Origin of the sequence: Burkholderia sp. MSMB1826, from assembly GCF_001526325.1 — a bacterium.
Classification (GTDB): domain Bacteria; phylum Pseudomonadota; class Gammaproteobacteria; order Burkholderiales; family Burkholderiaceae; genus Burkholderia.
Window position 1 is genome coordinate 686,889 of the sequence record NZ_LOYN01000010.1, and the last position, 57,671, is coordinate 744,559.

General features: G+C 68.7%; 46 protein-coding genes (1 of these 46 only partly in view). 27 read left to right on the top strand and 19 right to left on the bottom strand.

Translation table 11 applies throughout. The features are described 5' to 3' along the window. The 5 genes from WS95_RS05050 to WS95_RS05070 form a co-directional block, all read left to right on the top strand. On the top strand, positions 1-168 hold the 3' end of the coding sequence (locus tag WS95_RS05050) for an MFS transporter (RefSeq protein ID WP_059783776.1). It extends 1,104 nt beyond the left edge of the window; 168 of the gene's 1,272 nt are visible here — the last part of the coding sequence; the start codon falls outside the window, past its left edge; its stop codon occupies positions 166-168. Positions 169-196: 28 nt separating this feature from the next. Then, positions 197-2,617: a glycoside hydrolase family 31 protein gene (locus WS95_RS05055; protein WP_059822598.1), complete on the top strand. Its 2,421-nt coding sequence runs from the start codon at positions 197-199 to the stop codon at positions 2,615-2,617. A 125-nt stretch (positions 2,618-2,742) separates the two neighbouring features. Further along, on the top strand, positions 2,743-3,930 hold the full coding sequence (locus tag WS95_RS05060) for a porin (RefSeq protein ID WP_059783780.1): 1,188 nt from the start codon (positions 2,743-2,745) through the stop codon (positions 3,928-3,930). 307 nt (positions 3,931-4,237) lie between these two features. Beyond that, positions 4,238-6,259 carry a BCCT family transporter gene (locus tag WS95_RS05065; RefSeq protein WP_059783782.1) on the top strand — a complete coding sequence of 674 codons (2,022 nt, stop codon included), beginning with the start codon at positions 4,238-4,240 and terminating at the stop codon, positions 6,257-6,259. After that, a complete protein-coding gene (locus WS95_RS05070) occupies positions 6,256-6,567 on the top strand; it encodes a hypothetical protein (protein WP_059783784.1) in 312 nt (103 codons plus the stop codon). Before WS95_RS05065 ends, WS95_RS05070 begins: the two co-directional genes overlap by 4 nt. 101 nt (positions 6,568-6,668) lie before the next feature. On the opposite strand, the gene WS95_RS05075 is transcribed toward WS95_RS05070, so the two are convergent. After that, positions 6,669-7,517 (bottom strand): class I SAM-dependent methyltransferase, encoded by an 849-nt coding sequence (locus WS95_RS05075; protein ID WP_059783786.1) that lies wholly within the window; start codon positions 7,515-7,517, stop codon positions 6,669-6,671. Positions 7,518-7,681: 164 nt separating this feature from the next. Here WS95_RS05075 and WS95_RS05080 point away from each other — a divergent pair, with 164 nt between their 5' ends. The 3 genes from WS95_RS05080 to WS95_RS05090 all read left to right on the top strand — a co-directional run bounded on the left by WS95_RS05080 (position 7,682) and on the right by WS95_RS05090 (position 10,902). Beyond that, the gene (locus WS95_RS05080) at positions 7,682-9,145 is read left to right on the top strand and encodes a metallophosphoesterase family protein (RefSeq protein WP_059822600.1); all 1,464 of its coding nucleotides are present in this window, start codon (positions 7,682-7,684) and stop codon (positions 9,143-9,145) included. Between the two features lie 53 nt (positions 9,146-9,198). Continuing rightward, complete coding sequence (locus tag WS95_RS05085) at positions 9,199-10,527, top strand: cytochrome-c peroxidase (protein WP_082746855.1); 1,329 nt, start codon at positions 9,199-9,201, stop codon at positions 10,525-10,527. Between the two features lie 96 nt (positions 10,528-10,623). Further along, positions 10,624-10,902, top strand: a complete 279-nt coding sequence (locus WS95_RS05090) for a hypothetical protein (RefSeq protein WP_059783792.1) — start codon at positions 10,624-10,626, stop codon at positions 10,900-10,902. 70 nt (positions 10,903-10,972) lie between these two features. Here the strand turns inward: WS95_RS05090 and WS95_RS05095 are convergent, their stop codons facing one another. From WS95_RS05095 to WS95_RS05110, 4 genes are all read right to left on the bottom strand, one after another. Next, complete coding sequence (locus WS95_RS05095) at positions 10,973-12,241, bottom strand: NAD(P)/FAD-dependent oxidoreductase (protein WP_059822603.1); 1,269 nt, start codon at positions 12,239-12,241, stop codon at positions 10,973-10,975. Then, positions 12,238-12,471: a 2Fe-2S iron-sulfur cluster-binding protein gene (locus WS95_RS05100; RefSeq protein WP_012338331.1), complete on the bottom strand. Its 234-nt coding sequence runs from the start codon at positions 12,469-12,471 to the stop codon at positions 12,238-12,240. The genes WS95_RS05095 and WS95_RS05100 overlap by 4 nt, the downstream gene beginning before the upstream one ends. A gap of 127 nt (positions 12,472-12,598) precedes the next feature. Beyond that, the gene (locus WS95_RS05105) at positions 12,599-13,726 is read right to left on the bottom strand and encodes an NAD(P)/FAD-dependent oxidoreductase (RefSeq protein WP_059822605.1); all 1,128 of its coding nucleotides are present in this window, start codon (positions 13,724-13,726) and stop codon (positions 12,599-12,601) included. Continuing rightward, the gene (locus WS95_RS05110) at positions 13,723-14,655 is read right to left on the bottom strand and encodes a 4-hydroxyproline epimerase (protein ID WP_059822814.1); all 933 of its coding nucleotides are present in this window, start codon (positions 14,653-14,655) and stop codon (positions 13,723-13,725) included. The genes WS95_RS05105 and WS95_RS05110 overlap by 4 nt, the downstream gene beginning before the upstream one ends. Positions 14,656-14,905: 250 nt before the next feature. Here WS95_RS05110 and WS95_RS05115 point away from each other — a divergent pair, with 250 nt between their 5' ends. The 5 genes from WS95_RS05115 to ilvD all read left to right on the top strand — a co-directional run bounded on the left by WS95_RS05115 (position 14,906) and on the right by ilvD (position 22,623). Beyond that, entirely contained in the window at positions 14,906-15,826 is a 921-nt protein-coding gene (locus WS95_RS05115) for a dihydrodipicolinate synthase family protein (protein ID WP_034205027.1), read from the top strand. Positions 15,827-16,051: 225 nt separating this feature from the next. Next, the gene (locus WS95_RS05120; RefSeq protein WP_059822607.1) at positions 16,052-17,677 is read left to right on the top strand and encodes an APC family permease; all 1,626 of its coding nucleotides are present in this window, start codon (positions 16,052-16,054) and stop codon (positions 17,675-17,677) included. A gap of 72 nt (positions 17,678-17,749) precedes the next feature. Next, a complete protein-coding gene (locus WS95_RS05125; RefSeq protein WP_059822609.1) occupies positions 17,750-19,342 on the top strand; it encodes an aldehyde dehydrogenase (NADP(+)) in 1,593 nt (530 codons plus the stop codon). Then, a complete protein-coding gene (locus WS95_RS05130; RefSeq protein WP_059822612.1) occupies positions 19,335-20,369 on the top strand; it encodes an Ldh family oxidoreductase in 1,035 nt (344 codons plus the stop codon). Before WS95_RS05125 ends, WS95_RS05130 begins: the two co-directional genes overlap by 8 nt. Before the next feature lie 394 nt (positions 20,370-20,763). Further along, positions 20,764-22,623 (top strand): dihydroxy-acid dehydratase, encoded by a 1,860-nt coding sequence (gene ilvD, locus WS95_RS05135; protein ID WP_059822614.1) that lies wholly within the window; start codon positions 20,764-20,766, stop codon positions 22,621-22,623. Between the two features lie 110 nt (positions 22,624-22,733). Here the strand turns inward: ilvD and WS95_RS05140 are convergent, their stop codons facing one another. Both WS95_RS05140 and WS95_RS05145 read right to left on the bottom strand, forming a co-directional pair. Continuing rightward, a complete protein-coding gene (locus WS95_RS05140) occupies positions 22,734-23,603 on the bottom strand; it encodes an SH3 domain-containing protein (protein ID WP_059822616.1) in 870 nt (289 codons plus the stop codon). A 33-nt stretch (positions 23,604-23,636) separates the two neighbouring features. Then, the gene (locus WS95_RS05145) at positions 23,637-24,059 is read right to left on the bottom strand and encodes a hypothetical protein (protein ID WP_034205033.1); all 423 of its coding nucleotides are present in this window, start codon (positions 24,057-24,059) and stop codon (positions 23,637-23,639) included. Between the two features lie 298 nt (positions 24,060-24,357). On the opposite strand from WS95_RS05145, the gene WS95_RS05150 reads away from it, so the two are divergent. Next, on the top strand, positions 24,358-25,893 hold the full coding sequence (locus WS95_RS05150; protein ID WP_059822618.1) for a sigma-70 family RNA polymerase sigma factor: 1,536 nt from the start codon (positions 24,358-24,360) through the stop codon (positions 25,891-25,893). A gap of 181 nt (positions 25,894-26,074) precedes the next feature. Beyond that, positions 26,075-26,956, top strand: coding sequence for a helix-hairpin-helix domain-containing protein (locus WS95_RS05155; protein WP_059783810.1), 882 nt, complete (start codon positions 26,075-26,077; stop codon positions 26,954-26,956). Positions 26,957-27,105: 149 nt separating this feature from the next. Here the strand turns inward: WS95_RS05155 and WS95_RS05160 are convergent, their stop codons facing one another. The 3 genes from WS95_RS05160 to WS95_RS05170 all read right to left on the bottom strand — a co-directional run bounded on the left by WS95_RS05160 (position 27,106) and on the right by WS95_RS05170 (position 29,168). Further along, positions 27,106-27,531 (bottom strand): helix-turn-helix domain-containing protein, encoded by a 426-nt coding sequence (locus WS95_RS05160; protein WP_034205036.1) that lies wholly within the window; start codon positions 27,529-27,531, stop codon positions 27,106-27,108. 68 nt (positions 27,532-27,599) lie between these two features. After that, positions 27,600-28,652 (bottom strand): tetratricopeptide repeat protein, encoded by a 1,053-nt coding sequence (locus WS95_RS35995; RefSeq protein WP_306454086.1) that lies wholly within the window; start codon positions 28,650-28,652, stop codon positions 27,600-27,602. Positions 28,653-28,727: 75 nt separating this feature from the next. After that, the gene (locus WS95_RS05170; protein WP_034205037.1) at positions 28,728-29,168 is read right to left on the bottom strand and encodes a MarR family winged helix-turn-helix transcriptional regulator; all 441 of its coding nucleotides are present in this window, start codon (positions 29,166-29,168) and stop codon (positions 28,728-28,730) included. Positions 29,169-29,351: 183 nt separating this feature from the next. Between WS95_RS05170 and WS95_RS05175 the strand changes: the two genes are divergently transcribed. Beyond that, positions 29,352-30,833: a DHA2 family efflux MFS transporter permease subunit gene (locus tag WS95_RS05175; RefSeq protein WP_373557145.1), complete on the top strand. Its 1,482-nt coding sequence runs from the start codon at positions 29,352-29,354 to the stop codon at positions 30,831-30,833. A 30-nt stretch (positions 30,834-30,863) separates the two neighbouring features. Here the strand turns inward: WS95_RS05175 and WS95_RS05180 are convergent, their stop codons facing one another. After that, complete coding sequence (locus WS95_RS05180; RefSeq protein ID WP_059822621.1) at positions 30,864-32,378, bottom strand: acetyl-CoA hydrolase/transferase family protein; 1,515 nt, start codon at positions 32,376-32,378, stop codon at positions 30,864-30,866. A gap of 654 nt (positions 32,379-33,032) precedes the next feature. Here WS95_RS05180 and WS95_RS05185 point away from each other — a divergent pair. The 9 genes from WS95_RS05185 to WS95_RS05225 all read left to right on the top strand — a co-directional run bounded on the left by WS95_RS05185 (position 33,033) and on the right by WS95_RS05225 (position 41,925). After that, on the top strand, positions 33,033-33,728 hold the full coding sequence (locus WS95_RS05185; protein WP_059822622.1) for a CDP-alcohol phosphatidyltransferase family protein: 696 nt from the start codon (positions 33,033-33,035) through the stop codon (positions 33,726-33,728). Beyond that, entirely contained in the window at positions 33,725-34,534 is an 810-nt protein-coding gene (locus tag WS95_RS05190; protein ID WP_059783819.1) for a HalD/BesD family halogenase, read from the top strand. Before WS95_RS05185 ends, WS95_RS05190 begins: the two co-directional genes overlap by 4 nt. Continuing rightward, positions 34,531-35,532 carry an HpnL family protein gene (locus WS95_RS05195; RefSeq protein WP_034205042.1) on the top strand — a complete coding sequence of 334 codons (1,002 nt, stop codon included), beginning with the start codon at positions 34,531-34,533 and terminating at the stop codon, positions 35,530-35,532. The genes WS95_RS05190 and WS95_RS05195 overlap by 4 nt, the downstream gene beginning before the upstream one ends. 35 nt (positions 35,533-35,567) lie before the next feature. Next, positions 35,568-36,335 carry a phosphocholine cytidylyltransferase family protein gene (locus tag WS95_RS05200; RefSeq protein WP_034205043.1) on the top strand — a complete coding sequence of 256 codons (768 nt, stop codon included), beginning with the start codon at positions 35,568-35,570 and terminating at the stop codon, positions 36,333-36,335. Then, the gene (gene aepX, locus WS95_RS05205; RefSeq protein ID WP_034205044.1) at positions 36,332-38,020 is read left to right on the top strand and encodes a phosphoenolpyruvate mutase; all 1,689 of its coding nucleotides are present in this window, start codon (positions 36,332-36,334) and stop codon (positions 38,018-38,020) included. The genes WS95_RS05200 and aepX overlap by 4 nt, the downstream gene beginning before the upstream one ends. Beyond that, complete coding sequence (aepY, locus tag WS95_RS05210; protein WP_059822624.1) at positions 38,017-39,198, top strand: phosphonopyruvate decarboxylase; 1,182 nt, start codon at positions 38,017-38,019, stop codon at positions 39,196-39,198. Before aepX ends, aepY begins: the two co-directional genes overlap by 4 nt. Continuing rightward, a complete protein-coding gene (locus WS95_RS05215; protein WP_059822625.1) occupies positions 39,198-40,262 on the top strand; it encodes a 2-aminoethylphosphonate aminotransferase in 1,065 nt (354 codons plus the stop codon). The genes aepY and WS95_RS05215 overlap by 1 nt, the downstream gene beginning before the upstream one ends. Before the next feature lie 275 nt (positions 40,263-40,537). Further along, positions 40,538-41,011, top strand: coding sequence for a cupin domain-containing protein (locus tag WS95_RS05220; RefSeq protein ID WP_059822627.1), 474 nt, complete (start codon positions 40,538-40,540; stop codon positions 41,009-41,011). A 95-nt stretch (positions 41,012-41,106) separates the two neighbouring features. Beyond that, positions 41,107-41,925: a hypothetical protein gene (locus WS95_RS05225; protein WP_059822628.1), complete on the top strand. Its 819-nt coding sequence runs from the start codon at positions 41,107-41,109 to the stop codon at positions 41,923-41,925. 29 nt (positions 41,926-41,954) lie between these two features. Here the strand turns inward: WS95_RS05225 and WS95_RS05230 are convergent, their stop codons facing one another. Then, positions 41,955-43,106, bottom strand: a complete 1,152-nt coding sequence (locus WS95_RS05230; RefSeq protein ID WP_059822630.1) for an acyltransferase family protein — start codon at positions 43,104-43,106, stop codon at positions 41,955-41,957. Between the two features lie 320 nt (positions 43,107-43,426). On the opposite strand from WS95_RS05230, the gene pip reads away from it, so the two are divergent. Beyond that, entirely contained in the window at positions 43,427-44,359 is a 933-nt protein-coding gene (gene pip / locus WS95_RS05235; protein ID WP_059822631.1) for a prolyl aminopeptidase, read from the top strand. Between the two features lie 60 nt (positions 44,360-44,419). On the opposite strand, the gene WS95_RS05240 is transcribed toward pip, so the two are convergent. The 7 genes from WS95_RS05240 to WS95_RS05270 form a co-directional block, all read right to left on the bottom strand. Then, positions 44,420-44,692 (bottom strand): hypothetical protein, encoded by a 273-nt coding sequence (locus WS95_RS05240; protein ID WP_034206215.1) that lies wholly within the window; start codon positions 44,690-44,692, stop codon positions 44,420-44,422. Between the two features lie 177 nt (positions 44,693-44,869). Continuing rightward, a complete protein-coding gene (locus WS95_RS05245) occupies positions 44,870-45,928 on the bottom strand; it encodes a transglutaminase family protein (RefSeq protein WP_059822633.1) in 1,059 nt (352 codons plus the stop codon). After that, a complete protein-coding gene (locus WS95_RS05250; protein ID WP_059822635.1) occupies positions 45,922-48,528 on the bottom strand; it encodes a circularly permuted type 2 ATP-grasp protein in 2,607 nt (868 codons plus the stop codon). The genes WS95_RS05245 and WS95_RS05250 overlap by 7 nt, the downstream gene beginning before the upstream one ends. 202 nt (positions 48,529-48,730) lie before the next feature. Further along, entirely contained in the window at positions 48,731-52,159 is a 3,429-nt protein-coding gene (locus tag WS95_RS05255) for a transglutaminase family protein (RefSeq protein ID WP_059822637.1), read from the bottom strand. 93 nt (positions 52,160-52,252) lie between these two features. Beyond that, the gene (locus WS95_RS05260) at positions 52,253-53,236 is read right to left on the bottom strand and encodes a transglutaminase family protein (RefSeq protein WP_059822639.1); all 984 of its coding nucleotides are present in this window, start codon (positions 53,234-53,236) and stop codon (positions 52,253-52,255) included. Positions 53,237-53,244: 8 nt separating this feature from the next. Further along, positions 53,245-54,186 carry an alpha-E domain-containing protein gene (locus WS95_RS05265; protein WP_059822641.1) on the bottom strand — a complete coding sequence of 314 codons (942 nt, stop codon included), beginning with the start codon at positions 54,184-54,186 and terminating at the stop codon, positions 53,245-53,247. A gap of 64 nt (positions 54,187-54,250) precedes the next feature. After that, positions 54,251-55,666 (bottom strand): circularly permuted type 2 ATP-grasp protein, encoded by a 1,416-nt coding sequence (locus WS95_RS05270; protein ID WP_059822643.1) that lies wholly within the window; start codon positions 55,664-55,666, stop codon positions 54,251-54,253. A gap of 582 nt (positions 55,667-56,248) precedes the next feature. Here WS95_RS05270 and WS95_RS05275 point away from each other — a divergent pair. Continuing rightward, positions 56,249-57,244, top strand: a complete 996-nt coding sequence (locus tag WS95_RS05275; protein ID WP_059783839.1) for a LysR substrate-binding domain-containing protein — start codon at positions 56,249-56,251, stop codon at positions 57,242-57,244. The last annotated feature ends 427 nt before the right edge of the window (positions 57,245-57,671 follow it).

Here is a 57,671-nt window from a genome sequence, read left to right on the forward strand (position 1 = left end):
ATCGGCGGCCTCGGCTTCTCGCTGCTGGTCGGCGCGCTCGCGGACAAGATCGGCTATGCGCCGCTGTTCGCGTGCCTCGGCCTGTTCGACATCGTCGGCGTCACGCTGCTCGCGGTGCTGATCCGCGGGCAGTCGAAGCAGGAACGCCTGCTCGCGCAGCACGCGTGACATCCGTTTTCACCAGGAAATCGCATTCATGACTTCGCTTCTTCATCCGCCCGTGTTCCGCGTCGCCAGTCACCACGCGAACCACGTGCTGCTCGCCTCCGATACGGGCGCGACTCTCGAAATCTTCGTGCTCGAGGACGATATCGTGCGCGTGCGCGTGCTCCCCGACGCGACGGCGCGCAACCCGCGCACGTGGACGATCGCGCCCGGTCTCGACGACGTGCCGCTCGACGGGCGCGACCGCCTCGACCTGAGCGGCTTCGCGCTGCCCCACTACGACTTCGTGGAAGACGACGACGGCATGCGCATCGAAACCGCGCAGGTCCGGCTCACGGTGCGCCGGCAAGGCGGCCATTGCACGTGGTCGATGCGCGGCGCGGACGGCGCATGGCGCGTCGCACTCGCCGACCGCCCGACGCAGGCGTACAACTTCGGCTGGTGGGACGAGCGCGCGTATCACTACGTCGCCCGCGCGCGCGGCGACAAGGTATTCGGCCTCGGCGAACGCGCAGGCGAACTCGATCGCACGGGCGCACGCTTCGAGATGCGCAACATCGACGCGATGGGCTACAGCGCGAAGCATACCGACCCGCTGTACAAGCACATCCCGTTCTACATCACGTGGTCGCCCGATGCGTGCCAGGGGTTCGGGCTGTTCTACGACACGCTGTCCGACTGCTCGTTCGACATGGGCCGCGAGCTCGACAACTATCACGGGCCCTATCGCTATTTCGTCGCCGAGCACGGCGATCTCGACTACTACTTCATCGCGTCGCCCGATACGCCGCTCGCGGCCGCGCGGCGCTTCACGTGGCTGACCGGGCGCCCCGCGCGCACGCCGAAATGGGGGCTCGGCTATTCGGGCTCGACGATGAGCTACACCGACGCGCCGGACGCCCAGCAGCAGATGAACCAGTTCGTCGAGCAGTGCGACGCGCACGACATCCTGTGCGATTCGTTCCACCTGTCGTCGGGCTATACGTCGATCGGCGCGAAGCGCTACGTGTTCAACTGGAACCGCGACAAGTTTCCCGACGCGAAGGGTTTCGTGCAGCACTATCGCGACCACGGCATCCGCCTGTGCGCGAACATCAAGCCGTGCCTGCTGCGCGACCATCCCGCCTTCGAAGAAGCCGCGCAGCGCGCTCTGCTGATCCGCTCGGCGTCCGGCGAACCCGCATGGGTGCAGTTCTGGGACGAAGTCGGCGCGTATCTCGACTTCACGCAGCCGGACACCTATCGATGGTGGCAGGAGCAGGTCACGTCGGCGCTGCTGGAATACGGAATCGAGTCGACCTGGAACGACAACAACGAATACGAGATCTGGTCGCCCGACGCGATCGCGCACGGCTTCGGCCAGCCGTTTCCGGCACGCGAAGCCAAGGTGCTCCAGACGATGCTGATGATGCGCGCGTCGCGCGATGCGCAGCGCGCGCATGCGCCGGCGCGCCGGCCGTTCCTCGTGTCGCGCTCCGGCGGCGCCGGCATGCAGCGCTACGTGCAGACGTGGTCCGGCGACAACTTCACGTCCTGGGAAACGCTGCGCTACAACCTGAAGATGGGCCTCGGGCTCGCGCTGTCGGGCGTGTCGAACATCGGCCACGACATCGGCGGCTTCTCCGGCCCCGCGCCGTCGCCCGAGCTGCTGCTGCGCTGGGTGCAGTTCGGCATCTTCATGCCGCGCTTCAGCATTCATTCGTGGAACGACGACGGCACCGTCAACGAACCGTGGATGTACCCGGAGATCACCGCGCAGATCGCGTCGCTGATCAAGCAGCGCTACCGGCTGCTGCCGTACCTCTATCACCTGCTGTGGCTGTCGACCACGCGCTACGAGCCCGTGCTGCGGCCGACCTTCGCCGATTTCCCCGGCGATGCGCGCTGCTACGACGCATGCGACGACATGATGCTCGGCGACTCGCTGCTGGTCGCGCCGGTCGTCGATCCCGGTCTGACCGAGCGCACGGTTTACCTGCCGGCGGGCGCACGCTGGACGTGCTGTGCGAGCGCGCAGTCGTTCGACGGCGGCGCGAGCGTGACGCTGCCCGCGCCGCTCGACACGCCGGTGACGCTGCTGCGCGAAGGCCGCGTGCTGCCGATGAACGTCGCGGAACAGCATTTCGGTGCGCGCGCCGATACGCGCGGCTTCCTCGTCGCACCGCGGATCGAGGACGGCGTCGCGTACGGCGAATGCGTCGAGGACGACGGCGAGACGGAAGCATGGCGAGACGGCGAATACGGCCTGTGGCGCATCGAGACCGGCCGCGAGGCGTCGGGCGTGCTCGGCGTGTCGGTCCGCTGGGACGGCCGCCCGGCGCGCCCGGCCGATCGCGTCGAGATCCTGCTGCCCGCGTCGCTGCAAGGCCCGGTTGCCATGCGCGGTGCGCGGGTCGAGCAGGAGGCGCGGGACGGTGCGTGGCGTCGCCTCGTCGTCGCGTTCGACCACTGAACCACCGAACACGAAAGCCGAAGCAAACCCGATCGGGCGGGCCGTTCGCGCGGCCCGCCCCCTGCCACAGAGGAGGCATTCAACCTCCCGCCCCTTGAAAAGATGAAGAGACCCGGAGATCGACAATGAAAGCATCCGCCAACCGTTATGCAATCCTGATTTTATCGGCCGCGTCGCTCGGCACGACCGCCGCCCACGCGCAGAGCAGCGTCACGCTGTACGGCGTCGTCGACGATTCGCTCGCGTACGTGAACAACCAGCAGGGACACTCGAACGTCTACATGCGCGACGGCAACCTGTATGCGTCGAAGTTCGGGCTGCGCGGCGACGAGGATCTCGGCGGCGGCACGCACGCGATCTTCGACCTGCAGGCCGGCTTCAACCTGAATACGGGCGCGCAGGCCGCCGCCGGCACGCTGTTCAATCGCCAGGCGTTCGTCGGCCTGCGCAACGTTCGCTACGGCACGGTCACGGCCGGCCGCCAGTACACGCCCTACTTTCTGTTCGTCGGCCCGTACGCGTCGAGCAGCTGGCTGACGGGCGCCACCGGCGCGCATCCGGGCGACATCGACGGCCTCGACACGACGATTCGCGTGAACAACTCGGTCACCTATACGTCGCCGACCTTCGCCGGGCTGAGCGCGAGCGCGATGTACGCATTCGGCGGCATTGCCGGCGCGACCGGCAAGGGCAACACGTTCAGCGCCGCGCTGCGCTATGCGAACGGGCCGGTCGGGATCGCGGCCGGTTACCTGCGGATCAACAGCTCGGGCTCGTCGGCGGGCTTCCTGAATCCGGCCACCGCATCGTCGGGCAGCTTCGCGGTATCCGTGCTGAATCAAGGCTACCTCACCGCGAAAGCCGTCGAGCAGGTCGCGGCGGCCGGCAACTACACGCTCGGCGACCTGACGCTGGGGCTCAACTATTCGAACGTGAAGTATCTGCCCGGCAACGGCTCGACCTTCACCGACACGGCCGTGTTCAACACCTACGGCGCGCTTGCCGCGTACCGCTTCACGCCGACGTTCTCGGTGGCCGGCGCATTCGCGTATACGCTCGCGTCGAAGGCGAACGGCGTCGCGAACGCGGCCCGCTATCAGCAGTATTCGCTGAAGGAGTCGTACAGCCTGTCGAAACGCACGACGCTCTACGCGCTGCAGGCGTACACGCATTCGAGCGGGCGGACGCTCGGCGCGCAAGGCGCCGGCCACATCGTCGACGCGGCGCCGATCGTCGGCGATTCGCAGCAGCTCACGCCGTCGACGACGCACGGCCAGTTCGTCGGCATGGCCGGGATCGCCGTCACGTTCTGAGCCCGTCCGGCGGCGCCTTCCGCGCGCCGTCTCCGGCCCGGACGATGCGCTTGCCGCGCGCGCCGTCCGGGCGCCCGATACGCGTTCGTCGCGGCGCGTTCCCCGCCTCGCCGGCCCGCCGCGCGCATCGCGCGGGTTTTCTCGATGGCCGCGATACCTTACAATCCGTCAGGTTCATCCTTCTGCATACCCCTTCTTGCAGTCCTGACACCGCGGTACACTCGACGCACGCCGTATCAGGGTCCGACGCGCGACGTGCGCGCCGGGCGGCGTCGCGCTTCGTTGCGCCCACAACTGGATGCCCGCCATGCCGGATTCCCGTCCCTCGCCCCGCACGACATTCAAGCCGCAGGTCGTCCTGCCCGCGCTCGCCGTCATCGGCGCGCTACTCGTCGTGTGCGCACTGCACCCGAGCGAAGCCGGCGCACTGTTCTCCGCCGGCCAGCAATGGGTCATCGCACGGTTCGACTGGTTCTACGTGCTCGCCGTCACCGGCTTCCTCGTGTTTCTCGTGCTGATCGCCGCCAGCGACTTCGGCAATATCCGGCTCGGCCCCGACGACGCCGAACCCGAATTCAGCTTCGTGTCGTGGACGGCGATGCTGTTCGCGGCCGGCATGGGCATCGGGCTGATGTACTTCGGTGTCGGCGAGCCGATGCAGCATTTCCTGAAGCCGCCGACCGTCGATCCCGGCACGCCTGCCGCCGCGCGCGAAGCGATGCTGATGACGTTCTTCCACTGGGGCTTCCACGCGTGGGCGATCTACGGGCTGATGGGGCTCGTGCTCGCGTACTTCGGCTTCCGCTACAACCTGCCGCTCACGCTGCGCTCGGGGCTGTATCCGGTGCTGCGCGAGCGCATCGACGGCTGGGTCGGTCACACGGTCGACGCGTTCGCGCTCGTCGGCACGGTCGCCGGGATCGCGACAACCCTCGGCTACGGCGTGATGCAACTGAGCGCGGGCCTGCATACGGCCGCCGGGTGGGACACGGGCGGCAACCTGTTCCGCATCGGGCTCGTCGCGGTGGTCGTGATCCTCGCGGGCGTGTCGGCCGCGACCGGCCTCGACAAGGGCGTGCGCCGGCTGTCCGAGCTGAACCTGCTGCTCGCGTTCCTGCTGCTCGCCTTCGTGGTGGTCGCAGGCCCGACCGCATTCCTGCTGCGCGCGCTCGGCGACAACATCGGCCAGTACCTGTCGAGCCTCGTCGACCTGTCGTTCCGTACGTACGCCTACGCGCCGCCGCGGGAGGAAGGCTGGTTCGGCGGCTGGACGATTCTCTACTGGGCGTGGTGGGTGTCGTGGTCGCCGTTCGTCGGCATGTTCATCGCGCGCATCTCGCGCGGCCGTACGATCCGCCAGTTCGTGATCGGCGTGCTGCTCGTGCCGACCGCGTTCAACCTCGTGTGGATGACCGTGTTCGGCAACAGCGCGATCTGGCTCGACACGCACGGCGCGGCCGGCGCGCTCGCGCAGACGGCGACCAACGTCGATGCGCTGCTGTTCCGCTTCTTCGATTTCCTGCCGTTTCCGCAACTGCTGTCGATCGTCGCGATCGTGCTGATCGCGGTGTTCTTCGTCACGTCCGCCGATTCGGGCGCGTTCGTGATCGACCAGATCGCGACGCGCGGCAACGCGCATTCGCCGGTCTGGCAGCGGCTGTTCTGGGCCGCGCTGCTCGGCGTGACGGCCGCGGTGCTGCTCGTCGCGGGCGGGCTCGGCGCGTTGCAGGCGATGACGCTGATCGCGGCGCTGCCGGTCGCCCTCATCATGCTCGCGCTGTGCTACGGGCTGTGGCGCGGGCTCGCGGCCGACCGTGCGCACTATTCGCAGGACATCGCGCCTGCGGCGAGCTTCTGGACCGGCCAGCACTGGCGCCATCGCCTGACGCACATCCTGCGGCAGACGACCGAGGCCGAGGCGCGCCAGTTCGTCGCCGAGACGGTCGAGCCCGCGCTGCGCAAGGTCGCCGACGAGCTGCGCGCAAGCGGCGTCGATGCGCACGTGCAGCGCGACGGCGACGATGCGGTGCGGCTCACCGTGCCGACCGCCGAACACCGCGATTTCGTGTATGGCGTGCGCGTCACCGCGAAATCCGCGGCCGCGTTCCTGATGCGCGAGGCGGCCGAGCCGGAAGCCGCGCGGGCGCACGTGTACGGGATCGTCACGTTCTTCGAGGATGGCCGGCTCGGCTACGACGTCGAATACCTGCGCGGCGACGAAGTGATCGCCGACGTGCTGCGCCAGTACGAACGCTACGTGTCGCTCGCCGCGGACACACGCACGCACCTGCTGAGCCGCGCGCCGGGGCACGCGACGGAGGCCGAGTGAGCGGGTTGCTGCAAAGCCGCGCCGTCGACGTCATCGCACTCGGCACGCTCGCCGTGCTGTACCTCGGCGGCGCCGGCATCGCGCTGTGGCGGATCCGCGCCGCGGCGCCGCTCGGCAAGGTCTACTGGATCGTCTGCGCGGCGCTGCTCGGCGGCGGCGCAGTCGCGATGAGCGGCAACCTGTCGCCGGTACCGAACAGCGGCGAAATGCCGCCCGGTTTCGCGCTCGGCGCCGAGGCCGTCCTGCTCGGACTCGCGTTGGTCGCCGGCGGCTGCGCGTGGCTGATGCTGCGCGCGCGGAAACGCTGACGGCCGCGCGCCGCGCCATCCGCTGCGTCACGCGGGCACGGTCACGCGCGGGGCCAGCGGATGGCCAACCACTCCCTGATCCGCTCCTTTCATGCGACACATCATGCGCTCGGCGCGCGCGCCGTCACGAGCCAGCACGCCGCATCGAAACGCACCTCGGCGCCATGCACGTACGGCTCGAACGCCGCGCGCATCGTGTCGATCACGCACCGCCGCGTCGCTTCGTCCGTCTCCAGCAATGCGAGGCCTACCGGGCCCAGCCGGGCAATGTAGTCGTCCAGCGCAGGCTCCGGCAGCACGCACGCCCGGTCGACCGGCTCGATCGCGACGTCGGCCCAGCCGCTGTCCGACAGCACCGATGCGATCCGCTGCCGGTCGCCGAATGCGAACTGCCCCGGTGCACCGGGCTGCCGCACGGGCAGATTCGGCAGCAGCGGCGCGGCCGCCCGCTCGGCCGTCGTCATGAACGGATTGTCGGCCGCGCCACGCCACGCGACGAACCGCATCTGCGCACCCGGGCGCGCCGCCCGCCGCAGGTTCGCGAACGCCCGCACCGGGTCGTCGAAGAACATCACGCCGAGGCGCGACACGATCAGGTCGACGCTCGCCGGCTCGAACGCATGCGTCTGCCCGTCCGCGCACACGAAGCGGGCGCGCAGGCCGCAGCGTTCGGCGCGCGCCCGGGCGGCGTCGATCATCCGCGCCGAAATATCGATGCCCGTGCACTGCGCGTTCGCGCCGAGCCGCCGCGCGATCGCGAGCGTGACCGCGCCCGTGCCGCAACCGACATCGAGCACGCGACTGGCCGACGACGCTGCCGCGGCATCCGCCAGCAGCGCTTCGAACGGCTCGAACATCCGGTCCAGCGACGCCTGCGCATCGACCCATGCGCGCCCCGACGGACCGTTCCATAGCGCCGATTGCGCTTCGTTGGGCCGGTTGGCTTCCATCGTCGATCCCCTTCCGATTCATTGATGACGAACCGGACTGTGCTACTTCAAGCCGGCTTGAGGTCAAGGCCGGTCCTTGTGCGCCCCGTCACGCCCCGCTTTTCACATTTCTTACATTCGCGCTGCGTATCGTTGACGACTTTCCTACGGCGCCTTCTCCTCCCATGCGACGACTCATCACGCGTGCGCTGCTCGTGCGCTGCGCTCCTCTTGTTGCCCTCGCCGCGTTGTCCGCGTGCTCGAATCACATCGATACGCCGGACGATCCGGCCAGCGCGTCGGTCAACGTCCAGGCCGCATGGGTCGAGATCGGCGATGCGAACCAGGCCATCGCGCGCGTCGTCACGAACTACACGCCCGCGTCGGCCGGCGATTCGCCGTGCCCGCAACTGACCGTCGACGGCAAGCTGTCGCGCATGGCGCTGCGCGCGGGCGCCGCGACCGTCGCCCAGCGGCCGACCGCCAGCGACCCGGCCGATTCGAAACCGTCGAGCTTCCCGGTGTCCGTCTGCGAGGCGACGTTGCCGGCCGGCGCGCAGGCGGCCAGCGTCGCGGGCCGCACGCTGCCGCTGCCGAAAGCGCAGCCGCAGCGCATCGCGATCATCGCCGACACGGGCTGCCGGATGAAGAAGGCCGACAACGCATGGCAAGCGTGCAACGACGCCGCGGTCTGGCCGCTCGACACGATCGCGGCCAGCGTCGCGAAGCTGGCGCCCGATCTCGTGCTGCACGTCGGCGACTACCACTATCGCGAGAACGCGTGCCCGCCGGACATCGCCGGCTGCAAGGACAGCCCGTGGGGCTATGGTTGGGATACGTGGCAAGCCGACCTGTTCCGCCCGGCCGCGCCGTTGCTCGCGAAGGCGCCGTGGGTGGTCGTGCGCGGCAATCACGAGGAATGCGCGCGCGCGGGCCAGGGCTGGTTCCGCTTCCTCGACCCGCGCCCGTATTCGGCCGCACGTTCGTGCGACGATCCGGCCAACGACAACAACGCGAACTATTCGGAACCCTATGCGGTGTCGCTCGGCGGCGGCTCGCAGGTGATCGTGTTCGACACCGCGAAGGTCGGCCGCACCCCGCTGAAGACGACGGACGCGCAGTTCGGCATCTACCAGAAGCAGTTCCAGACGGTCGCCTCGCTCGCGTCGAAGCCCGGCATGACGACGACGATCTTCACGAACCATCATCCGATCCTCGCGTTCGCGCCGATCGCCGGCAGCACGCCGGCGCCGGGCAACCTCGCGCTGCAGTCGGTGATGTCGAGCCTCAACGCGCAGGCGTACTACCCGCCGGGCGTGCACGTCGCGCTGCACGGCCACGTGCACGATTTCCAGGCGATCAACTTCTCGTCCGGGCACCCCGCGACGATCGTCTCCGGCAACGGCGGCGACAACCTCGACGTCGCGCTGCCCGACCCATTCCCGGCCGGCCTGACGCCCGCGCCGGGCGCCGTGATCGAGCGGCTTTCGCACAACAACAGCTTCGGTTTCCTGATCATGGAGCGCAACCCGGCACCGGCAACGGGCTGGGTGTTCCATGCGTATTCGGCGGCCGGCAAGCGGCTCGCGTCGTGCAACCAGTCGGGCACGACGCTCGCCTGCGACAAGACGGGGTTCATCGCGCCGTGACGGAAGCAGTTCGATGCGACGGCCATGGCTGGCGCGGCCGGCAGACGCTGCACATGCTTGCCGCGACCGTGCTCGCCGGCCTGACGCTCGCGGCCCACGCCGCGCCGGCCGAAACGGTCCTGCTTCCTGGCGCGCCGCCTTCGCGCGTCGTCGACACGATCGGCAACGGCACGCCGCAGGTGACGAGCAAGATCGACGCGGCCACCGCCCGCTTCGCGCCCGACCCGACGCTCGTCGCGCTCGGCCGCCGGATCTTCTTCGATCCGCGGCTGTCCGAGCCGCGCGGCATGTCGTGCGCGGGCTGCCACGATCCGGGCCGCGCGTTCGCGCCGACGCTGTCGGCCGCATCGCTCGCGGGGCCCGGCGTGCCGGAAGGCAGCCGGCCCGGGCGCTTCAGCCGGCGCAATGCGCCGTCGCTGCTGTACGTGCGCTACGTGCCGCGCCGCCACTTCTACCAGGACGACGATGCGCCTGCTCCGTCGCCGTTCGGCGGCCTGTTCAGCGACGGTCGCGCGGATACGCTCGCCGAGCAGATCCGCGGGCCGCTGTTCGATCCGAACGAGATGAACAACCGGTCGCCGGCCGCGCTGCTGCGCAAGGTCGATGCAACCGAACTCGCGCCCGATCTCGCCGCGCGCTTCGGCGCGCCGGTACGGCGCGATCCCGAGCAACTGGTGCGCGCGCTGGGCGCAGCCGTCGAAGCCTATCTGCAGAGCGACGAAATGGCGCCGTTCACGTCGCGCTTCGACGCGTTCCTGCGCACGCGCACGCCGCTCGCGCCGGCCGAGATGCGCGGCCTCGCGCTGTTCCGGAATCCGGACAAGGGCAATTGCATGACCTGCCATACGCTGTCGGATACGTCGAGCCGCCCGGAACGCTCGCTCTTCACCGATTTCGGCTACGACGCGATCGCGGTGCCGCGCAACCGCGCGCTGCCGGCGAACCGCGATCCGCGCCATTTCGACAACGGGCTGTGCGACACCGCGCGGCGGCTGCGCTGGCCCGAACCGACGCAATGGTGCGGCTACCTGCGCACGCCCGGGCTGCGCAACGTCGCGGTCAAGCAGACGTTCATGCACAACGGCGTGTTCACGACGCTGCGCGACGCGGTCGCGTTCTACAACACGCGCTCGACCGATCCCGGCTTCTGGTATCACGGCGCCAGGACGTTCGACGACGTGCCGGCCGCCTATCGCGGCAACATCAACGTCAACTCGACGCCGATGAACCGCCGGCCCGGCATGCCGCCCGCGCTGACCGACGCGGAAATCGACGACATCGTCGCGTTCCTCGGCACGCTGACCGACGCGCGCTATACCGGCCGTGCCGCCTCGGCCGCGCCCGACGCGCGGATCGCGCGCACCGCCGCACCGGCGCGCTGACCCTGGCCGAACGGCCAGTCGACGCGCCACCGCTTGCGATTACCGCAACTACTGGTTATATTTACAGTACTGTATTTATGAACAGTGAGGTGCGCGATGGAACATCTGGTCCGTATCGTCAACGACACCGATCGCCAAGTGCTGGCGTGGCTTCGTGCCCAGGTCGGCGATGCCCGCGTCGAGCGCGCGGCGCGTCAGCTCGGGCATACGCGCAAGCCCTTTCCGTCCGCCGTGTGCCGGTATCTGGGCATGAGCGCGCCGGCCACGCTGCGGCCGGCTCCGGCCCGGCCGCGTGCGGCCCGCGATTTCTCGGTCGGCGATCGTTACCTGTCGCTGATCCGCCAGCACCTCGCCACACACGCGGTCGGCCGATGAAATGGCGGCGGCTTGCCGCCTCGGTACCGTGTCCGGCCGGCGCACTCGCGTATTCGCAAGTCCGCGCGCGTCATGCGCCGTCGCAGGACCCCGTGCCGTCGAGCATCAGCGTACCGACCCGCGCGGGCACGAGCGGCGTGCGCGGCGCCGGCGGCGCCCAGCCGAACAGTGCCTGCGCGGCCGCGCCGCACACGCGGCCCTGGCACGCGCCCATCCCGCAACGCGACTGCAGTTTGGCGGCCGTCCAGCCCGGCTCCCGTGCGACCGCGTCGAACCGCACGTCCTCGCAACGACACAGCAGCGTGTCGGGCCGCGCGAGCCGGCGGATCGACTCCCGGATCGCGAAGCGCTCGCGGACGGCATCCGCGAACGCCTGCCAGTGCGCGCGCCGTGCGACAAGCTCGGCCAGTTGTGCGGTCTGCCCGGTCGCCGCGTAGCCCGCGATTTCGCCTTCGACCATTGCCAGTTCGCTGCCGCCGACGCCCGTGCATTCGCCCGCCGCGAAATACCCGTCGCGGCTCGTACGCTGATGCGCGTCGACCGCCACGGCGCCGTTCTCGATCTGGCAGCCGAGATGGCGTGGCAGCACGGTGTTCGGCACGAGGCCGAAGCCGCACGCGAGCCGGTCGCAGTCGACGTCGAATTCGCGATCGCCCTGGCGAATCCGCACGCGTTCGAGCCGCACGTCGCCGAAGGCCTCGACGACGTGCGCAGCGGGCCGATACGCCGACGTGACGAGCTTCGCGGCCTGCGCGAGCTTCGACGGCCAGCGCCACAGCCCCGCGCCGAAGCCGGCCACGTCGCTCCATGCGGCCTGTTCGAGCACGTGCGACACGCGTGCGCCGGCCTGCCGGGCCGTCGCCGCGCTCGCCAGCAGCAGCGGCCCGCTGCCCGCGATCACCGTGCGCTGCCCGCGCACGTCGAGCCCGTACTTGATCAGCGCCTGCAAGCCGCCTGCGCCGGTCACGCCGGGCAGCGTCCAGCCCGGGAACGGCAGCAGCAGCTCGCGGGCGCCGCAGCAGAGAATCAGCGTCCGGAAATCGAGTAGCAGCCCGCGCTCGTCGTCCTCGAGCAGCAGCGTACCCGGCTGCGTTTCGGCGACGATGCGCGTCGCCGCGAGATGCGTGACGTTCGGCTGCCTCAGGATGGCGAGGCGTTCGGCCGCGGCACGCGTCGGTGCGGCCGCGGTCGGCTGCCGCCAGATCTGCCCGCCCGCCCGCGGGTTGTCGTCGACGATCGCGACGGTCGCGCCGCTGCGCGCGGCGGCCCGCGCGGCCGACAGCCCGGCCGGCCCCGCGCCGACGATCGCGACGTCGACGCTCAATCGTTCCTGTTTCATCGCGTGCGCTCCACCTGCATGCCGTCGCGGCACAGCGTCTGGCACGCCAGCCGGCGCCGGCCGTCGATCGTCATCCGGCATTCCTGGCAAATGCCCATCCCGCAAAACGGCGCTCGCGCCGCGCCCGTGCACGACACACGCGTCGTGTCGTCGCCGCTCGCCGCGACGGCGGCCGCGACGGTCGCACCGTCGGCCACCGTCAGCGCGCGGCCGTCCAGATGAATGATCATGTCAGCCTCCGCCGGACCGTTCCAACGAGGCGGACCGCCTCCGTGGGGGGCGCCTTGCATGGGACCGGAGTAAGCGCCGAAGCGCCCACTCCGGCCAACGGCGAACGAAGTGCGCGTGGGGGTCGTTTCATGTCAGCGCTCCGGCTACGGGGGACGCGGTCAGGAAGCGTCCCGGCAAATACGGTTCGATATCGATGGGCGGCCGCTCGCCGGCCATCAGCGCGGCGACGAGCCGCGCACTGCCCGGCGCGGTCGTCACGCCGAGCCCTTCGTGCCCGACCGCGAGCCATACGCCCGGCCGCGCCGGGTGCTCGCCGAGCAGCGGCAGGCCGTCGGGGCTCGCGGAGCGAAAACCCGTCCATGCGCGGATGCCGTTCAGGTCGGCCAGATCCGGCAGGTAGCCGGCCGCGCGGCGCAGCATGCGCGCGAGCACGGGCGGCTCGACCTGCGCATCCTCGGTGTCGAACTGGCGCGACGAGCCGATCAGCAACTGCCCGGTCGGCCGCGGCTGCACGTTGAATGCGACCGACGTGCCGTCGCTCGCATGCGCGCTCGCCGCATAGCCCAGCTCGACGAGTTGGTGCGATACCTTGCCCGGATAGCGGTCGGTAATCAGCAGATGGCCCTTTTTCGGGCGCAGCGGCAATTCGGGCAGCAGCGTGCGCGCCGCCACGCCGTTCGCGACGACCACACGCTCCGCGCGCAGCACGTCGCCGCTCGCGAGCGTCACGCTCGGGCCATCGACCGCGACGGCCCGCTCGCGGCGCAGCGTGACGCGCGGCGCGCGCTGCAGCAGCCAGTTCGCGGTGACGGGCGCATAAAGGATCGCGTCGCCCGGAATCTTCAGCGCGCCGCCGAGGCCCGCGCGCAGCATCGGCTCCAGTTCCGCGAGCGCCGCCGCGTCGATCAGCGCGCCGGCCACGCCGTGCGCGGCGAGCGTCGCCTGCTTCGCGCGCGCGAGATCCATCTCGTGCGCATCGGCCGCGAGCCACAGCGTGCCGCAGTTGCGGTATGCGCAGCCGTCGGGCATCTCGCCGCTCAACGCGCGCCACAGTTCGATCGAGTAATGGCTCAGCGCGAGTTCGGCCGCATTGTCGTCCATCGCGACGAGGTGCCCCATGCCCGCGCCGGTCGCGCCGCCGCTCGCGTCGTCGACGACGAGCACGCGCAGCCCGCGCTGCGCGAGCTCGTGCGCGCACGCCGCGCCGACGATGCCGGCGCCGATCACGACGACGTCGGTCTTCGTTTCGCTCACGACCCGATGCCCCAGCCGAACGGATCGTCTTCGTCGATCAGCAGCGTCGCTTCCGCACTCAGGTGCGCGCTGCCGCGAATCGTCGGCACGATGCCGCCGTCGGCCAGCTCGTAGCTCGCGTGGAACACGCTGCCGATCACGCTCGCCTGCCGCCACACGGCGCCCGGCGCGAGTTTGCCGTCGGCCGCGAGGCACGCGAGCTTCGCGCTCGTGCCGGTGCCGCACGGCGAACGGTCGTAGGCAAGGCCCGGGCACAGCACGAAGCTGCGGCTGTCGTGCCGGGGATCGTCGGCGAACAACTCGATGTGATCGATCTCGCCGCCGTTCGCGCCGGTGATGTCCGCGCGTTCGAGCCCTTCGCGCACGGCCGACGCATACGCGGTGAGCGCCGCGACGTTGTCGCCGGCGACGCGCTGCCCGTGGTCGCTGATCAGGAAGAACCAGTTGCCGCCCCACGCGACGTCGCCCTTCACGGGGCCGTATCCCGGCACGTCGACTTCGACGCCCTGCGCGTGGCGATACGCGGGCACGTTGCGCACGCTGACCGACAGGTCGTCGTGCAGCGTCGCCTCGACGGTGCCGACCGGCGTCTCGATCCGGTGCACGCCGGGCGCGATGCGTCCCATGTGATGCAGCGTGCGCACGACGCCGATCGTGCCGTGCCCGCACATCCCGAGATAGCCGCTATTGTTGAAGAAGATCACGCCGGCTGCCGCGTCGGCCGCTACCGGCTCGCACAGCAGCGCGCCGACCAGCACGTCGCTGCCGCGCGGCTCGAGAATGCACGCGGTGCGGTAACGGTCGTGCTCGCGCGCGAGCACGTCGCGTCGCTCGGCCATCGTGCCGTTGCCGAGCGACGGAAAACCGGACACGACGAGCCGAGTGGGTTCGCCGCCCGTGTGCGAATCGATGATCTGGATGCGCTTCATCATGAGCTGTCCGAAGTGGGGAAAGGAGCATAGCTTCCTCCGTCGCGCGTCCGTCCGCTTGTGGCTTTTCGATGAGGACGACGACGAAATCGGCATAGTGCGAGACGCCCTTCGCGCCCCCGCCGGCCGCTGTGCCGATTTCGTCATTTTGCTCCGCGATACGACTCAAGCGTGATGGGCGTTTGCGCGGCGATACTGGTTGCCACACCGACACACCGTCGGCCGACCGATACGAACGTAGGAGATTTCAGTGAGCCGCAAAGCCATTCAGTGGACCGGGGTTTTCCCGGCCGTCAGCACCCAGTTCAAGCCGGACTTTTCCCTCGACATCGACGCCACGCACCGCGTGGTCAAGAACCTGGTGAACGACGGCGTGTCGGGCCTCGTGGTCTGCGGCACGGTCGGCGAGAACACGTCGCTGTCGACGAGCGAGAAGCTCCAGGTCATCGAAGCCGCACGCGACGCGGCCGGCGGCAAGATTCCGGTGATCGCCGGCATCGCCGAATTCACGACCGAATTCGCGCGCAATACGGTGCGCGAAGCGCAGCGCGTCGGCGTCGACGGCGTGATGGTGATGCCCGCGCTCGTGTACTCGGCGAAGCCGCACGAAACCGCCGCGCACTTCCGGGCGGTCGCGACGAGCACCGACCTGCCGGTGATGGTCTACAACAACCCGCCGATCTACAAGAACGACGTCACGCCCGACGTGCTGATCGCGCTGCAGGATTGCGAGAACATCGTCTGCTTCAAGGATTCGTCGGGCGATACGCGCCGCTTCATCGACCTGCGCAATGCGGTCGGCGATCGCTTCGTGCTGTTCGCGGGCCTCGACGACGTCGTGGTCGAGAGCATCGCGGTCGGCGCCGAAGGCTGGGTGTCGGGCATGTCGAATGCGTTCCCGAAGGAAGGCGAGACGCTGTTCCGCCTCGCGAAGCAAAAGCGCTTCGACGAAGCGCTCGCGCTGTATCGCTGGTTCATGCCGCTGCTGCACCTCGACGCGCGCCCGGATCTCGTGCAGTGCATCAAGCTGTGCGAGGAACTGGTCGGCCGCGGCAGCGCGGTCACGCGTCCGCCGCGCCTCGCGCTGCAAGGCGACACGCTCGCGGAAGTGAAGGCCATCGTCGCGAAGGCGCTCGACACGCGCCCTGCGCTGCCCGACGTCGGTCTCTGATCGACGCCCCTGCGGCGGCGCGCGGGTTTGCCCGGTGCGTCGCCGTCCGCGGTCCGGCATGGCCCGCGGGTCCGCACGCCCCGGCGCCCGCCCGCGCCGCGCGTGAACGGGCCGCGGCCCGCCCCGGTCGTTCGAACCGGGCGACGCCGGCCGGCAGGCGTGTGCGCTGCTCCGTCGGAGCGCGCGCCACGCGCGCCTGCACCGACATTCCCAGGAGACACGCTCATGCCAGGCCAAGGCAATGCCCATCCGTCTGTCCCGCTTTCCCGTTCCGCGCATCCCGGCGCGGGTCACGGCAAGTTCAAGAAACAGTTGTCGCTGACCGATCTCACGTTCATCGGTCTCGGCGCCATTTTCGGCTCGGGGTGGCTGTTCGCCGCGAGTCACGTGTCGACGATCGCGGGCCCGGCCGGCATCTTTTCGTGGCTGCTCGGCGGCTTCGCGGTGCTGCTGCTCGGCATCGTCTACTGCGAACTCGGCGCCGCGCTGCCGCGCGCCGGCGGCGTGGTGCGCTACCCGGTGTTCTCGCACGGCCCGCTGCTCGGCTACCTGATGGGCTTCATCACGCTGATCGCCTTCTCGAGCCTGATCGCGATCGAAGTCGTCGCCGCACGCCAGTACGCGGCCGCGTGGTTTCCGGGCCTGACGGTCGTCGGGTCGAGCGACCCGACCACGCTCGGCTGGCTCGTGCAGGCCGCGCTGCTGTGCTTCTTCTTTTACCTGAACTATTCGAGCGTGAAGACGTTCGCGAAGGCGAACAACGTCATCAGCCTCTTCAAGTTCATCGTGCCGCTGTCGGTGATCGCGGTGCTGTTCGCGTTCTTCAAGCCCGCGAACCTGACCGTGCACGGCTTCGCGCCGTTCGGCATGCCGGGCATCGAGATGGCCGTGTCGGCCGGCGGCATCATCTTCGCGTATCTCGGGCTCACGCCGATCGTGTCGGTCGCGAGCGAAGTGCGCAATCCGCAGCGCACGATCCCGATCGCGCTGATCCTGTCGATCCTGCTGTCGACGCTGATCTACGTGCTGCTGCAACTCGCGTTCATCGGCAGCATCCCGACGGCGATGCTCGCCGCCGGCTGGCACGACGTGAGCAAGGCATTCTCGCTGCCGTACCGCGACATCGCCCTCGCGCTCGGCGTCGGCTGGCTCGCGGTGATGGTCGTCGCCGACGCGATGATCTCGCCGAGCGGCTGCGGCAACATCTACATGAACGCGACGCCGCGCGTCGTCTACGGCTGGGCGAAGACAGGCACGTTCTTCAAGGTGTTCACGCGCGTCGACGAAGCGTCGGGCATCCCGCGCGCGGGCCTGTGGCTCACGTTCGGCCTCGCGATCTTCTGGACGCTGCCGTTCCCGTCGTGGGAAGCGCTGATCAACATCGTGTCGGCCGCGCTGGTGCTCAGCTATGCGGTCGCGCCCGTGTCGGTCGCCGCGCTGCGCCGCACCGCGCCCGACCTGCCGCGGCCGTTCCGCGCCAGCGCGTTCGGCATCACCGGCCCCGCGTCGTTCGTGATCGCCGCGCTGATCGTCTACTGGTCGGGCTGGAGCACGGTGTCCTGGCTGCTCGGCCTGCAGATCGCGATGTTCGCGATCTATCTCGCGTGCCGCCGCTGGGTGCCGACCGCGCACCTGAGCCTCGCCGAGCAGGTGCGCTCGTCCGCGTGGCTGATCGCGTTCTATGCGGCGATGATCGTGCTGTCGTATCTCGGCGGCTTCGGCGGCACGGGCCGGCTCGCGCACCCGTACGACACGGCCGTCGTCGCGGCCGTCGCGCTCGTCATCTACTACTGGGGCGCTCGCACCGGCGTGCGCGCCGACAAGCTGCAACTCGACGACGACGAGGACTGACGCGCCCGCGCCCTTTCCCCTTCCATCGGTCGGGCGCAGCACGCCCGGCCCCGCTTTTTCCCGAGGAAAACCATGCAACTCACAGGTCAGCTCCTGATCGGCCCATCGGCCGTCGCCGGACAGAACGGCTCCTTCCATGCGCTTGCCGCCGCCACCGGCGAACCGCTCGAACCGGCGTTCGGCGGCGCGAGCCTGCACGACCTGGAAACGGCGTGCGCGCTCGCCGACGATGCGTTCGACACGTATCGCGAAACGTCGCTCGACGCGCGCGCCGCGTTCCTCGACGCGATCGGCCGCCACATCATGGCGCTCGGCGACGACCTGATCGAGCGCTGCGTCGTCGAAACGGGATTGCCGCGCGCGCGCATCGAAGGCGAACGCGGCCGCACGGTCGGCCAGCTCGCGCTGTTCGCGTCGCTCGTGCGCGACGGCGGATTTCTCGACGCACGCATCGACCCGGCGCGCCCGGAGCGCAAGCCGCTGCCGCGCGTCGACCTGCGCCTGCGCAACGTCGCGGTCGGGCCCGTGGCCGTATTCGGCGCGTCGAACTTCCCGCTCGCGTTCTCGGTGGCCGGCGGCGACACGGCGTCGGCGCTGGCGGCCGGCTGCCCGGTGATCGTCAAGGCGCATTCCGCGCATCCGGGCACGTCGGAGCTCGTCGGCCGCGCGATCCAGCAGGCCGCGCGCGAATGCGGGATGCCGGCCGGCGTGTTCTCGCTGCTGTTCGACGCGTCGCGCGAGATCGGCCAGGCGCTGGTCGCCGATCCGCGCATCCAGGCGGTCGGCTTCACCGGCTCGCGCCGCGGCGGCGTGGCGCTGATGCATATCGCGGCCGCGCGAGCCGAGCCGATCCCCGTCTATGCGGAAATGAGCTCGATCAATCCGGTGGTGCTGTGTCCCGCCGCGCTCGAGGCCCGTCACGACACCATCGCACCGCAGTTCGTCGCGTCGCTCACGCTCGGCGCCGGCCAGTTCTGCACGAACCCGGGCCTCGTACTCGCGATCGACGGCGCCGCGCTGCGCGCATTCGAAGCCGCGGCGGCCGATGCGCTGCGCGCGGCGGCCGCACAAACGATGCTGACACCCGATATCCACGCGAGCTATGCGCAAGGCGTCGCGGCGCTGCGCGCTCACGATGCGGTCGAGCTGCTCGCCGAAGGCGCGGAAGGCGGCCGTCACCAGGCCCGCGCGGCGCTGTTCGCGACGTCCGCCGACGCATTCGTCGCGCATCGCGAATTGCGCGACGAAGTGTTCGGCCCTGCGTCGCTGATCGTGCGCTGCCCGGACGCCGACACGCTGCATCGCGTGCTGAAATCGCTCGAAGGCCAGTTGACGATCGCCGCGCATCTCGCCGACGGCGACGCGGCGCTGTTCGCCGCGTTGCGCCCGACGCTCGAACGCAAGGCCGGCCGCATCCTCGTCAACGGTTTCGGCACGGGTGTCGAGGTCGGCCACGCGATGGTGCACGGCGGCCCGTTCCCGGCGACGTCCGACACGCGCACGACGTCGGTCGGCGCACGCGCGATCGAGCGCTTCCTGCGCCCCGTGTCGTACCAGGACGTGCCGGACGCGCTGCTGCCCGACGCGATCCGCAGCAGCAATCCGCTGCACGTGCCGCAACGCATCGACGGCGTGCCCGCCCCGCGCGAGGTGAACCATGTCTGAGCGCGCCGCCGAAGTCGTCCTGTCGCTCGATGAAGTCCACGCGCTCGCGCTGCGCGTGCTGACGCACAACGGGATGTCCGACGCGCATGCGCGGGCCATCGCCAACGTGATCGCGCAGGGCCAGCGCGACGAGTGCCACTCGCACGGCGTGTACCGGCTGCTCGTGTGCGTGCGCTCGCTGAAGAAGGGCAAGGTCGATCCGCAGGCCGTGCCGACGCTGCGCCGGCTGTCGTCGTCGATCGTCGCGGTCGACGCGCATCGCGGCTTCTCGCTGCTGAGCTTCGAGACCGGCCTGCCGGTACTCGTCGAGATGGCGAAGCAGCACGGCATCGCCGCGATGGCGATCAACCACTGCTATCACTTCTCCGCGCTGTGGCCCGAGGTCGAGGCGATCGCCGCCGAAGGGCTGGTCGGCATCGCGATGAACCCGAGCCATAGCTGGGTCGCGCCGGAAGGCGGCCGCGAGCCCGTATTCGGCACCAACCCGATCGCGTTCGCGTGGCCGCGCCCGGGCGGCGAGCCATTCGGCGAGCCGTTCGTGTTCGATTTCGCGACGAGCGCGATCGCGCGCGGCGACATCGAGCTGCACGCGAAACAGGGCAAGGCGATTCCGTCGCACTGGGCGATCGACGCGGACGGCCAGCCGACTACCGACCCGAAGGCCGCGCTGCAAGGCGCGATGCGCACGTTCGGCGGCCACAAGGGCTCGGCGCTGGCGGCGATGGTCGAACTGCTCGGCGGCGCGCTGATCGGCGACATGACGAGCCGGGAATCGATGGACTTCGACGAAGGCGTCGGCGCGACGCCCTGCCACGGCGAACTCGTGATCGCGTTCGATCCGAAGGTGTTTCTCGGCGACGATCTCGACGCGGGGCTCGCGCGCGCCGAGCGGATGTTCGAATCGATCGTCGCGCAGGGCGCGCGGCTGCCGTCGCAACGGCGCTTCGACGCCCGCGCGCGCAGCACCGCGAACGGCGTGCGGATTCCGAAAGCGCTGTACGACGAGATCCTGACGCTGCTCGACTGATGCGCGATCGGGCGGCACGGTGCGGCTTCATCGTCCGCGGGACGGGCGATGAAGCCGCCGCCCGGTTGCGCCGGCAATGGTTTGCATCGGGTGTCGTGCCTTGGTGGGCTTGGTGGGCTTGGTGGGCTTGGTGGGCTTGGTGGGCTTGGTGGGCTTGGTGGGCTTGGGAGGCTTGGTGGCCTTCGTGGCCTTCGTAACCTTCGTGCATTCAGCCGCCCCCGGCGCCCAGCCCCGCCCCGCTCGCCCGCGCCCGCCGGCGCCGCCGGCCCGGCGGCTGTGGGATAATCGCGAAGTTTGCCCAGGGCGCAGCTCAAGAGGTTGTTCGCACGGGCGCGCGAGAGGCCTTTATTCCCGTGCCTCCACCCTTTTCCGCGATATTTCTTCAGCCATCACCATGCCCACATACCGTTCCAAAACCTCTACCGCCGGCCGCAACATGGCAGGTGCGCGCTCGCTGTGGCGCGCCACCGGCATGAAAGACGACGATTTCTCGAAGCCGATCATCGCGGTCGTCAACTCGTTCACCCAGTTCGTGCCCGGGCACGTGCACCTGAAGGATCTCGGCCAGCTCGTCGCGCGCGAGATCGAGGCTGCCGGCGGCGTCGCGAAGGAATTCAACACGATCGCGGTCGACGACGGCATCGCGATGGGCCATGACGGCATGCTGTATTCGCTGCCGAGCCGCGACATCATCGCCGACTCGGTCGAATACATGGTGAACGCGCACTGCGCGGACGCGATGGTGTGCATCTCGAACTGCGACAAGATCACGCCGGGGATGCTGATGGCCGCGATGCGCCTGAACATTCCGGTGATCTTCGTGTCGGGCGGCCCGATGGAAGCCGGCAAGACGCGTCTCGCGAACCCGGTCACCAAGACCGTCGAACTGAAGAAGCTCGACCTCGTCGACGCGATGGTGATCGCGGCCGACCAGTCGTATTCGGATGCCGACGTCGCCGAAGTCGAACGCTCGGCATGCCCGACCTGCGGCTCGTGCTCGGGCATGTTCACCGCGAACTCGATGAACTGCCTGACCGAAGCGCTCGGCCTGTCGCTGCCCGGCAACGGCACGGTGGTCGCCACGCACGCCGATCGCGAACAACTGTTCAAGCGCGCCGGCCGCCGCATCGTCGAACTGACGCGCCAGCACTACGAGCAGGACGACGAACGCGTGCTGCCGCGCTCGGTCGGCTTCAAGGCGTTCGAGAACGCGATGACGCTCGACATCGCGATGGGCGGTTCGACCAACACGATCCTGCACCTGCTGGCGATCGCGCAGGAAGCCGGCATCGACTTCACGATGAAGGACATCGATCGCCTGTCGCGCAGCGTGCCGCAGCTGTGCAAGGTCGCGCCGAACACGAACAAGTACCACATCGAGGACGTGCACCGCGCAGGCGGCATCATGGCGATCCTCGGCGAACTCGACCGCGCCGGCAAGCTGCACACCGACGTGCCGACCGTGCACGCGCCGACGCTGAAGGACGCGCTCGACCAGTGGGACATCGTCCGCACGCAGGACGAAGCCGTGCGCACGTTCTACCTGGCCGGCCCGGCCGGCATCCCGACGCAGGTCGCGTTCAGCCAGAACACGCGCTGGCCGAGCCTCGACCTCGATCGCGCCGAAGGCTGCATCCGCTCGTACGAGCATGCGTTCTCGAAGGAAGGCGGCCTCGCCGTGCTGACGGGCAACATCGCGCTCGACGGCTGCGTGGTGAAGACGGCCGGCGTCGACGAGAGCATCCTCGTGTTCGAAGGCTCGGCGCACGTGACCGAATCGCAGGACGAAGCGGTCGAAAACATTCTGAACGACAAGGTCAAGGCCGGCGACGTGGTGATCGTGCGCTACGAAGGCCCGAAGGGCGGCCCGGGCATGCAGGAGATGCTCTACCCGACCAGCTACATCAAGTCGAAGGGGCTCGGCAAGGCGTGCGCGCTGCTGACGGACGGCCGGTTCTCGGGCGGCACGTCGGGTCTGTCGATCGGCCATTGCTCGCCGGAAGCGGCAGCGGGTGGCGCGATCGGCCTCGTGCGCGACGGCGACCGGATCCGCATCGACATTCCGAATCGCACGATCGACGTGCTGGTGTCGGACGAGGAGCTGGCGCGCCGCCGCGAAGAACAGAACGCGAAGGGCTGGAAGCCCGCTCAGCCGCGTCCGCGCAAGGTGTCCGCGGCGCTGAAGGCGTACGCGAAGCTCGTCATGTCGGCCGACAAGGGCGCCGTGCGCGATCTGTCGCTGCTCGACGACTGATGCCGCGAGCGACGGGCGACCGGTAGCGCCTTACCTCGCCGCGCTTGCCCGATCCAAAAGCCGCTCTTCGGAGCGGCTTTTTTTCGTCCGGCACCCGCGGTGCGGCCCCGTCAGTGACGGAGTTCGTCGGGGCCGCCACCCCCGCCGCCGCCGTGGTTGCCGCCACCGTTTCCGCCGCCTTGCGGCCGTGCATAACCGCCGCCCCCGCCTCCCTGGCGTACCGGCGGCGGCATCGCGCGACCCTCTCCGCCAGGTGCAGGCGGCGGGCGCAGCACCGCCGGCGGCGGGCTAGCCGGACGCGTATTACCCGCCCCACCCGGCATCGGCGTCTGCGCCGGCGGGCTGGCCGGACGCGCATTACCCACCCCACCCGGCATCGGCATCGGCGTCTGCGGCGTCGGTGCCGGTGCCGCCGGCGCCGGCACGCGGTTCGCGCCGTTCCAGCCGCCGCGCGTCGCCGACGGCCGCGTGTCGTGCACGGGCGGCGAGCCGCCCGGCGCGACCTGCATCGGCACGCCCGGTTGCGGACGCCCTTGCGCCGGCGGCACGCCGCCGGGGCCGAGCCTCGGCTCCGGACGATGCGCCCAGCGATCGCGATCGGGATACCACGGGCGGTGCCGGTAATAGCGATCCCAGTACGCGCCGATCGCGAACCCGGTCACCGGCACGCCGATGATCGCGCCATATTCGAGCAACGGCACGTAGCTGCCCTGGTAGGGATAGTCGAGCAACTGCGCATCGATCCAGCCGCGCACGCCCGGCAATGCGACGTCGCACCACGTGTAGTCGCTCAGGCAGCCGAATACGTCCAGCGCGGTGCCGGGCGGAATCTGCGCGACCACCGGATAATCGGGCGCAGGCCCGGCATACAACTCGGCCGGCGAATTCGTGTAAGCGCTGCTCTGCGCGTCGGCGACGCCCGGTGCGGCCGCGAGGCCGGCCAGGACGACGCACAGACTTCGGACGATCGTGTTCCTCATGATGCTCTCCCGCGTCGCGCCGACGCGCGCCGGTCAGTGGCGATGGCCACCGCCCCAGTGACCGCCACCCCAATGACCGCCGCCCCACGGACGATGCCAGTACCCGCCTCGCCCGCCCCAGTATCCGCCGCCCCAGCGGCCCCAGAAGCCGATCGTCACGGGCGGCCCGTACCAGCCGGAGTAGTACGCCGGGTAGTAATACGGATACGGTGGCGGCACGTAGGCCGGGGCGACATACACCGGCACCGCCGTGTCGGCGTCGACCTGCGCCTGCGGCACGGTCGACGGGGCCGGCGCCGGTGCGGCCGTTGCGACTGGCGTGTCGCGCTGCGTCACCGCGGCAGGCACCGGCGCGTAATAAGGTGCATAACCGTACGGGCTCGTGTAGTAGCAGCCGCCAAGCGCCAGTGCGGCCAGCGCGACGGCGGCGGGCCTCGCGGCGGAAATGGGGTTCATCTCGTACTCCGGCAGAATCCGCGCGCCGCCGCCGGGCGCGCGCCTGACTCTAGCTTACGTCCCCTGCAGATTTCCGCGCGTATGATCGGTTACTTTTTGTTTCCTGCCCCGACCGGCGAAGCAGGCACGCCGCGTGCTGGGCCGTCGGCGGCGCCGACGTTGAAGTTGGCGCAAATGCCCTCAACTTGAACGATGTCGGGCTGACCGGCGCGGACGGGCGTCCGCGATCCACCGGCCCCCCGCAAACCGGCGAGCTTCGGCCCGCCCAGACAGGAACGCGGCTCGCGCCGCCATCGACATGACTACGCCACGCCCCACTTCCCGGGCGGACACACCGCTCGATCCGATCATTCAGTTGCTGGCGCTCGCCGGCGAGCAAGGTTATCTGACGCACGCCGACCTCGTCGACGCGCTGCCGCCCGAAAGCGACAGCCCCGACGCGCTCGACGTCGTGCGCGCCGCGCTTGCCGACATCGGCATCGCGGTACTCGACGAGCCGGCCGTGCCTGCGCCGTTCGCCAGTGCGGCGCCGGTCGAAGTCGATCGCGACGCGCTCGACGAAGGCCGGGCCATGCTCGGCGACCTCGCGCGCGGCACGAGCGCGTCGACCGATCCGCTCGCGCTCTACATGCGCCGCATGCACGCGGTGCCGCTGCTCACGCGCGAAGGCGAAATCGTACTCGCCCGCGAGATCGAAACGGGTCGCCATCAGGTACTGCACGCGATTGCCGGCTATCCGCCCGCGGTCGACGCGCTGCTCGAGCGTCATCGCGCGACGGGCAGCGCCGGCTCGACCGGCTCGCCCGATGACGACGACGCCGGTACGTCCGCGCCCGCCCGCTACGATGCGCTGCACGCAGCGGTGTCGGCGCTGCGCGGCGCACTGCATGCGCATGGCAGCCGTTCGGCCGAATACCGCGACGCGCGCAACCACGTGGCCGCGCTGCTCGGTTCGCTCCCGTGGGTCGCGCCGGCCGCCGACGACGCGGGCCGTACGATACGCGCACTCGCGGCCGCCCCTCACGATCCGTCGGCGGCCGACGCGGCGTGCTTCGACGCAGTCGCCCGGCGCGCGCTCGCAGCCGCACTGAGCGACGGCCAGCAGAAGGTGCGCGACGCGACGCGGGCGATGCTCGAGGCGAACCTGCGGCTCGTGCTGTCGATCGCGCGCAAGTACCTGAACCGCGGCGTCGACCTGTCCGACCTCGTGCAGGACGGCTGTCTCGGCCTGATGCGCGCGATCGAGAAATTCGAATACCGGCGCGGATTCAAGTTCTCGACCTATGCGACCTGGTGGATTCGCCAGGCGATCGCGCGCGCGGTCGCGGATCGCTCGCGCACGATTCGCGTGCCGGTGCACGTCGGCGATCAGTACCAGCGCGTACAGCGGCATGCGCTGCGCTTTCGCCAGCGCACGGGCCGGCGGGCCACGCCGGCCGAGCTCGCGGCCGAAACCGGCATCGACGAAGACAAACTGCGCGCGGTGCTCGCGCTGCCCGCCGACCCGGTCTCGCTCGACACGCCGCTGCCCGACGCGGACACCGGCCTCGTCGAATTGATCGAGGATCAGGCCTCGGCCAGCCCGTTCGAGCAACTGGCCGACACGCGCATGCGCGACTGCGTGCGGTCGCTGCTGCGGTCGGTCACGCCGACCGAGGCCGACGTGCTGCGCCGGCGGTTCGGCCTCGGCGGCGCCGAGCCCGACACCTACGACGCGATCGCGCAGGACGCGGGGATGTCGCGGGAGCGCGTGCGGCAGATCGAGAAACGGGCGCTCGCCGCGCTGCGTACGGCCGCCGAGGCCGAGAACGCGCAGTCGTTTCTCGACGCTTGACCGCATCGAGCGCAGCGCCGATCGTGCCGCGTTCCGGCACGACCGTGCGCTGCGCGCCTGTGCTACGTTTGTCATTGACGCGCATCAAACTTTCTTCGTTGCGCGTCGCCACAATGGTTGACAGCCGACCGGCGCGTCGCTCGCCGCGTCCATTCCGTTTGTGCTTTCCGGGCCCCTCGCCATGCAGTCGACCGTTAGCCAGACGTACGAGGAAAACCGGTCCATCGCGGCCTGCCTGCGCGAGGCCGCGCAGTGGCTCGTCGACCAGGGCGCGAACCCGTACCGGGTCGCCGCGTACCGCGCGGCGGCCGATACCGTCGACGCGCTCGAGCGCGACATCCGCGGCGTGTTCGAAACCGGCGGCGTCGAGGCGCTCGGCGCGCTGCCCGACATCGGCGCGGGCGTCGCGCAGGCGATCGCCGAGCTGCTGGTGACGGGACGCTGGCGCCAGCTCGATCGCTTGCGCGGCGATGCGGAACGCGCATCGGCCTTCGACGCGGTGCCGGGCATCGGCCACGCGCTCGCGCTGCGCATTCATGACGCACTGCACATCGACACGCTGGAAGAGCTCGAACGCGCGGCCCGCAACGGCCAGCTCGAAACGATCGCGGGCGTCGGCCCGCGCCGAGCGGCCGGCATCCGCGCCGCACTCGACGACGTGCTGAGTCGCCGCCGGCGCTGGCAAGGTCACATGCAGAACGCCGATCCCGGCACGGAACCGCCCGTCGAACTGCTGCTTTACATCGACCGCCAATACCGCAACAAGGCGGCCGCCGGCGTGCTGCCGAGGCTCACGCACCGGCGCCTGAACGCGGACGGTTACGTGCCGCCGCCCGTGATGCACATGACCAAGGGCGGCTGGCACTTCACGGTGCTGAGCCAGCATGCCGCGATGCGCACGCCGGAAGCCGGGCGCCCGACCGACTGGGTCTCGCTCTACTTCTACGACGCCGTGCAGTGCGAGCACCAGCGCACCGTCTTCACCGAAACGTACGGCGCGCTCGTCGGCAAGCGGATCGTGCGCGGACGCGAGATGGAATGCCGCGTGTATTACGCGGGATGAGTCATGCGTCGACGGTTTTGCCGACGTCGAGGGCGGCTCGAGCGGCGTCCCTTTTGACGATTCGGGCACGTCGAAACCATTACGTCGCCACGCCCCCCCCCTCCCGTCGAATCGCTACCGCTACGCCCGCCCTCGCGCAGGCTCGCCGCCTACGCGCTTTCCGCCTTCGCGCGACGTGCCGGACGACGATGCGCGGCAAGGCGCAGCAGCTTCCGGAACGACGGGCACTCGAGATGGTTCGCCGCCGGGCACACGGCCGCATGCCGCAGCGCATCGCGCACCGCGCCGAGACGGCGGATCGTGCGGTCGAGCTCGTCGGCCTTGCCATCGAGCTTCGCGCGATCGATCGCGGGCCGACCGTCGCCGCCGACCATCGCGAGCATGTCGTCGAGCGAGAAACCGGCCTCCCGGCCGAGCGCGATCAACGCCAGGCGCTCCAGCACCGAGGCGTCGTATTGCCGCCGCAGCCCGTGCCGGCCGATCGGCACGATCAGCCCCTTTTCCTCGTAGTAACGCAGCGTCGACGCGGGCAATCCCGAGCGCCGCGCCACGTCCGCGATGTCCAGTCGGCTCATGCTTGACCTCAAGTGAACTTGAAGCTGCAAGATAGTCGCTCGACTTCACGAAGACAAGCCCGGTGGAATCAGCCGCCGTCGCTGCGTTGCGCCGTTTCCTCGTGGCGATCGAGCGCGTCGAGCAGGTTGCCCGGCCGGCTCATCGCGGCCCGCAGCCTGGCGGCTTTCTCGATATCGGCCGGCGCGGTGAGCTTCGCGCCCTGATCGAGGTACTGTTGCGCGCGCGTCTCGCCTGCGGCGGCCGCTAGGCTCAACAACGCATTCGCGGCGATCGGATCGGATGCGACACCGCTGCCCGCGTAGTACTGCACGCCCAGCCGGAACAGCGAGGTCGCGGCCCCTTGGGCCGCAGCGAGCCGATACCATCTCGCCGCTTCGGCGTCGTCCTTGCGCACGCCCTGCCCGTTTTCGTACATCAGGCCGAGATTGTTCTGCGCGTTCGCGTCACCCTGTTCCGCGGCGAGTCGGTACCACTTGAATGCCTCGGTGTCGCTCTGCGTCACGCCGCGCCCGCTGTCGTACAGGTAACCGAGGGCGTTCTGTGCTTGCGGCTCGCCCTGATCGGCCGCGCGCCGATACCATTTGGCGGCTTCCGCGGCATCCTGCGGCACGCCGGTCCCGGCGTCGTACATCAGCCCCAGATACAGCTGCCCTCTCGGCAGGCCCTGTTCGGCCGCGCGCCGGTAGAGCCGCACCGCTTCCGCGCTATCCTGCGGCGCGCCTTCGCCGTCCTCGTACGCGCGGCCGAGATTGCACAACGCATCCCCATTGCCCTGCGCGGCCGCGCGTCGATACCAGATCACGGCCTCCGCACGGCTTTGCTCGACGCCGATGCCGGTTTCGTACAGCGTGCCGAGATTGTTCTGCGACGCCGCGTCGCCCTGATCGGCGGCCCGCCGGTACCATTTCGCGGCTTCGGCGGGATTCCGTTCGACGCCGTCGCCGTGCTCGTACATCAGCGCGACGCTGAATTCGCCGTCCAGATCGCCGCGCTTCGCCTTCGCCATCGCCGCGTCGAACGCCCCGGGCGCATCGTCGTGCCCGAGCCAGGCGGTGCCGCCCCCGACGATCAATACCAGCGCGAGCGCGATGAGGATCGCAATGCGGGCTTTCCGGCCCATTCGTCGTGCCTCGGTCATCTCTCAGTGTTCTCTTTTTTAGTGGTTGCAAGCGGTGCGCCCGAGCGGGCGCCCGCGTCACTCGCCGCCGCAGTCGATCAGGTTGCGGCGCACGCGCCCGAGCAGGCGCACCAGCGTCTCGCGTTCGTCGGGCGTGAAGCCGCGCAGCCCGTCGTCGGCGACGGTGTCGCCCACCTCCAGCATCTGCGGAAAGATCTCGCGCGACTTGTCGGTCAGCCGGATCACGAACGCGCGGCGGTCGTCGTCGTTCGCGACGCGCTCGATCCACCCATAGCTTTCCATCCGGTCGAGCAGCCGCGTGAGCGAGATCGGCGTGATCTCGAGCCATTCGGCGAGCCGCGCCTGGTTCATCTCGCCCTTCCACGTCAGGTACGCGAGCACGCGGCTTTGCGCCCGCGTCAGCCCGATGCGCTTCGCGCGCCGGTCGAACAGGCGCCCGTTCAGGCGAGCCACGTCGGCGATCAGGTAACCGATCCGGTTCTCGTAGGTCTTGTCCATGCGGCGATTATAGGGTCAAGCCGGAACCGGCCCGAGGCTGGCGACCCGGCAATAAGCGGCTATATAATGAGTATGCTTATAATTTGCGCCATACCGGATCGCCGCCCACGGCGACCGCCCCACGGAGACACCCGCTTGAACCCCGCCGCCGACGTCCCCGCTTCGCCCGCCCTGAACCGGCCGATGCTGACCTTGTCGATCATGCTCGCCACGCTGATCCAGACCCTCGACAGCACGATCGCGAACGTCGCGCTGCCCCACATGCAGGGCACGCTGTCCGCGTCGCAGGACGAAATCACGTGGGTGCTGACTTCCTACATCGTCGCCGCGGCGATCGCGACGCCGCTCACCGGCTGGCTGTCCGACCGGCTGAGCGTGAAGCGCTTGCTGATCGTGTCGATCGCCGGCTTCACGGTTGCGTCGGCGCTGTGCGGGCTGTCGGAGACGCTCGTGCAGATCGTCGGCGCGCGGCTGCTGCAAGGCGTGTTCGGCGCCGCGCTGGTGCCGCTGTCGCAATCGATCCTGCTCGACATCAACCCGCGCGAGAAACAGGGCCAGGCGATGGCGATCTGGGGGATGGGCGTGATGGTCGGCCCGATCCTCGGCCCGACGCTCGGCGGCTGGCTCACCGACAGCTACAACTGGCGCTGGGTGTTCTTCATCAACGTGCCGATCGGCGCATTCGCGCTCGCCGGCGTGATGACCTTCCTGCCGGCGCGCGCGCCGCGCCCGCACGTGAAATTCGACGCGTTCGGCTTCGCGACGCTCGCGCTCGCGATCGGCGCGTTCCAGGCGATGCTCGACCGCGGCGAACAGCTCGACTGGTTCGGTTCGTACGAGATCCGCATCGAGGCGCTCGTCGCGGCGCTCGGCTTCGCGTTCTTCCTCGCGCATACGGCGAGCGTCGGCAAGGCGTCGTTCTTCAAGTCGGAACTGCTGCGCGACCCGAATTTCGCAACGGGCACGCTGTTCATCTTCGTGGTCGGCGCGGTGCTGTATGCGACGCGCGCGCTGCTGCCGCCGATGCTGCAGAACCTGATGGGCTACCCGGTCGCGACGACGGGCCTCGTCACCGCGCCGAGCGGCGCCGGCACGATGATCGCGATGCTGTTCGTCGGGCGGCTGCTGAAATACGTGGATGCGCGGATGCTGCTGCTCGCGGGGCTGTCGATTTCCGCGCTCGCGCTGTGGCAGATGATGCAGTACACGGTCGTGCTGTCCGAAGCGGACATCGTGTGGCCCGGCGTGATCCAGGGCTTCGGTCTCGGGCTCGTGTTCGTGCCGCTGAGCGCGCTGTCGTTCTCGACGTTGCCGCCCGACCTGCGCGCCGACGGCACGGCCACCTACAGCCTGATGCGCAACATCGGCAGCAGTATCGGCATCTCGATCGTGCAGACGCTGATGACGCGCAATACGCAGGTCGCGCATGCCGATCTCGCGGCCCACGTCACGCCGTTCGACCCGGCCGTGCAGGCGATCGCCGGCAGCCGCGTCGACATCGCACTGCTCGACCGCACGATCAACCAGCAGGCGACGATGATCGCGTACCTGAACGATTTCAAACTGATGTTCGTCGCGACGCTGCTGATGATCCCGCTATTGCTGCTGATCCGCCCGCCGCAGAAGGCGGCGAGCGTCGACGTCGCGCATGCGGCGATGGATTGACGAGCGCGCATGCGCCCGTCCGGGGCCGCGTCAGGCCTTCATCGTCCCGGTTCGCACGTAGCGCTCGTGCCACGACAGCGCCTCGGCGAGCAGATGCGGCGTGTGCTTGCCGAAGCTGTCGCGCGACGCGCGCTCGAAGTAGTCCTCGAGCATCGGCCGGTAGTCCGGGTGCGCGCAGCTCGCGATGATCTTGCGCGCGCGCTGCTTCGGCGACAGGCCGCGCAGGTCGGCCAGCCCCTGCTCGGTGACGACGACCGCGACGTCGTGCTCGGTATGGTCGACGTGGCTCGCCATCGGCACGATCCGCGAGATCGCCCCGCCCTTCGCGGTGCTGGCCGACATGAAGCACGACAGGTAGCCGTTGCGCGCGAAGTCGCCCGAGCCGCCGATGCCGTTCTGGATCTTCGTGCCCATCACGTGCGTCGAGTTCACGTTGCCGTAGATGTCGGCCTCGATCATCCCGTTCATCGCGATGCAGCCGAGCCGGCGCACGAGTTCCGGATGGTTGCTGATCTCCTGCGGGCGCAACACGATCTTCTCGCGGAACGTCGCGATTTCGTCGGCGAAGCGCTGCACGGCGGCCGGGCTCAGCGACAGCGCGGTGGCCGATGCGAAGCTCAGCGTGCCGTCGTCGAGCAGGTCGAGCATGCCGTCCTGGATCACTTCCGTGTACGCGGTCAGGTTCGAGAAGCCGGCCGAGCTCAGTTCCGCGAGCACCGCGTTCGTGATGTTGCCGACGCCCGACTGCAGCGGCAGCAGGTTTTCCGGCAGACGGCCGCGCTTCACTTCGTGGCGCAGGAAGTCGATCAGCTGCAGCGCGATCTGCTTGGACGTCGCATCCGGCGCGGTGAACGCATTGCTGCGATCGGGCGCGTCGGTCTCGACGATCGCGACGATCTTGTCGGCCGGGCAGCGCAGGTACGGCTCGCCGATCCGGTCGTCGCTCTTCGTGAGCGGAATCGGCTTGCGGTGCGGCGGCAGCGCGGTGCCGTAGTAGATGTCGTGCATCCCGTCGAGGCCGAGCGGCTGGCGCGAATTGACCTCGAGGATCACGTGCTTCGCGCGCTCGAGCCACGTCTTGTTGTTGCCGATCGACGCGGACGGGATCAGCAGGCCGTCCTCGCGAATGCCCGCGACTTCGACGATCGCGACGTCGAGATCGCCGTACAGCCCGAACCATGCGTATTGCGCGACGTGGCTCAAGTGGACGTCCTGGTAATCGACTTCGCCGCCGTTGATCTTGTCGCGCAACGTCGGGTCGGACTGATACGGCAGCCGCATCGAGATGCCGTTCGTGCGGGCGAGCGCGCCGTCGAGTTCCGGTGCGGTCGACGCGCCCGTCAGCACGTTGATCCGGAAGTCCTCGCCGCGCGCGTGCGCCGCGTCGATGTGGGCGGCAAGCGCGGCCGGCACGGCCTTCGGATAGCCCGACCCGGTGAAGCCGCTCATGGCGACGGTCATGCCGGGGCGGATCAGCGCGGCGGCTTCGTCGGCGGTGCGGACGAGCGAACGCAAGGCGGGAGCGAGGATGCGTGATGAAGACATGGCTGGTTATCTGACGCTTTGGTCTGTCGTTGACGTCGCGGGGGGTGTCTCCTGAGCGACGCGAAGCCCTTGGGGCCGCGAGGGGCGGCCCGGCACCACGGGCACGGTCGGAGTATCGCAGAGGCCATCGCCGCGAAATGTCCGCTGGATGCAAAAGATCCTTGCCGGATTTGCCGGGTATCGAACGAGCGTTCTGTGACAGACGATCCGCCCCCGCCGAATGCATCCGAAAGGCGTGCGAAAGCATCGGGGCGAATCATGGATTCGCGATCCCCCGACCGTCGCGCATCAATCGATGCGATTACGCCGACATTGACGGCCTCCGGCTCGGTAATCGCCGATACCCGTCCGGCGCGGCCGATTGTCGCCCGATGCGGCTTTTCCGGACCTGACGGAGATCAAGGTCGCATGCGCTGCGCGACGCCGGCCGACCGGCGCGAAAAACCCGCGCGATCGGCCTGCGAGGCCCGTCCGGCCTTGACAGCCGCGTGAGGCGAACCACACTGGAAGACGGGGTCGCCGACCGGATGGCCGCCCCGTTCACCCGTGCGTTTTTGGCCCGGCCGATGCCGTCAAGACGCGGTAACACTCCCGTATGTCAGGACATTGATCGAATAAAAAGCAACAAATTACAATTCCGTATATATTTCGCCGATGGACCAAAGAAAAACCGCCACACGCCCCGAGCCACCCCCGCCACGCACCTGGGATGCGCGGCTCGCGCGCTCGCTCGTCCGACCGCTCGTCGATACGCCGGTCACCCCGAATCACCTCACCACCATTCGTCTGCTGATCGGCCTCGCCGGCGCCTGGTGCCTCGCGCACGGCGGCTTCGGCTGGAGCAACGCAGGCGCGTTCCTGATCGTGCTGTCGAACTTCGTCGACCACACCGACGGCGAGCTCGCGCGCATCAGCGGCAAGTCCAGCAAGATCGGTCATTTTTACGACCTGGCGGCCGATGCGCTCGTCACGGTCGCGCTGTTCGTCAGCATGGGCGTCGGCATCGTCGCCCAGGGCGGCCAGATGGCCGCGTCGCCGGTGCTGCTCGGCGCGGTGGCCGGCGCGGCCGTCGCGCTGATCTTCTTCCTGCGCATGCGGATCGAATCGATCGCCGGCAAGGCCGGCACCAAGCAGGCGTTCGCCGGCGGCTTCGAGACGGAAGACGTGCTGTACCTGCTGCCGATCGTAACGCTCGTCGACGGCGTCGAGCCGTTCCTGCTCGCGGCGTCGATCGGCGCTCCGCTGTTCGCCGCCTGGGTCGTGATCGACTGGTGGCGCATCGTGCGGCGCGGCAACCTGCCGCAGAACCCGGCCGCGCAGAACCCAACCGAAATCCAGGCTTCCAAATGACTCCTAGCACGCGCGACGATTCCGTGCTGAGCCCGGCACGCCCCGCGCCCGTGCGCGCGGCCGCGGCCGATCCCGATCGCACCGTGGCCGACTGCGTCGGCCGGCTCGACCTCGACCGCCTGCGCGACGACTACACGCGCCAGGGCTCGTTCCTCTACCTCGACGCGTTCCTGCCGGCCGACGCGCACGCGAAGCTGGCGAATGCCGCCCGCGCGATGCAGGCCGGCCTGAACCGCAATTACCTGCCCGGCCACAAGCAGGGCGGCAGCGTGAGCCGCCATACGATCGACGAGCAGGCGCCGTACATCGCCGAGCTGTATCGCTCGAAGGCGCTGATCGGTTTCCTCGAGAAAATCACGGGCGACAAGCTGATGCTGTCGCCGGACGACGATCCGCACGCGTACGCGCTGTATTACTACACGAAGCCCGGCGACCACATCGGCTGGCACTACGACACGTCGTACTACGACGGCCGCCGCTACACGCTGCTGATCGGCGTGATCGACGAATCGTCGTGCCGGCTCGACTACGAACTGCACACGCGCAACCCGGACGTCGCCGACGAACCGGGCTCCGTGCAGATCGCCGACGGCGGCATCGTGCTGTTCGACGGCGACAAGCTGCGCCACCGCATCACGCCGCTCGGCCAGAACGAAATACGCGTGTCGCTCACGTTCGAATACGTGACGAACCCCGGCATGCGGCCGTGGAAGCGCTTCATCTCGAACATGAAGGACGCGATCGCGTATTTCGGTTTCCGCCAGGTGTTCAAGCAACTGGCGACGCGACGCACGAGCGGGTCATGACACGCGCGGGCCTCATCCTGCTGTCCCTCGGGACCGCACTCTTCATCGCACTCCTGGCCTGGCAGGGCATCGGCGCGGTAGCGTCCACGTTCCTCGCGGCCGGCTGGGGCCTCGCGCTCGTCGCGGCGTTCCACGTCGTACCGCTCGCGATCGACGCGGTCGCGATCTCCGTGATGTTCCGCCGCGGGCAGCCCGCCGCCGAACTCGGCAATGCGCTGCGCGCGCGCTGGGTCGGCGAATCGGTGAACAGCCTGCTGCCCGCCGGGCAGATCGGCGGCCCGGTGCTGATGGTGCGCCACCTCGCGCAGCGCGGCACGCGGATGGCCGATGCGGCCGCCGCCGTGACCGTCAGCACGACGATGCAGGCGCTCGCGCAAATGGCCTTCGCGCTGATCGGCATCGCCGCGTTCAGCCTGTATGCGACGCACGAGTCGGTCGCGCACCTGCGCACGCCCGCGCTGATCGCCACCGGCGTGCTCGGCGCGCTCGCGGTGATGTTCTATCTGGCGCAGCGGCGCGGGCTGTTCGGCCGCGGGCTGCGCCTCGCGTCGAAGCTGCTCGGGCCGCGCGACTGGTCGTCGCTCGCCACGCGCGCCGACGCGATCGACGACGCGGTCGGCGCGCTGTACCGCGATCGCGCGAAAGTCGCGAAGACCTTCGCATTGAGTCTCGCCGGCTGGATCGTCGGCACCGCGGAAGTGTGGCTCGCGCTGCACTTCCTCGGGCATCCGGTGAGCTGGCTCGACGCGCTGCTGCTCGAAAGCGTCGGCCAGGCGATTCGCGGGGCAGCCTTCGCGATCCCGGGCTCGCTCGGCGCGCAGGAAGGCGGCTACCTGCTGCTCGCGCCGCTGGTCGGGTTGCCGCCCGACGCGGCGCTCGCGCTGTCGCTCGCGAAGCGCGCGCGCGAACTCGCGCTCGGCCTGCCTGGCCTGCTCTATCTGCATTTCAGTGAAAGAAACTGGCAGCGGCGCCATGCGCCGCAGCCGCTCGCCGACTGATCGTTCAGATCGCCGGCTTTTTGGTTGGAGAACCCATGCGAGCCATCATTCTTGCGGCAGGCCTCGGCTTGCGCCTGCAACAACCGCCCGAAGCGCAGTTCCCGAAGTGCCTGCTGCGCTTCGACGACGTGTCGCTGCTCGAGCGCCATCTGCGCGTGCTCGACGCCGCGGGCGTCGACGAGATCGTGCTCGGGCTCGGCTTTCAGCACGAGAAAGTCGAGCAGGAACTGAAGCGCCTCGGCCGCCAGGCCGAGATCGTGATCAACGACCGCTACGACCTCGGCAGCGTGCTGACCGTGCATACCGTCGCCGATGCGATGACGCGCGGCGGCGACGTGCTGTTGATGGACGCGGACGTGCTGTACGACGAGAACATCCTGCACGCGCTGGTGGCCGACGCCGACAAGCCGGTCGATCGCCTGCTGATCGATCGCGACTTCGAGGCCGGCGACGAACCCGTCAAGCTGTGCCTGAAGAACGGCGTGCCGGTCGAGCTGCGCAAGCAGCTCGCGGTCGATCTCGACTACGACACGATCGGCGAATCCGTCGGCTTCTTCCGCTTCACCGAAGGCACCGCGCGCCGCCTCGCGACGATCGTCGCGGGCTACGTCGACAGCGGCCGCGCGAACATGCCGCACGAGGAAGCCGTGCGTGACCTGCTGCTCGAAGGCGGTCATTCGTTCGACGTCGCCGACGTCACCGGCTCGCCGTGGATCGAGATCGACTTCCCGAACGACGTCGCACGCGCGACGCAAGACATTCTTCCCCTGATTCAACGCACCACCGCCGGAGCCGCACGATGAACGCACGCGAACCCAACTTCACCGAATCGCGCAGCGCGCGCCTGCGTCGCATGCTCGTGAGCAGCGACCTCGAATTCCTGATGGAAGCGCACAACGGCCTGTCGGCGCGGATCGTCCGCGAGGCCGGCTTCAAGGGGATCTGGGCGTCGGGCCTCGCGATCTCCGCGCAATTCGGCGTGCGCGACAACAACGAGGCGAGCTGGACCCAGGTGGTCGACGTGCTCGAGTTCATGGCCGACGCGAGCGACCTGCCGATCCTGCTCGACGGCGACACCGGCTACGGCAACTTCAACAACGTGCGCCGCCTCGTGAAGAAGCTCGAGCAGCGCGGCATCGCGGGCGTCTGCATCGAGGACAAGCAGTTCCCGAAGACGAACAGCTTCATCGACGGCGAGCGCCAGCCGCTCGCCGAGATCGACGAGTTCTGCGGCAAGATCAAGGCCGGCAAGGATTCGCAGACCGATCCCGATTTCTCGATCGTCGCACGCGTCGAGGCGCTGATCGCGGGCTGGGGGATGGACGAAGCGCTGCGCCGCGCGAACGCGTATGCGGAAGCCGGCGCCGATGCGATCCTGATCCACAGCAAGCTGTCGCGTCCGGACGAGATCCTGCAGTTCGCGCGCGAATGGAGCGGCAAGGCGCCGCTCGTGATCGTGCCGACCAAGTACTACAGCACGCCGACCGACGTGTTCCGCCAGGCCGGCATCAGCACCGTGATCTGGGCGAACCACCTGATCCGCGCGTCCGCGTCGGCGATGCAGGCCGTCGCGCGCGAGATCCACGAGAATGAAACGCTGATCAACGTCGAAGACCGCGTCGCGTCGGTCAACGAGATCTTCCGCCTGCAGGACGCCGACGAGTATTCGGCGGCCGAGCGCATCTACCTGTCGTCGTCGTCGCGCGCGTCGAATGCGGCGGTCGTGCTCGCGGCGAGCCGCGGCAAGGGCCTCGAAGCCGTCACCGAAGACAAGCCCAAGGTCATGCTGCCGGTCGCCGGCAAGCCGCTGTTGCGCTGGCTCGTCGACGGCTTCAAGAAGCAAGGCGTAAACGACATCACCGTGGTCGGCGGCTACCGCGCCGATGCGATCGACACGTCGGGCATCAAGCTCGTCGTCAACGAACGCCATGCGCAGACGGGCGAGCTCGCGTCGCTCGCCTGCGCGGCCGAACGCCTGACCGGCGACACCGTGATCTCGTACGGCGACCTGCTGTTCCGCAGCTACATCCTGCGCGACCTCGCGGAGAGCGAGGCCGAGTTCAGCGTGGTGGTCGATTCGTCGCTGACCGAGCCGTCGAACCAGAGCGTGCGCGACTTCGCCCTCTGCTCGGCAGCCGACGATCGCGGCCTGTTCGGCCAGAAGACCTACCTGCAACGCGTGTCGAGCGACGTCGCCGCGGGCACCCCGCACGGCCGCTGGATCGGCCTGCTGAACGTGCGCGGCGCCGGTGTCGACCGCCTGAAGGCGATGCTCGCGACGCTGCAGGCACGCCCCGATTTCGACACGCTCGACATCCCGTCGCTGCTGAACGAACTGATCGCCGCCGGCGAGAAGATCGAGGTGCAGTACGTGCACGGCCACTGGCGCGGCGTCAACGACCTGGAAGACTTCCGCCGCGCGGGCGACTTCGCGCACGGCCAGACGCCGCTGTCCGAACCGGGCGCCGGCAACGGGGGCGCGCAATGATCGAAGCGGCACAGTTCGTCGAGGCCGCGCGCGAACGCGGCTTCGATTGGTACGCGGGCGTGCCCTGCTCGTACCTGACGCCGTTCATCAATTACGTGCTGCAGGACCCGACGCTGCACTACGTGTCGGCCGCGAACGAAGGCGACGCGGTCGCGCTGATCGCAGGCGCGACGCTCGGCGGCAAGCGCGGGATCGCGATGATGCAGAACTCGGGGCTCGGCAACGCGGTGAGCCCGCTCACGTCGCTGACCTGGACGTTCCGGCTGCCGCAGTTGCTGATCGTCACGTGGCGCGGCCAGCCGGGTGTGGCCGACGAGCCGCAGCACGCGCTGATGGGGCCGATCACGCCCGCGATGCTCGACACGATGGAGATCCCGTGGGAGACGTTCCCGACGGACCCCGAACAGGTCGGCCCGGCGCTCGACCGTGCAATCGCACACATGGACGCGACGGGCCGCCCGTACGCGCTCGTGATGCAGAAAGGCAGCGTCGCGCCGTATGAGCTGAAGGCGAACCCGGCCGCGAAGCCGCGCGCGCACGTCGCCGCGCAATCGTCGTCGCGCGCCGGGTCGGCCGATGCATGGCCGACCCGCCACGACGCGTTGCAGCACGTGATCGCGCATACGCCGGTCGATTCGACCGTCGTGCTTGCGTCGACCGGCTTCTGCGGCCGCGAACTCTACGCGCTCGACGATCGCCCGAACCAGCTGTACATGGTCGGCTCGATGGGCTGCGTGACGCCGCTCGCGCTCGGCCTCGCGCTCGCGCGCCCCGACCTGCGCGTGGTGGCCGTCGACGGCGACGGCGCCGCGCTGATGCGCATGGGCGTGTTCGCGACGCTCGGCGCCTACGGCCCGGCCAACCTCACGCACGTGCTGCTCGACAATGGCGCGCACGAATCGACCGGCGGCCAGGCGACCGTGTCGCAACATGTGTCGTTCGCGGGCGTTGCCGCCGCGTGCGGGTATGCGTCGGCGGTCGAAGGCGATACGCTCGACGTGCTCGATGCGACGCTGGCCGCAACGGGGAACGGTGCGCAATTCGTTCGCGTGGCGATCCGCACGGGCGTGCCCGACGGCCTGCCCCGCCCGACCGTCACGCCGGTCGAGGTCAAGACCCGTCTGATGCGGCACATCGGTGCCGCGCAGACCGCCGCCCATGTTGAAGGAGCTCATTGATGCTGCTGCTGAACCCCGGCCCGGTCACGCTCACCGAACGCGTGCGCCGCAGCCTGCTGCAACCCGATCTGTGCCATCGCGAAAGCGAGTTCTTCGACCTGCAGGATGAAGCGCGCGCGCGCCTCGTCGCCGCGTACGAACTCGATCCGGCCGAATGGGCCGCCGTGCTGATGACGGGTTCGGGCACCGCCGCCGTCGAGAGCATGATCGCGGCGCTCGTGCCGCAGGACGGCAAGCTGCTCGTGATCGAGAACGGCGTATACGGCGAGCGGATCACGCAGATCGCCACGCAGTACGGCATCGCGCACGACGTGTTGAAGCACGAGTGGATGCAGGCGCCCGATCTCGCGCAGATCGGTGCGAAGCTCGACGCGGGCGGGTACTCGCATGTCGCCGTGATTCATCATGAAACGACGACGGGCCGGCTGAACGATCTCGGCGCGATTGCGGACGTGTGCCGTGCGCGCGGTGTGAAGATGCTCGTGGATGGCGTCAGCAGCTTCGGCGCGGAAGCGATCGACTTCGCCGGTGGCGACATCGATGCGGTTGCCGCCACCGCGAACAAGTGCCTGCACGGCGTGCCCGGCGCGGCGTTCGTGATCGTGCGCCGTAGTGCGCTCGCGAAGGCTGCGAGCCGGACTTACTATCTCGATCTCGGTCGGCTTGCAAAGCTGCAGGATCAGCGGAATACGCCGTTTACGCCGTCCGTGCACGCGTATTACGCGCTCGTCGAGGCGCTGCGCGAGTTCGATGAGGCCGGCGGCTGGCGTGCGCGGCATGCGCATTACAAGGCGCTTGCGGATCAGGCGCAGGCCGGGCTTGCTGCGCGCGGGATGCCGCTGGTGTTGCCTGAGGGTGAATCGTCGGTCGTGCTGCGTGCGTATCGGTTGCCGCAGGGCGTCACGTACGAGACGCTGCATGATGGGCTGAAGGCGCGTGGCTTCGTGATTTATGCGGGGCAAGGCGGGTTGTCGAAGGAACTGTTCCGCATCTCGACGATGGGCGCGATTCAGGCGGCCGATGTCGAGCGGTTGCTGGAAGGGTTTACGGCGCTGACGCGGTGAGCGTCGTCCGCGACTTCGTCCCGGAAAGGCCCGCGAGGGCCTTTTTTGTTGTCGTTTGCAAATTCCTGAGGCGTGGAACACGTTGTCGGCATTCGGCCAGGAAGGGACACTGGGCCCTATGCCAGCATCGCTGACAATCGCAGCAAAAAAGCGCCTAAAGCAACTGGGGCTCACGACCAATCGAAAGATAGGTTGATTGTGCGAATCAAGATTGACGTCTCCGTCATGCATTTCCACAATCTCTTTTGCCTATTTTGACGGAGTGAGGATTGCAAATGGATCAGCCCCAAGCTTGCATGATCGCCGCCGATGCAGTACCCCGTACCAAACCTTCAAACTACCCTGAGCCGTTTGCCTCGCGCATGACGGGACGGGAGAAGAAACCTCTTGGCGATCCGTTCGGTTTGAGTCAGTTTGGTGTGAACTTGACGACGTTGAGCCCCGGCGCGGTGTCTGCTCTACACCATCGGCACTCGAAACAGGACGAGTGGGTGTATGTCCTCAGCGGCGAGGTCACCCTCTACGTCGGTGACGAAAGCTACCTCATGCGACCTGGAATGTGCGCCGGGTTTCGCGCGAATGGCATGGCGCACCATCTACAAAATAACTCGGCAGCCGATGCCACGATCATCGAGGTCGGCAGCAGGGTATCTGGCGACGCAGTAAGCTATGCAACGGACGATCTCGTTGCTGTGATGGGTTCAAACGGCCAGTGGGGTTTCCAGCACAAGAACGGTGAACCCTACTAATTTCAACGTCCGCTTTGGAGGGAGCTGAACGTCACCGATGGGTCGGTAAGCGCCTCCCACGCATATCAATGAAAACAACATCTCCGATCACGACAATGAAAATCCTGCGCTTCGCCCCGCTGCTGGTGCTCGCCGCCGCCCCCATCGTTCACGCCGCCGACAGCCAGGCTTGCAGCGACGCTACCGTCACGGCCATCGCCCGCTGGGCCGGCATCGCGAGCGCACGCATCGCCACGCGCGACGCGGACCGGCTCGTCGTCGCGTCGTCGTGCAAGGCCATGCCGAACGCGCCGGGCACGACGATCGCGGCCGTCGCATTCGATTCGCTGCCGAAGAGCAAGAATCCCGACGAAAGCAGAAAGCTGCAGGTGATCGCGCTCGTCGAGGGCGGCAAGGTCGTGGCGGCCGAGCGGTCGGTAGTCGAAGAGGATGCGGCGACGGAGATCGGTGAGAATAGCTATCGGATCGACACGGCGCCCTACCGGTTGACGCCCGACGTACGCGCGTTCGGCGTCGTGTTTACCAGCAGTGCACGCGGGCCGAGCTGCCCGGATGCCAACGCCGGTGAAGAGTTGACGCTGTGGGTGCGCGAAGGCAGCCGTATCCGCCCGGTGTTCGGCACCAACCTCTACGGCTGGATCAGCGTCGAAGGCGACGCCTGCGGCCCGGGTGCAGGCGATGCGCGCAGCGAAGAGGCCCGGATGACGATCGCCGTCGAGAAAACGTCGAGCCACGGCTTCGCCGACCTGTCGATCACGGCGCACATCGCGCAGACGCAACGCAAGAACGGCGATTACTCGGATACGGGCAAGCGCACGGCACGCACGATCGTCCACTACGACGGCAAGTCCTATGGAATCGACATGTTCCGGAACTTCTGGTATTCGCCGGCCGCGATGAAACGCTTCAAGTAACGCCGTGGGCACGACACTGCCCCGCCCGCCTACTCCACCACCTTCGGCCCGATCGCATCGGTCGGCGCCGGCATCCGCAACGCGTCGCCCCGCACGCGTCGCGCCTCGCGCGCCGTATAGCGATCCTTGAGCCGCAGGAACGGTTTCTCGACGAGAAAATAGCTGGCGGTCGCGGCAATCAGCGCCCACACGATGCCGAGCGGAAACCCGTGCGGCACCGGCAATCGCGGATTCGCAAACGGCTGCTGCCACAGATAAAGACTGAACGAAATCGTGCCGACGAACACCACCGGCCCGGCGCGCAACCAGCGCGCGCACCAGAACTCGCTGCGGAAATTCAGCACGACGATCACGAGCGCGATCAGCGCGGCTTCGAGCGTCACGCCGTACGTCGCATTCCAGAAACCGCCGAGCCGGTGTTCGGCGAGCGGCATGCCGAGCAGTACGACGAACACGAGCGCCGTCACGATGCGCGCCTCCCCGCGCCACGAACCTATCCACGCTTCGAGCCGTTCGCGGTTGAGCGACGCATAGCAGCCGATCAGGATCGGATCGATACCCGTATGCAGCATCATCCCGAGTTGTCCGCGCAGCGCGGGCGCCAGGAAATACGTGGCGGCGCGCACCAGCGGCACGATCAGGATCAGCGCGGCCAGCCAGCGCGTGCCGGCGCGGCGGATGCCGAACACGAACAGCAGCGGCCAGAACCAGTAGAACTGCTCCTCGAGCGCGAGCGACCAGAAGTGGCCGAGGTACCACGCACCGTCCGGATGCAACGCGTTGTCTCCGGTCAGCCCGAACCACGCCGAGTAATTCCACAGGTGCAGCGCCGCATAGAGCCATTGCCGGCGATCGACGTCGAACGAGCCGGTGAAGGCCACGATCGCAACGGCCGCGAGATACACGTAGCAGGCCGGCCAGATCCGCAACGCGCGGCGCACGTAGAACGACGTCAGCGCGACGCCGCCCGTGCGCGCGAACTCGGCGCGCAGCACGTTGGTGATCAGGAAACCGCTCAGCACGAAGAAGATCAGCACGCCGAGCCGGCCGTCGGCGATCAGCCGCAACGGTGCGTACCAGCCCGTATAGCCGCCGGGCAGCACATGCTCGGCATGACCGACGACGACCATCGCGACCGCGACGGCGCGCAACCCGGTCAACTGCGTGACGCGATGGTTCATCGGCTGGTGTCCGTTGGCACGGTAAAGGAACGGGAATCGGCCGGCGCCCGATCGGCCCGCCGACCTGCCGCCGGGATTTTGTATGAAAAATATCGGAATGAAATTGCTTCAAAAATCCGCGTGACACATGCCGTCGGCGAGGCGACGGCGCGCCAACGTCCGGCATGACGAATGGGCATAATGACAAGCCTTGTCCGGCGGCGGCCGGTCCGATGCCCACGCAACGAATTTTGCGGCGCAGCAATCTCCGCAGCCGTACGCGTCCGCACACCGGTCCGCGCCTCGTCCGCGTTCTCTCGACCCTCACCCGGAGTCTGCCTGTGTATCCACCGATCGAACCTTACGCCCACGGCCACCTCGACACCGGCGACGGCCACCGCATCTACTGGGAACGCTGCGGCAACCCGGCCGGCAAGCCTGCCGTGTTCCTGCACGGCGGCCCCGGCGCCGGCTGCGGCCCCGACCATCGCCGTCTGTTCGATCCCGAGCGCTACGACATCCTGCTGTTCGACCAGCGCGGCTGCGGACGCTCGACGCCGCATGCGAGCCTCGAGAACAACACGACGTGGGATCTGGTCGCCGATATCGAACGCCTGCGGGAGATGGTCGGCGCCGAGCAATGGCTCGTATTCGGCGGCTCGTGGGGCAGCGCGCTGGCGATCGCGTACGCGGAAACCCACCCCGAACGCGTGAGCGCGCTGATCGTGCGCGGCATCTTCACGATGCGTCGCGCGGAGTTGCTGTGGTACTACCAGGAAGGCGCATCGTGGCTGTTTCCCGATCACTGGGAAGACTTCCTCGCTCCGATTCCGGAGGCCGAGCGCGGCGACCTGATGGCCGCCTACCATCGCCGCCTCACGGGCGACGACGAAGCCGCGAAGCTCGAAGCCGCACGCGCGTGGAGCGTCTGGGAAGGCCGCACGATCACGCTGCTGCCCGATCCCGCGCTCGCCGCGCACTTCGCGGACGGCCACTACGCGCTCGCGTTCGCGCGGATCGAAAACCACTACTTCGTGAACAAGGGCTTCGTCGAGGAAGGCCAGTTGCTGCGCGACGCGCATCGGCTCGCCGGCATCCCGGGTGTGATCGTGCAGGGCCGCTACGACATCGCGACGCCGGCACGTACCGCATGGGAGTTGTCGAAGGCGTGGCCGGATGCGACGTTCGAGATCGTGCCCGGCGCCGGGCATGCATACAACGAACCGGGGATTCTGGAAGCGCTGGTCGCGGCGACGGACCGGTTCGCGGCCTGAGTAACGTCACGCAACGCGGCGCGTGTTTCCGCGCGTGCCGCACGCACCCGCGCTGCCCGATCACAACGCGGCTTCGACGATCGTCCTGCCGCTGATCGCCCGCTCGACGAGCTGTTCGTCGCCGACCTTGCGGATCGCGTCGTCGAGCAACCCTTCCGGTTCCTCGGTCGCCACTTTCAACAGGCCCGACAGCCCGCGCGCGTCGAGCACCACCAGCGTCTCCATCGAATCCGCGCGGCTCACGAGCACGCGGCGGAATGCCGGGCCCGCGCCGAAGCTCGCACAAAGCTCGATCGTCTCGCCGCCGAGCGTGTAGTCGAAGTGCTTGATCATGGTCTGCCGCCGTTGCATGAAAATGGCGCCGCGCGACGGCGCGGCGCCATGACGTCGACGCACCCGCGCGTGCCGCCGGCGCGCCGGACCGGGGCCCGAGCCGTTCACCGGCATCACCATGCTAAGCGTGCAGTATTAACGAAGACTTAAAGCGCGCGGGCCATACCCGGCGGCCCTTCAAGCCGCATCGAGCGGCTCGACCGTCACGCCGACCCTCAGCTCCTGATCCGCGCCGCCGCCGCGGATCACGCCGCGCAGCGGCGTCACGTCCGCGTAGTCGCGGCCGACCGACAGCATCACGTAGTCGTCGCCCGGCGCACGATCGTTGGTCGGATCGAGTTGCAGCCAGCCGCCGTCCTCGGGCCACGCCGGATCGTACACGTCGACCCATGCATGCGACGCGTCGGCGCCGATCAGCCGCGGCTGACCGGGCGGCGGCTGCGTCAGCAGGTAGCCGCTGATGTACCGCGCGGCCAGCCCGAGCGAGCGCAGCGCGCCGATCATCACGTGCGCGAAATCCTGGCAGACGCCCTTGCGCAACCGCAGCGCATCGAGCGCCGACGTCGTGATGTCGGTGCTGTTCGGCGTGTACGCGAAATCGGCATGCACGCGGCGCATCAGGTCCCACGCAGCCTGCACGAGCGGCCGTTGCGGCGTGAAGCTCGCGGCCGCGTACGCGGCGAGTTCGGGGTCGCACGCGACGTGCGGCGACGCGAACACGAACTCGCTCGCCGGATCGTACGGTTGCCCCGCGCGAAACCGCAAGCGGTCGCGCACGGCCTCCCAGGCGGTGGCATGCGCGGCGTCCGGGTTCGCGATCGCAGGCGGCGGCTCGCCGCGCGCGCCGAGCGACCATGCGGGCGGCGTCACGCGCACGGTGCTGCGGCTGCGCACGAGCAGCGCGTCGTGCGGCTGATTCAGCGCGAACGACGCCCGCGCGTTGCCGAACGCATCGATCTCGGTGCAGACCGTTTCCGGTGAAGGTTCGATGTCGAGCGAGAACGACAGCACCTGCTGGCGCGGCGTCGCGAGCGGTTGCAGGCGTGCCTGGTGCTGCGCGGATTCGACGCGCGCCGCGTAACGATATTCGGTGTCGTGCGTGACGCGCAGCAACCGGCCCGGCGCGACGGCGGCCGGCGCATCCGTCGCGATCGGCGCCGAGGCCGCGGCAGCCGGCGCCTGCCGCGCGTTTGCGGGGCCGGCCGGTGTTTTCGGCACGCCTTTCGTCGTCACCATAGCGTCCTGCCCGCCTCGCGCACGTGACTGAAATAGCGCTCGCCGATCCGGTTCGACAACTCCCACACCGCTTTCGCCGTCGTGTCGAGCGCGGCGAGCAGCTTGTCGTGCCGACCGCCTTCGGCGGTCTCGCACAGCTCGTGCAACGACCACGCGGGTATGTTCGGAACCGTCTCGGCCAACTCGGACAGCGCATAGCCTTCGCTGCGCTCGACCTTCGTCAGCCGGCCGCGCAGTGCCTGCACGACCCAGCCGAGCGAGCGCGGGTTGTCGGTATCGAGCACGACGAGCGACAGCAGCGGCGCGACGTCGAAGCCGCGCTGGAACCGCGAACGGAACGTGATCGTGCTGTCGAACAGTTCCAGCACGAGTTCGAAGCCGTCCTGCCGATGCACGGCGCCTTCGTCGAACGCGAACTTCAGCACGCTGCACAGGAAGTCGAGCCGGTCGATCTGCCGGCCGATCGACAGCAATCGCCAGCCGTCGTCGCGCGTCATGTTGTCGGTCTGCGCGCCGGTGATCGCGCCGAGCAGCAGGCCGAGACGTTCCAGCAACTGCAGCGCCTCGTTGCCGATCTGCTCCTCCGCCTCCGGTTGCCCTGCGCTGTCCGCGAACAGTTGCGTCGCGTCGTCGATCAGCCGCCACTGATCGCTCGACAGCCGCTCGCGGATCGCGGCAGCCGCGCCGCGCATGCCGAACAGGCACGACGCGATCCCCGACGTGCGATCGGCGCCGCGCGTCAGCGACGTCGCCAGCTCGTGCTGGAACGCGCGCGGCGCATCGACGGCCTGCGGCGCGTCGGCGGCGATCAGCCCGGTATCGCGACACAGCGCGTCGAGCAGTTCCAGATGCGCGGGACTGTCGACGTCGTCTTCGCCGCGCAGCCGCTCGAGCGCGGCACGCGCCAGGCGCATCAGGTTGGTCGCGCGCTCGGTGTAGCGGCCGAGCCAGAACAGGTTCTCGGCCGCACGGCTCGCGATCGCGCGCGGCCGCTCGACGAGATCGTCGGGGCCGAGGTGCGTCTGCAGCAGCGTCGTCGAATCGACGATGCCCTCGGTCATCACCCACGTATCGACGGTGCTACCGCCGCGCGGCATCGGCGCGTTGAACAGCGTGTCGCGCGTGCCGACCCGCGACAGCCCGCCCGGCAGCAGCCGCCAGCGCTGCGCGCCGTCGGCGAGCGCGAACACGCGCAGCAGCAGCGGCTTCGGCACGATGCGCGCGCTGCCGTTGCCGTCGGGCGCATCGGGTCGCGGCCAGGTCGGCGCCTGCGACAGCGGCAGATCCGCCTGCACCGTGTAATGTTCGGGCCGCGCGAGAATCCGCGCGCGCCATTCCGCCAGTTGCGCCTGCGTGAGCCGCGCGCCGATCACCGGTTCGAACGCACCGCCTTCCTGCACGTCGGGTGGATAGGATGCCTTGACGATGCCGCGCGCGAGTTGCGGCAGCGCGTCGTCGCACGCGGCCGCCTCGCCGCACCACCACGAATGCACGGCCGGCAGCGTCAGCGTTTCGCCGAGCAAGCCTTCCGCGAGACGCGGCATGAAGCCGAGCATCGCCGGCGATTCGAGGAAGCCCGAGCCCGGTGCGTTCGCGAGCAGCACGTTGCCCGCGCGCACGGCCTGCAGCAGCCCCGGCACGCCGAGCATCGAATCGGGCCGCAGTTCGAGCGGATCGAGCCACGCGTCGTCGACGCGCCGCAGGATGCCGTGCACGGGTTCGAGGCCGCTCAGCGTCTTCAGGAACACGCGGTTGTCGCGCGCGGTCAGGTCGCCGCCTTCGACGAGCGTGAGGCCGAGATAGCGCGCGAGATACGCGTGCTCGAAATAGGTCGCGCTGTGCGGCCCCGGCGTCAGCAGCACGATCCGCGAATTCTTCGCGGCGGGGCTGAGCGACTGCATGCTCTGCAGCAGCGCACGGTACGCGGATGCAAGCCGCTGCACGCGCAGCCCGCGAAACCCGCGCGGAAAGAGCCGCGACACGATCAGCCGATTCTCCAGCAGGTAGCCGAGCCCGGCCGCCCCCTGCGTGTGCTGCGCGACGATCCGCCACTGGCCGTCGGGGCCGCGCGCGAGATCGAACGCGACGACGTGCAGCCACGTATCGCCCGGCACGTGCGCACCGCGCATCGCACGCAGGTAGCCGGGGTGGCCGGTGACGAGCGCGGGCGGCAACAGCCCGCGGTGCAGGATCGTCTGCGGCCCGTACAGGTCGGCCAGCGTCGCGTTGAGCAGCCGCACGCGCTGCAGCACGCCGCGCTCGATCGCGACCCAGTCCTCGGGCGTGACGATCAGCGGCAGCAGGTCGAGCGCCCACGGGCCGGCCGCGCCGTCGCCGGCGCGCTGCTCGTGCAGCTGGTAGAACAGGCCGTTCTCGCGCATGCGCCGGTGCAGCGCGTCGGCGCGGCGGTCGAGGTCGGCCACGCCGTCGCTGCCGATCGACGTGAAGAAATTGCGCCACGCGGGTGCCAGCGCGGGCGCGTTCAGGCCGGCCGCGCTGCCGCGCAGTTCGTCGTAACGGCCGGCGGCCGCCGGCGCCGCGAGCGCGGCGGCCAGTTCGGCGGCGTCCGGCTGGGCGCCGGAATCGAAAAGCGTGGGCATCGCGTCGAGAGCGGCGAGATGATCAAGGTCAATGGGCGGCACGATGTCGTTCCGTCGTCAGGGTGCGACCGCACATGCGCGCCGCCGCACCGGCGGCAAGCTACCGCGGCGCACGGCCGCAATCTGCCCGCATCCTAGCATTCCGGCGCGGCCGCCGGGAGGTCGCGAACCCCGCATCGTCGTCCGCCCTGTCATCGATCGATCACGGCCGCCGCAAGTCGAGCGTGAACGGGAATTCACGGCTCGGCGCGGCCGCCGCGACATCCATCCGCCCCGGCGTGTGCCCGATCTCGACGAAGCGCGCGAGCCGGCGGCTTTCGGCTTCGTACGCATTGACGGGGAACGTCGCGTAATTGCGCCCGCCCGGATGCGCGACGTGATATCGGCAGCCGCCGAGCGAGCGTTGCAGCCACGTATCGACGACATCGAACGTGAGCGGCGCATGCACGCCGATGGTCGGATGCAGCGCCGACGGCGGCGACCACGCCTTGTAGCGCACGCCCGCGACGTATTCGCCGACGGTGCCGGTCGGCTGCAGCGGCAGCGCGCGGCCGTCGACGGTCACGACGTGCCGGTTGTCGTTCAGCCCCGTCACGCGCACTTCGAGCCGTTCGACCGACGAATCGACGTAGCGCACCGTGCCGCCGATCGCGCCCTCCTCGCCCATCACGTGCCACGGCTCCAAGGCGCCGCGCAGCGACAGCTGCATCCCGTTCACCGCGATCTGGCCGAACAGCGGGAAGCGGAATTCGAAATGCGGCGCGAACCACGCGGAATCGAACGCGAAACCGGCGTCGCGCAACTCGGCGAGCACGTCGTCGAAATCCATCTTCAGGAACGCAGGCAGCATGAAGCGATCGTGCAGCGCGGTGCCCCAGCGCGTGAGGGGCGTCGTGTACGGCGCGGCCCAGAAGCGGGCGACCAGCGCGCGTAGCAGCAGTTGCTGCACGATGCTCATCCGCGCGTGCGGCGGCATCTCGAACGCGCGCAGTTCGAGCAGGCCGAGCCGGCCGGTCGACGAATCGGGCGAATACAGCTTGTCGATGCAGAACTCGCTGCGGTGCGTGTTGCCGGTCACGTCGATCAGCAGGTTGCGCAGCACGCGGTCGACGAGCCACGGCGGCATGTCCTGTCCGAACAGCAGCTTGTTGCGCTGGATCTCCGCGAACGCGATGTCGAGCTCGTAGAGCTGGTCGTTGCGCGCCTCGTCGACACGCGGCGCCTGGCTCGTCGGCCCGATGAACAGCCCCGAGAACAGGTACGACAGCGACGGATGGTTGTGCCAGTACGCGATCAGGCTCGCGAGCAGGTCCGGGCGGCGCAGGAACGGGCTGTCGGCCGGCGTCGCGCCGCCGAGCACGAAGTGGTTGCCGCCGCCGGTGCCGACGTGCCGCCCGTCGACCATGAATTTCTCGCTGCACAGCCGCGATTGCCACGCAGCGTCGTACAGGAATTCGGTCTGGTCGACGAGTTCGTCGAAGCTCGCGGCCGGATGGATGTTCACCTCGATCACGCCGGGATCGGGCGTCACCTGCAGCAGCTTCAGTCGCGCGTCGCGCGGCGGCGGATAGCCTTCGAGCACGAGCTTCACGCCGAGTGCGTGCGCGGTCGACTCGATCGCGCCGAGCAGGTCGAGATAATCCTCGAGCGCGGCGAGCGGCGGCATGAACAGGTACAGGATGCCGTTGCGCACTTCGACGCACAGCGCGGTGCGCGTGATCCACGCGGCCGATTCGAAGCGCTCGGGCCGACGATGCGGGTCGACGGCGCCCGGCCGCTCGCTCCCGGCCGCGCCGTCGGCACGCCACTGCATCACGGTCGGCGCGGACGCTTCGCGATGCAAGCCGGCCAGATAGCGCGGCGCGTCGGCCGGGCCCGCGTAGCGGGCGCGAATGGCGGCCGCGTCCGGCAATGCATCGCGCGGCGCGAACGGATCGCGTTCGACGAGGTACGGATAGTCGGCGCGGGCCGTCCACGGCAGCGAATCGAGCGGCAGCCGATAGCCCATCGGCGAATCGCCGGGCACCAGATACATCCGCTCGTCGCGGAAAAACCACGGGCCCGTCTGCCAGCGCGGCCCGTCGAGGCCCGGCCGATCGCCGCCCGACGAATCGTCCATGCGCTTGATCGGCAGCACGTAGCCGACCACACTGTCGAGCTGCTGCTCGAACACCTTGCGCAGCCGCGCACGTTCGAGCTCGTCGTCGAGGCGCGCGTCGAACGGATCGACGTTGACGGGCAACCGACGCTCGCGCCACAGGTAGTACCAGACGTCCTCGTAGCCGGGCCGGATGAATTCGCCGGTCAGGTTCAGCCGCGCGGCGAGCGCGTCGATGAAACGCTTCGCGTCGTCGGTGGTATACGCGGACGGCTCGCGCTCGTCGGCGAACAGCGACGGATCGTGCCACACGGGCTGGCCGTCCGCGCGCCAGAAGATCGACAGCGCCCAGCGCGGCAGTTGCTCGCCCGGGTACCACTTGCCCTGCCCGAAATGCAGAAAACCGCCGTCGCCGTATTCGGCGCGCAGCCGCTGCACGAGTTCGGTCGCGTAGCCGCGCTTGGTCGGACCGAGCGCATCGGTGTTCCACTCGGCACCGTCGCGATCGTCGATCGACACGAAGGTCGGCTCGCCGCCCTGCGTGAGCCGCACGTCGCCGGCGGCCAGCGCGCCGTCGACCTGCGTGCCGAGCGCCAGCACGGCATCCCACTGCGACTCCGTATACGGCTTCGTCACGCGCGGCGACTCGTACACGCGCGTCACGCTCATCTCGTGCTCGAACGACACTTCGCACTCGTCGATCAGCCCTTCCACCGGCGCGGCGCTCGTCGGCTGCGGCGTGCACGCGAGCGGAATATGCCCTTCGCCGGCGAGCAGGCCCGACGTCGGATCGAAGCCGATCCAGCCGGCGCCCGGCAGGTAGACCTCGCACCACGCGTGCAGGTCGGTGAAATCGACCGACGTGCCGCTCGGGCCGTCGAGCGATTTCACGTCGGGGGTGAGCTGAATCAGGTAACCCGAGACGAAGCGCGCGGCGATGCCGAGATGGCGGCACAGCTGCACGAGCAGCCACGCGCTGTCGCGGCACGAGCCGGACGCGAGTTCGAGCGTCTGCGCGGGCGTCTGCACGCCCGGCTCCATCCGCACGAGATAGCCGATGTCGCGCTGAAGCCGCTGGTTCAGCGCGACGAGGAAGTTCACGGTGCCGGCCGGCGTGCGGTCCACGCCGTCGAGATACGCGCGAAACAGCGGCGCGGCGCTCGTCTGCGGATCGCATGCGAGATACGGCGCGAGCTCGGTCTTCAGCGCGTCGTCATAGCTGAACGGATATTGCTCCGCGCTCGCTTCGAGGAAGAAGTCGAACGGGTTGTACACCGACATCTCGGCGACGAGATCGATCGTGATCTCGAAGTGCTCGGTGCGCTCGGGAAACACGAGCCGCGCGAGATAGTTCGAAAACGGATCCTGCTGCCAGTTGATGAAGTGCTGCGCGGGCTCGACCGTCATCGAATACGCGAGGATCGGCGTCCGGCAATGCGGCGCGGGCCGCAGCCGCACGACCTGCGGGCCGAGGTTGACGAGCCGGTCGTAGCGATAGCGGGTGGTGTGATGCAGCGCGACGTGGATGGACATGGGAGCTCGAGTCGGGTTGGGCCGGCCGCGCACGCCGCGTCGCTTCCGACGCGGCGGCCCGGCATGGCGGATTCGGCGAAGGCGCGCGCCGGGTCAGACGAGTTCCGGCGTCTGCACGACGCTGATCTCGACGCCGACGGCCGTCGCGCCGAGCCCCGTCACCGGCTGCGCGTCGCGATGGTCGAGGCCGACCGCGATGCGCACGTAGCGTTCGTCCGGGCAACGGTTCATGAACGGGTCGAAGCCGACCCAGCCGAGCCCTTCGACATAGGCCTCGGCCCACGCGTGGCCGGCCGGCTGCTGCATCAACGCCGCGGCTTGCGGCTGCGTGCCGAGCGCCGCCTGCGACTGCCCCTGCGATTGCGACTGCACGGCATGCGACGCGCCGAGCGCCTGCTGCATGCCGTCGGCGCTCTGCAGCGCCAGCGCTTCCTCGTCCTCGATGTCGCCCGCATGCTGTTTCGCATCGGCGATGCGCTGCATCGCGCTGTCGGCCAGCACGTAGCCCGAGATATAGCGTGCGGGGATCTTCAGCACGCGTGCGGCCGCGATGAACGCGTGTGCATGGTCGCGGCTCGTGCCCTCGCCGCTTTGCAGCGCGGTTTCCGCATCGACGGCGGCGTCGCCGGCCAGGTTCGGCGCGTACGCGATGCGGCCGTGCACTTCCGTCATCAGCCAGTGCAATGCGTCGAGGCCTCGCGGCTCGATCGGCAGCGCGTCGGTCAGCGCGCGCACGGTGTCGCCCGCCTTCGTGAGTGCGGTCTCTCGCTCGAAGATCCACGGCGGCGCATAGCCTTCGGGATTCCCGAGTATGCCCGCGCGGTCCTGCGTCTCGACGACGCCGGCCGCCACGACGACGATCTCGGCCTTCGCGCTGCGATCGTGGCGCACGAGGTCGATCCGGTTGCCGAGCCCGTCGGCGTAAGACAGCGTCGGCTCGACGCCGTCGATCGTGACCTGCCACGCGCGCACCGTTTGCCCGGGGCCCGACTGCGGGCGCAGCCGCAACCGTTGCAGTGCATGGGTGGCCTGATCGTCGAACTGGTAACGCGAAATGTGTCGGATGGCGAGTCGCATGGCAAGCCTCAGTCGAAGTTGTAAGCCTGGGCGATTTCGAGCCCGAGGCTGTTGTTACGGCCGATGAAGTCGGTCAGGAATTCGTGCAGGCCGCTCTTGAAGATCCGCTCGACCGAGGTATCGGACAGCATTTGCAGAATCTTCGCGGCCGTGTCGTGACACGGGTGTGTCACGCCGTAATCCTTCGCGAGCAGGTTCAGGCTCGACACGACGCGCCCGTAGCAATAACGCAGCGAACGCGGCATGCGGCCGTTCAGGATCAGGTAGTCGGCGATGTTGAGCGGCTTGTACTGCACGTCGTACACCCAGCGATACGAACGGTGTGCAGCCACGCAGCGCAGGATCGTCTCCCATTGGTAGTTGTCGAGGATCGTGCCGACGTGCGATACCGACGGCAGCAGCAGGTGGTATTTCACGTCGATGATCCGCGCGGTGTTGTCCGCGCGTTCGACGAATGCGCCGATCTGCGCGAAATCGAAGATCTCGTTGCGCAGCATCGTGCTGTAGAAGCTGCCGAGGATCAGCGCGGTTTCGCGCTTCACCTGGTCGAGTACGGCCGGCAGCTCGCTTTCCGGCACCGGCTGCGCCAGCGCGCGGCGCAGCGCGAGCCACGCGCCGTTCACGCTTTCCCACGCCTCGCGCGTCAGCGCCGTGCGCACCATCCGCGCGTTCGAGCGCGCGGCCTCGATGCACGACAGCACGCTCGACGGATTGTCGCGGTCGCGCAGCAGATAGTCGGTCACGGTATCGGCCGCATACGCGTCGTATTTCTGCCGATAGCCGTCGTCCGCGCCCGAGCTGACGAGCACCGACGACCATTCGGCCGGCGCGTCGGCCGTGCGCGTGAGCGCCATCCGCAGCCCGGCATCGACGATGCGCGCGATGTTCTCCGCGCGCTCGATATAGCGGTACATCCAGTAGAGACCGCTTGCAGTACGTCCCAGAAGCATCTCGTGTCCACTCCGTCTTCGTTCGGTTCGCGCGCCGGCTTCGGCGCGCGCGGTCGTGCCCGGCTCAGTCGGCCAGCACCCAGGTGTCCTTGGTGCCGCCGCCCTGGCTCGAGTTGACGACGAGCGACCCTTCCTTCAGCGCGACGCGCGTAAGCCCGCCCGGCGTGATGCGGATGCGGTCCGACACCAGCACGAACGGACGCAGGTCGACGTGGCGCGGCGCGAGGCCGGCGTCGGTCAGGATCGGCGTCGTGGACAGCGCGAGCGTCGGTTGCGCGATGTAGTTCGCGGGACGTGCGCGCAGCTTCGCGGAAAATGCCTCGAGTTCGGCCTTCGATGCGCACGGCCCGACGAGCATCCCGTAGCCGCCCGAGCCGTGCACCTCCTTCACGACCAGTTCGTCGAGATGCTCGAGCACGTACTTCAGGCTGTCGGCCTCGCCGCAGCGCCAGGTCGGCACGTTCTCCAGCATCGCCTTGCGGCCCGTGTAGAACTCGACGATCTCCGGCATGTACGAGTAGATCGCCTTGTCGTCGGCGATGCCGGTGCCGGGCGCATTCGCGATCGTGATGTTGCCCGCGCGGTACACGTCCATGATGCCTGCCACGCCGAGCACCGAATCCGGGCGGAACGTGAGCGGATCGAGGAACGCGTCGTCGACGCGGCGGTACAGCACGTCGATCGGCTGGAAGCCTTCGGTCGTGCGCATCGCGACGCGGCCGTCGATCACCTGCAGGTCGCTGCCCTCGACGAGGTGCACGCCCATCTGGTCGGCGAGGAACGAATGTTCGTAGTACGCGGAATTGTGGATGCCGGGCGTGAGCACCGCGACGGTCGGATTGTCGGCGTTGCCGCCCGGCGGGCACACGGCCGCGAGCGACTGGCGCAGCATCTGCGGATAGGTTTCGACCGGGCGCACCTTCACCTGCTGGAACAGCTCGGGGAAGAGCTGCATCATCGTCTCGCGGTTTTCCAGCATGTACGACACGCCGGACGGCGTGCGCGCGTTGTCTTCCAGCACGTAGAACTCGTTCTCGCCGGTGCGCACGATGTCGACGCCGATGATGTGCGTGTAAACGTTGCCGGGCGGCCGGAAGTCGATCATCTCGGGGATGAACGCCTCGTTGTGCGCGATCAGGTGCTTCGGCACGATGCCCGCGCGCACGATTTCCTGGCGGTGGTAAATGTCGTCGAGGAACGCGTTCAGCGCCATCACGCGTTGCTCGATGCCGAGCGACAGCCGGCTCCATTCCGCCCCCGAGATGATGCGCGGGACGATGTCGAACGGAATCAGCCGCTCGGCGGCCTCCGCGTCGCCGTAGACAGCGAACGTGATGCCCGTCTTGCGGAACACGCCTTCCGCATCGTGGGCTTTCTGGGCGAGGCTCGCGGGATTCTGCGTGTCGAGCCATTGCTTCAGGCGCGCGTAAGGCGCCCTTACCATGTCGCCGGATTGCAGCATTTCATCGAATGGCTTCATCGACCTTTTCTCCATCGATCGTTTTCCCCGGCATTGCGCATGCCGGACCGGCGTACTGAATGCTTTGCAAGGAACGTGCCTTGCTCGATCCCTTCGATATCCCCCTGTTTTGCGCCGCCCAGGCACGCCCGTGCGGCATTTCGCACCACAACGGTGCAGCGCCCGACGCGACGGGCGCCGGCCGTGCGCCGCAAGCGCGCACGGCCGATGCGGCGCCGCGCCCGACGAACATAGTTCTCCAGCGTGTCACGGATGTGCAATCTGCACTGCACCAAAAGCGGCGAGCCGGCCCCCGGAACGACCGCCAGCGGGCGGGCCGGCACGCACACGGCGCAGCCGGCCCTGAGGGGAAGTGCCGTCCGGGCGGCCGGGACAGTCCGATGCGGTGAACCGTCCGGTTAACCGGTCCGGCCCCTCAACGCTATGCAGCCGTAATCCCGCCGACAATGCCCATGCATATTTCGACTGACACCCATCGAAAAAAAACATCGGCCCGACCGGCGCGAGGCGCGGTACGCTAGAACGTTGGTCAGCAGACGGCGCCGCCTTTCAGGCGCCCGACTATAAAAAGCGAAGATCGAAATGGAAGCAAAGTGGCTGGAAGATTTCCTGAGCCTCGCGGATACCAAGAGTTTTTCACGGGCCGCGCGTCACCGGCACCTGACGCAGTCGGCGTTCAGCAGACGAATCGCCGCTCTCGAAACCTGGATGGACGCGAAGCTGGTGGACCGGAGCATCAATCCGATCGCGCTGACGCCCGCCGGCCAGATGTTCCGCGGACTCGCCGCGGACATCCTGCGCAGCATGTATGCGGCGCGCAATCTCGTGAACGGCTATGACCAGTTCGCGGCGAGCGACCAGGTCGTGCGCTTCGCCGTCGCGCATACGCTCGTGTTCACGCTGTTTCCCGAATGGCTCAAGCGGCTCAACGGCGAGGTCGGCCACGTGACCGCGCGCGTCAATGCGGTGAACGTGCCGGAAGGCGTGCAGCAACTGGTCGAAGGCGAATGCGACCTGCTGCTCGGCTATCACCATCCGCAGTTGCCGATCGTGCTCGACCCGAACCACTTCCCGTTCGTCAGTCTGGGCGTCGAGCGGATCCTGCCCGTGTCGTCGCCCGACGCGCACGGCAAGCCGGTATTCCAGTTGCCCGGCACGCCCGATGCGCCGCTGCCGCTGCTCGCGTATTCGTCGGGCGCCTTTCTCGGCAACATCGTCGAGATGCTGCTGCTGAATGCGACCGAGCCGTATGTCCTGCACCGGTGTTTCGAAACGCACATGTCCGAAGCGCTGAAAGGCATGGTCGTGGCCGGGCACGGCATCGGCTGGCTGCCCGAGAGCTGCGTCGCGAAGGAGCTCGCTGACGGCACGCTCGTGTGCGCGGGCACCGGCGACTGGATCACCGAACTCGAAATCCGCCTGTATCGATCGGCGCGCAAGCGCGGGCTCGCGGCCGAGCAGCTGTGGGCCTACATCATGAACCGGCCGCGTACGGCGATCGACGGTGCGATCGGCGCCGAAGAGGCGGCCGCACCGGCGATGCGCAGCGCGCGGCGAAGCGCGAGCGGCAGTCGCTGATGAAGCCTTCGCGCCGTGGATATCCACGGCGCGCATGCGCGTTCCTTCATCGGCAATCGATAATTCCATCCGACGCCGTTAATCCCTCCTCGACTGTAATCGATCTCGATAAAACGCAAACGTTTGCGAATTCATATCGTACTTTTTACTGCTTTCCGTATTAAGTAAGAATATTCAGGCCGATTTTCAGGACAGAAATACCTTGTTACACAAGTTTCGATTTACCTGTAAGTATCGGAATAACCAAAAATGTCGCACCCTCATTTCATGATGTGCGATTCGAAGCCCTGTTTTCATGGATTCGCGCCGATCCCGGGTGCAATAGTTTCTTTTATCAGTCGTTATTTTTCGGCACGAACGTCGATACCTCCGACGTGATTCAAAGCGTGCTCGATCATCGCTACCGACGAGCAATTTTCATGTTCGG

Excerpts from the sequence above, each read along its gene's own strand:
- WS95_RS05275 (WP_059783839.1), top strand. The coding sequence starts at position 56,249 with ATGGAAGCAAAGTGGCTGGAAGATTTCCTGAGCCTCGCGGATACCAAG.
- WS95_RS05155 (WP_059783810.1), top strand. The coding sequence starts at position 26,075 with ATGCAGTCGACCGTTAGCCAGACGTACGAGGAAAACCGGTCCATCGCG.
- aepY (WP_059822624.1), top strand. The coding sequence starts at position 38,017 with ATGATCGAAGCGGCACAGTTCGTCGAGGCCGCGCGCGAACGCGGCTTC.
- WS95_RS05090 (WP_059783792.1), top strand. The coding sequence starts at position 10,624 with ATGGAACATCTGGTCCGTATCGTCAACGACACCGATCGCCAAGTGCTG.
- WS95_RS05085 (WP_082746855.1), top strand. The coding sequence starts at position 9,199 with ATGCTTGCCGCGACCGTGCTCGCCGGCCTGACGCTCGCGGCCCACGCC.
- WS95_RS05060 (WP_059783780.1), top strand. The coding sequence starts at position 2,743 with ATGAAAGCATCCGCCAACCGTTATGCAATCCTGATTTTATCGGCCGCG.
- WS95_RS05230 (WP_059822630.1), bottom strand. The coding sequence starts at position 43,106 with ATGAACCATCGCGTCACGCAGTTGACCGGGTTGCGCGCCGTCGCGGTC.
- ilvD (WP_059822614.1), top strand. The coding sequence starts at position 20,764 with ATGCCCACATACCGTTCCAAAACCTCTACCGCCGGCCGCAACATGGCA.
- WS95_RS05240 (WP_034206215.1), bottom strand. The coding sequence starts at position 44,692 with ATGATCAAGCACTTCGACTACACGCTCGGCGGCGAGACGATCGAGCTT.
- WS95_RS05140 (WP_059822616.1), bottom strand. The coding sequence starts at position 23,603 with ATGAGGAACACGATCGTCCGAAGTCTGTGCGTCGTCCTGGCCGGCCTC.
- WS95_RS05245 (WP_059822633.1), bottom strand. The coding sequence starts at position 45,928 with ATGGTGACGACGAAAGGCGTGCCGAAAACACCGGCCGGCCCCGCAAAC.
- WS95_RS05130 (WP_059822612.1), top strand. The coding sequence starts at position 19,335 with ATGTCTGAGCGCGCCGCCGAAGTCGTCCTGTCGCTCGATGAAGTCCAC.
- WS95_RS35995 (WP_306454086.1), bottom strand. The coding sequence starts at position 28,652 with ATGGGCCGGAAAGCCCGCATTGCGATCCTCATCGCGCTCGCGCTGGTA.
- WS95_RS05215 (WP_059822625.1), top strand. The coding sequence starts at position 39,198 with ATGCTGCTGCTGAACCCCGGCCCGGTCACGCTCACCGAACGCGTGCGC.
- WS95_RS05160 (WP_034205036.1), bottom strand. The coding sequence starts at position 27,531 with ATGAGCCGACTGGACATCGCGGACGTGGCGCGGCGCTCGGGATTGCCC.
- WS95_RS05260 (WP_059822639.1), bottom strand. The coding sequence starts at position 53,236 with ATGCGACTCGCCATCCGACACATTTCGCGTTACCAGTTCGACGATCAG.
- WS95_RS05250 (WP_059822635.1), bottom strand. The coding sequence starts at position 48,528 with ATGCCCACGCTTTTCGATTCCGGCGCCCAGCCGGACGCCGCCGAACTG.
- WS95_RS05080 (WP_059822600.1), top strand. The coding sequence starts at position 7,682 with ATGCGACGACTCATCACGCGTGCGCTGCTCGTGCGCTGCGCTCCTCTT.
- WS95_RS05095 (WP_059822603.1), bottom strand. The coding sequence starts at position 12,241 with ATGAAACAGGAACGATTGAGCGTCGACGTCGCGATCGTCGGCGCGGGG.
- WS95_RS05075 (WP_059783786.1), bottom strand. The coding sequence starts at position 7,517 with ATGGAAGCCAACCGGCCCAACGAAGCGCAATCGGCGCTATGGAACGGT.
- WS95_RS05225 (WP_059822628.1), top strand. The coding sequence starts at position 41,107 with ATGAAAATCCTGCGCTTCGCCCCGCTGCTGGTGCTCGCCGCCGCCCCC.
- WS95_RS05180 (WP_059822621.1), bottom strand. The coding sequence starts at position 32,378 with ATGTCTTCATCACGCATCCTCGCTCCCGCCTTGCGTTCGCTCGTCCGC.
- aepX (WP_034205044.1), top strand. The coding sequence starts at position 36,332 with ATGAACGCACGCGAACCCAACTTCACCGAATCGCGCAGCGCGCGCCTG.
- WS95_RS05270 (WP_059822643.1), bottom strand. The coding sequence starts at position 55,666 with ATGAAGCCATTCGATGAAATGCTGCAATCCGGCGACATGGTAAGGGCG.
- WS95_RS05200 (WP_034205043.1), top strand. The coding sequence starts at position 35,568 with ATGCGAGCCATCATTCTTGCGGCAGGCCTCGGCTTGCGCCTGCAACAA.
- WS95_RS05175 (WP_373557145.1), top strand. The coding sequence starts at position 29,352 with ATGCTGACCTTGTCGATCATGCTCGCCACGCTGATCCAGACCCTCGAC.
- WS95_RS05150 (WP_059822618.1), top strand. The coding sequence starts at position 24,358 with ATGACTACGCCACGCCCCACTTCCCGGGCGGACACACCGCTCGATCCG.
- WS95_RS05195 (WP_034205042.1), top strand. The coding sequence starts at position 34,531 with ATGACACGCGCGGGCCTCATCCTGCTGTCCCTCGGGACCGCACTCTTC.
- WS95_RS05255 (WP_059822637.1), bottom strand. The coding sequence starts at position 52,159 with ATGTCCATCCACGTCGCGCTGCATCACACCACCCGCTATCGCTACGAC.
- WS95_RS05190 (WP_059783819.1), top strand. The coding sequence starts at position 33,725 with ATGACTCCTAGCACGCGCGACGATTCCGTGCTGAGCCCGGCACGCCCC.
- WS95_RS05145 (WP_034205033.1), bottom strand. The coding sequence starts at position 24,059 with ATGAACCCCATTTCCGCCGCGAGGCCCGCCGCCGTCGCGCTGGCCGCA.
- WS95_RS05170 (WP_034205037.1), bottom strand. The coding sequence starts at position 29,168 with ATGGACAAGACCTACGAGAACCGGATCGGTTACCTGATCGCCGACGTG.
- WS95_RS05125 (WP_059822609.1), top strand. The coding sequence starts at position 17,750 with ATGCAACTCACAGGTCAGCTCCTGATCGGCCCATCGGCCGTCGCCGGA.
- WS95_RS05265 (WP_059822641.1), bottom strand. The coding sequence starts at position 54,186 with ATGCTTCTGGGACGTACTGCAAGCGGTCTCTACTGGATGTACCGCTAT.
- WS95_RS05220 (WP_059822627.1), top strand. The coding sequence starts at position 40,538 with ATGGATCAGCCCCAAGCTTGCATGATCGCCGCCGATGCAGTACCCCGT.
- WS95_RS05065 (WP_059783782.1), top strand. The coding sequence starts at position 4,238 with ATGCCGGATTCCCGTCCCTCGCCCCGCACGACATTCAAGCCGCAGGTC.
- WS95_RS05055 (WP_059822598.1), top strand. The coding sequence starts at position 197 with ATGACTTCGCTTCTTCATCCGCCCGTGTTCCGCGTCGCCAGTCACCAC.
- WS95_RS05100 (WP_012338331.1), bottom strand. The coding sequence starts at position 12,471 with ATGATCATTCATCTGGACGGCCGCGCGCTGACGGTGGCCGACGGTGCG.
- WS95_RS05185 (WP_059822622.1), top strand. The coding sequence starts at position 33,033 with ATGGACCAAAGAAAAACCGCCACACGCCCCGAGCCACCCCCGCCACGC.
- WS95_RS05110 (WP_059822814.1), bottom strand. The coding sequence starts at position 14,655 with ATGAAGCGCATCCAGATCATCGATTCGCACACGGGCGGCGAACCCACT.
- WS95_RS05120 (WP_059822607.1), top strand. The coding sequence starts at position 16,052 with ATGCCAGGCCAAGGCAATGCCCATCCGTCTGTCCCGCTTTCCCGTTCC.